General features: G+C 69.2%; 35 protein-coding genes, 1 other RNA gene and 2 pseudogenes. 20 read left to right on the top strand and 18 right to left on the bottom strand.

Going from position 1 to position 47,847, the window contains the following annotated elements; translation table 11 throughout:
* The 3 genes from yaaA to G5C60_RS21495 all read right to left on the bottom strand — a co-directional run.
* The coding region (gene yaaA / locus G5C60_RS21505) for a peroxide stress protein YaaA (RefSeq protein WP_165261698.1) at nucleotides 1-725 on the bottom strand (725 nt) is incomplete at its 3' end.
* 12 nt (nucleotides 726-737) lie between these two features.
* Nucleotides 738-1,343, bottom strand: a complete 606-nt coding sequence (locus tag G5C60_RS21500) for a hypothetical protein (protein ID WP_165261712.1) — start codon at nucleotides 1,341-1,343, stop codon at nucleotides 738-740.
* A 56-nt stretch (nucleotides 1,344-1,399) separates the two neighbouring features.
* Complete coding sequence (locus tag G5C60_RS21495) at nucleotides 1,400-2,209, bottom strand: MerR family transcriptional regulator (protein WP_165261696.1); 810 nt, start codon at nucleotides 2,207-2,209, stop codon at nucleotides 1,400-1,402.
* Nucleotides 2,210-2,373: 164 nt separating this feature from the next.
* Here G5C60_RS21495 and G5C60_RS21490 point away from each other — a divergent pair, with 164 nt between their 5' ends.
* The 8 genes and pseudogenes from G5C60_RS21490 to G5C60_RS21455 all read left to right on the top strand — a co-directional run bounded on the left by G5C60_RS21490 (nucleotide 2,374) and on the right by G5C60_RS21455 (nucleotide 10,051).
* Entirely contained in the window at nucleotides 2,374-3,228 is an 855-nt protein-coding gene (locus G5C60_RS21490) for an AraC family transcriptional regulator (RefSeq protein WP_165261694.1), read from the top strand.
* 19 nt (nucleotides 3,229-3,247) lie between these two features.
* A pseudogene (locus tag G5C60_RS54220) lies at nucleotides 3,248-4,075 on the top strand (DMT family transporter); the annotation flags it as partial.
* A gap of 79 nt (nucleotides 4,076-4,154) precedes the next feature.
* Nucleotides 4,155-4,567: RNase P RNA component class A (gene rnpB / locus G5C60_RS21480), an RNA gene on the top strand.
* 485 nt (nucleotides 4,568-5,052) lie between these two features.
* The gene (locus G5C60_RS21475; RefSeq protein ID WP_165261692.1) at nucleotides 5,053-5,238 is read left to right on the top strand and encodes a hypothetical protein; all 186 of its coding nucleotides are present in this window, start codon (nucleotides 5,053-5,055) and stop codon (nucleotides 5,236-5,238) included.
* 11 nt (nucleotides 5,239-5,249) lie between these two features.
* A complete protein-coding gene (locus tag G5C60_RS21470; protein ID WP_206439808.1) occupies nucleotides 5,250-5,927 on the top strand; it encodes a methyltransferase domain-containing protein in 678 nt (225 codons plus the stop codon).
* Nucleotides 5,928-6,411: 484 nt separating this feature from the next.
* Nucleotides 6,412-7,758 (top strand): flavin-containing monooxygenase, encoded by a 1,347-nt coding sequence (locus tag G5C60_RS21465; RefSeq protein ID WP_206439807.1) that lies wholly within the window; start codon nucleotides 6,412-6,414, stop codon nucleotides 7,756-7,758.
* Complete coding sequence (locus G5C60_RS21460) at nucleotides 7,755-8,633, top strand: SDR family NAD(P)-dependent oxidoreductase (RefSeq protein WP_165261690.1); 879 nt, start codon at nucleotides 7,755-7,757, stop codon at nucleotides 8,631-8,633. The genes G5C60_RS21465 and G5C60_RS21460 overlap by 4 nt, the downstream gene beginning before the upstream one ends.
* A complete protein-coding gene (locus tag G5C60_RS21455; protein WP_165261688.1) occupies nucleotides 8,630-10,051 on the top strand; it encodes an aldehyde dehydrogenase family protein in 1,422 nt (473 codons plus the stop codon). The genes G5C60_RS21460 and G5C60_RS21455 overlap by 4 nt, the downstream gene beginning before the upstream one ends.
* A 48-nt stretch (nucleotides 10,052-10,099) precedes the next feature.
* Here G5C60_RS21455 and G5C60_RS21450 read toward each other — a convergent pair whose 3' ends face one another.
* On the bottom strand, nucleotides 10,100-11,188 hold the full coding sequence (locus G5C60_RS21450; protein WP_165261686.1) for an AraC family transcriptional regulator: 1,089 nt from the start codon (nucleotides 11,186-11,188) through the stop codon (nucleotides 10,100-10,102).
* Nucleotides 11,189-11,398: 210 nt separating this feature from the next.
* On the opposite strand from G5C60_RS21450, the gene G5C60_RS21445 reads away from it, so the two are divergent.
* Nucleotides 11,399-12,613: an MFS transporter gene (locus G5C60_RS21445; RefSeq protein ID WP_165261684.1), complete on the top strand. Its 1,215-nt coding sequence runs from the start codon at nucleotides 11,399-11,401 to the stop codon at nucleotides 12,611-12,613.
* Nucleotides 12,614-12,998: 385 nt separating this feature from the next.
* Here G5C60_RS21445 and G5C60_RS21440 read toward each other — a convergent pair whose 3' ends face one another.
* The 5 genes from G5C60_RS21440 to G5C60_RS21420 all read right to left on the bottom strand — a co-directional run bounded on the left by G5C60_RS21440 (nucleotide 12,999) and on the right by G5C60_RS21420 (nucleotide 19,941).
* Nucleotides 12,999-14,864, bottom strand: coding sequence for a DNA/RNA helicase domain-containing protein (locus G5C60_RS21440; RefSeq protein WP_338145885.1), 1,866 nt, complete (start codon nucleotides 14,862-14,864; stop codon nucleotides 12,999-13,001).
* Nucleotides 14,865-14,939: 75 nt separating this feature from the next.
* Nucleotides 14,940-15,902 carry a protein NO VEIN domain-containing protein gene (locus G5C60_RS21435; protein ID WP_338145884.1) on the bottom strand — a complete coding sequence of 321 codons (963 nt, stop codon included), beginning with the start codon at nucleotides 15,900-15,902 and terminating at the stop codon, nucleotides 14,940-14,942.
* Between the two features lie 509 nt (nucleotides 15,903-16,411).
* A complete protein-coding gene (locus tag G5C60_RS21430; protein ID WP_241266963.1) occupies nucleotides 16,412-18,352 on the bottom strand; it encodes a DUF2075 domain-containing protein in 1,941 nt (646 codons plus the stop codon).
* 453 nt (nucleotides 18,353-18,805) lie between these two features.
* A complete protein-coding gene (locus G5C60_RS21425) occupies nucleotides 18,806-19,021 on the bottom strand; it encodes a DUF397 domain-containing protein (protein ID WP_165261680.1) in 216 nt (71 codons plus the stop codon).
* A complete protein-coding gene (locus tag G5C60_RS21420) occupies nucleotides 19,018-19,941 on the bottom strand; it encodes a helix-turn-helix domain-containing protein (RefSeq protein WP_165261678.1) in 924 nt (307 codons plus the stop codon). The genes G5C60_RS21425 and G5C60_RS21420 overlap by 4 nt, the downstream gene beginning before the upstream one ends.
* A gap of 145 nt (nucleotides 19,942-20,086) precedes the next feature.
* Between G5C60_RS21420 and G5C60_RS21415 the strand changes: the two genes are divergently transcribed.
* The 4 genes and pseudogenes from G5C60_RS21415 (at nucleotide 20,087) to G5C60_RS21400 (ending at nucleotide 23,457) form a co-directional block, all read left to right on the top strand.
* Nucleotides 20,087-20,584, top strand: coding sequence for an ATP-binding protein (locus G5C60_RS21415; protein ID WP_206439806.1), 498 nt, complete (start codon nucleotides 20,087-20,089; stop codon nucleotides 20,582-20,584).
* A gap of 105 nt (nucleotides 20,585-20,689) precedes the next feature.
* A pseudogene (tgmB, locus tag G5C60_RS21410) lies at nucleotides 20,690-21,636 on the top strand (ATP-grasp ribosomal peptide maturase).
* Nucleotides 21,633-22,844, top strand: coding sequence for an ATP-grasp peptide maturase system methyltransferase (tgmC, locus tag G5C60_RS21405; RefSeq protein WP_165261676.1), 1,212 nt, complete (start codon nucleotides 21,633-21,635; stop codon nucleotides 22,842-22,844). The pseudogene tgmB and the gene tgmC overlap by 4 nt, the downstream one beginning before the upstream one ends.
* A gap of 109 nt (nucleotides 22,845-22,953) precedes the next feature.
* Nucleotides 22,954-23,457, top strand: a complete 504-nt coding sequence (locus G5C60_RS21400) for a type ISP restriction/modification enzyme (protein ID WP_277611363.1) — start codon at nucleotides 22,954-22,956, stop codon at nucleotides 23,455-23,457.
* A gap of 302 nt (nucleotides 23,458-23,759) precedes the next feature.
* On the opposite strand, the gene G5C60_RS21395 is transcribed toward G5C60_RS21400, so the two are convergent.
* From G5C60_RS21395 to G5C60_RS21385, 3 genes are all read right to left on the bottom strand, one after another.
* Nucleotides 23,760-24,752, bottom strand: coding sequence for a hypothetical protein (locus G5C60_RS21395; RefSeq protein WP_165261672.1), 993 nt, complete (start codon nucleotides 24,750-24,752; stop codon nucleotides 23,760-23,762).
* On the bottom strand, nucleotides 24,749-25,306 hold the full coding sequence (locus G5C60_RS21390) for a DUF6932 family protein (RefSeq protein ID WP_165261670.1): 558 nt from the start codon (nucleotides 25,304-25,306) through the stop codon (nucleotides 24,749-24,751). Before G5C60_RS21390 ends, G5C60_RS21395 begins: the two co-directional genes overlap by 4 nt.
* A 588-nt stretch (nucleotides 25,307-25,894) precedes the next feature.
* Entirely contained in the window at nucleotides 25,895-30,472 is a 4,578-nt protein-coding gene (locus G5C60_RS21385) for a DUF6531 domain-containing protein (protein WP_165261668.1), read from the bottom strand.
* An 89-nt stretch (nucleotides 30,473-30,561) separates the two neighbouring features.
* On the opposite strand from G5C60_RS21385, the gene G5C60_RS21380 reads away from it, so the two are divergent.
* The gene (locus G5C60_RS21380; RefSeq protein WP_338145883.1) at nucleotides 30,562-31,764 is read left to right on the top strand and encodes a DUF6183 family protein; all 1,203 of its coding nucleotides are present in this window, start codon (nucleotides 30,562-30,564) and stop codon (nucleotides 31,762-31,764) included.
* A gap of 96 nt (nucleotides 31,765-31,860) precedes the next feature.
* Here G5C60_RS21380 and G5C60_RS21375 read toward each other — a convergent pair whose 3' ends face one another.
* Genes G5C60_RS21375 through G5C60_RS21360 form a run of 4 tightly spaced genes read right to left on the bottom strand, consistent with a single transcriptional unit; the run spans nucleotide 31,861 to nucleotide 37,580 of the window.
* Nucleotides 31,861-33,888 (bottom strand): acetoacetate--CoA ligase, encoded by a 2,028-nt coding sequence (locus G5C60_RS21375; protein WP_165261666.1) that lies wholly within the window; start codon nucleotides 33,886-33,888, stop codon nucleotides 31,861-31,863.
* A complete protein-coding gene (gene mhpA / locus G5C60_RS21370; protein ID WP_165261664.1) occupies nucleotides 33,885-35,495 on the bottom strand; it encodes a bifunctional 3-(3-hydroxy-phenyl)propionate/3-hydroxycinnamic acid hydroxylase MhpA in 1,611 nt (536 codons plus the stop codon). Before mhpA ends, G5C60_RS21375 begins: the two co-directional genes overlap by 4 nt.
* A gap of 19 nt (nucleotides 35,496-35,514) precedes the next feature.
* On the bottom strand, nucleotides 35,515-36,453 hold the full coding sequence (locus tag G5C60_RS21365) for a fumarylacetoacetate hydrolase family protein (RefSeq protein WP_165261662.1): 939 nt from the start codon (nucleotides 36,451-36,453) through the stop codon (nucleotides 35,515-35,517).
* Nucleotides 36,450-37,580, bottom strand: a complete 1,131-nt coding sequence (locus tag G5C60_RS21360; RefSeq protein ID WP_206439811.1) for a VOC family protein — start codon at nucleotides 37,578-37,580, stop codon at nucleotides 36,450-36,452. Before G5C60_RS21360 ends, G5C60_RS21365 begins: the two co-directional genes overlap by 4 nt.
* Before the next feature lie 151 nt (nucleotides 37,581-37,731).
* Between G5C60_RS21360 and G5C60_RS21355 the strand changes: the two genes are divergently transcribed.
* Together G5C60_RS21355 and G5C60_RS21350 are read left to right on the top strand one after the other, a co-directional pair.
* The gene (locus G5C60_RS21355) at nucleotides 37,732-38,364 is read left to right on the top strand and encodes a TetR/AcrR family transcriptional regulator (protein WP_165261658.1); all 633 of its coding nucleotides are present in this window, start codon (nucleotides 37,732-37,734) and stop codon (nucleotides 38,362-38,364) included.
* 246 nt (nucleotides 38,365-38,610) lie between these two features.
* The gene (locus G5C60_RS21350; protein WP_165261656.1) at nucleotides 38,611-39,378 is read left to right on the top strand and encodes a hypothetical protein; all 768 of its coding nucleotides are present in this window, start codon (nucleotides 38,611-38,613) and stop codon (nucleotides 39,376-39,378) included.
* A 4-nt stretch (nucleotides 39,379-39,382) separates the two neighbouring features.
* On the opposite strand, the gene G5C60_RS21345 is transcribed toward G5C60_RS21350, so the two are convergent.
* Nucleotides 39,383-39,526 carry a hypothetical protein gene (locus G5C60_RS21345; RefSeq protein ID WP_165261654.1) on the bottom strand — a complete coding sequence of 48 codons (144 nt, stop codon included), beginning with the start codon at nucleotides 39,524-39,526 and terminating at the stop codon, nucleotides 39,383-39,385.
* An 11-nt stretch (nucleotides 39,527-39,537) separates the two neighbouring features.
* Nucleotides 39,538-42,327: a tetratricopeptide repeat protein gene (locus G5C60_RS21340; protein ID WP_165261652.1), complete on the bottom strand. Its 2,790-nt coding sequence runs from the start codon at nucleotides 42,325-42,327 to the stop codon at nucleotides 39,538-39,540.
* 276 nt (nucleotides 42,328-42,603) lie between these two features.
* Between G5C60_RS21340 and G5C60_RS21335 the strand changes: the two genes are divergently transcribed.
* The 4 genes from G5C60_RS21335 to G5C60_RS21320 form a co-directional block, all read left to right on the top strand.
* Nucleotides 42,604-42,828: a hypothetical protein gene (locus G5C60_RS21335; protein ID WP_165261650.1), complete on the top strand. Its 225-nt coding sequence runs from the start codon at nucleotides 42,604-42,606 to the stop codon at nucleotides 42,826-42,828.
* A gap of 72 nt (nucleotides 42,829-42,900) precedes the next feature.
* A complete protein-coding gene (locus tag G5C60_RS21330) occupies nucleotides 42,901-44,691 on the top strand; it encodes a TIGR02677 family protein (protein WP_338145882.1) in 1,791 nt (596 codons plus the stop codon).
* Nucleotides 44,691-46,130 (top strand): TIGR02678 family protein, encoded by a 1,440-nt coding sequence (locus G5C60_RS21325; RefSeq protein WP_241266962.1) that lies wholly within the window; start codon nucleotides 44,691-44,693, stop codon nucleotides 46,128-46,130. Before G5C60_RS21330 ends, G5C60_RS21325 begins: the two co-directional genes overlap by 1 nt.
* On the top strand, nucleotides 46,127-47,847 hold a 1,721-nt coding region (locus G5C60_RS21320), incomplete at its 3' end, for a TIGR02680 family protein (RefSeq protein WP_165261648.1). The genes G5C60_RS21325 and G5C60_RS21320, both read left to right, overlap by 4 nt.

Here is a 47,847-nt window from a genome sequence, read left to right as displayed (position 1 = left end):
GCCTCCGCCTCCACCACATACCCAAGATCCCGCAACGCCTCCACCAGCTCCGCCGGCCCCTTCGGCGCGGCCCCGGCCAGCAGCAGGCTCCGTACGATCCTGCCCTTCGTCGCCTTGTTGAAGTGGCTGACCACCTTCCGGGTCGGCGCGTGCAGCACGCGCACACTCGCCGTACGCCCCGCCACCTCCCCCTTCGGCTTCCACGCGGCCGCGTACGCCGAGGAGCGCAGGTCGAGCACGAGCCCGTTCCCGGCCGCCTCCGGAAGGACGGAAGCCATCGCCGTACGCCAGTGCGCGCCCAGCGCCCCAAGACCCGGCAGCCTCACACCCATCGAGCAGCGGTACGAGGGAATCCGGTCCGTCACGCGGACCGCACCCCACAGCCCCGAGAAGACGAGCAGCGAACGCGCCGCCCGCCGCTTCGCCGCCGCGTCGAGCGAGGCCAGGTCAAGGGCGTCGTACAGAACCCCCGTGTAGATCTCCCCGGCGGGCCGCGCCCCCGCGGTCCGCAGCACCGCGTTCTTGGCGACCTCGTCCCGCAGCCCCTCGCTCAGCCCGAGCACCTCACGCGCCTTTTCCCCGTCGCCCGCACACAGCTCGACCAACTCGTCGAGAACGGCCCGCCGCGCCTCCGCGAGCCCCGGCAGCGACAACGACTCCGGCTTCAGCGGCGCGCCCCGCCCGGAGGCTGCCTTTCCTTCGGACGGCGGCAACAGCACGAGCACGGCGGTTCTCCTTCAGTACGTACGAGGGGCAGGCGCCAGCGTACGCACCTCGCGTATCGCCCGTACGAGTACGTCCGGCTCGTCGGCGTGGAAGCGGATGAGGCGTACGTCCCTGGGGCGGCCCAGGAAGGTGAAGTGCCGTACGGGCTCGGTCAGTTCGAGGGTGATCGTGGTCTGCGCGCCGATCGCCAGGTCGATTTCGCCGTCGCGCTTCTCGTGTGTGTAGCGCGTCTCGCGGCGTACGGAGGCGATGGCGTCCAGGGGGACGCGGAGGTCCACATGGGCGGCGCGGCGGATGCGCAGCGAGGTCTCGTCCAGGACGTGCGGGCGGCTCACGGAGGCCGCGTGCATGCCTACAACTTGGAGCACGCCGTAGAGGTCGAGGACGAGTACGGTCCGCTCGATGGCGGGCCAGGGCCGCAGAAGCACCGCCATGGTGATCGTCTCCAGCACACACACGAAGGCGAACCCCAGCATGGGCGCCCCCTGACCCCGCGCGTACCCGAACGCCTTCCCGCGCCCGGTGCCGTGCGTCCGCCGGGCCGTCCAGAGAGCGATGCTTACGAGCAGCCGCAGCTCGTGCCCGGCCAGCCGCCGCACGAGCCCGACGACTTTCACCGTGGCTTTGACCGCGGCCTTCACCACCGCTTTCACCGCCGCTTTCACTGCGGCCTTCACCGCGTACCGCCCGCGTGACGCCGCACGAGCAGCCGCATCGTGCGACGGATCGCCTCCGCCTGCGCGGGGGCGAAGTCGTCGAGCAAGGCCCGCAGAAAGCTGTGCTCCTCGCTCACGCCCTCGATGGCTCCGACGGCTCCGATGCCGAGCCCGTCCAGGGCGGAGTCCGGCAGGCAGGAGGCGAGCAGCTCGGCGGCCTCGTCCACGCGGGGATCGCCAGGGTCGGCGTCCACGAGCGCGTCGAGCAGCGCGTACGCCTCGTGCGCCCGGTCCACCGCACCCCGCTCGCCGGCAAAGCTGCCCAGCGCGGACAGCAGCCGCTCCCGCTCCTCCGGGGGCGCGGCGGTGTCCAGCAGGACGAGGATCTCGCGGTCCTTGGCGGCCATGGGGGACTCGGGCCGCCCTGCCGAGGCCTGCGCCAAGTCGCCGAAGAGCGCGGCCAGTTCGGGGGACACCGGCCCCTCGACGGGCAACCGCCCCGCCTCGGCCTCGGCCAGCAGGGTTCGCAGCCGCGCCCGCCGCTCCCGGATCGCCGCCTCCTGCCGCGCCAGGTCGTCGTCGAGCTCCGCGAGCACCTCGGCGAGGTCGCGTCCCACGTCGTCCGCGAGCACGTCCCGTACCTCGGCCAGACCGAGCCCCAGCTCCGTCAGCCGCCGGATCCGGGCCAGCGCGACGGCGTGCCGCAGCCCATAGTCGCGGTATCCGTTGGGACGCCGCTCGGGTTCGGGCAGCAGCCCGAGGTGGTGGTAGTGCCGCACGGTCCGCGTCGTGACACCGACGGCCGCGGCCAGCTCTCCGATTCGCATACGATCAGTAGAAACGTTGACGTTACGGCAGGGTCAAGCGACGGCCTCCCCGGGCAGGGAAGACGGCCTCCCCAGGCAGGGAAGATGGCCTTCCTGGGCATGGAAAAGGGACACGCAGGCGTTGCACCTTAAGGTCCTCAAGGACCCTGAGGAGGCACGAGGCGATGCGTGAACGCGAACAGGCAGTCTGGACCAGAGCAACCCTCGGCCGGACCGGCCGCCCGCTCGACCTCCTCACCGCCCACTTCGCCAGCCACCGCTACGCGCCCCACGTCCACGAGGAGTTCTCCATAGGCGTCTGCGTCGATGGCACCGAGATCATCGACTACCGCGGCGACCGGATCCACTCGGGCCCCGGCGCGATCGTCGTCCTGGCCCCCGGCGAGACCCACACCGGCGGCCCGGCCACACCAGACGGCTACGCCTACCGTGCCCTGTACGCCGAACCCGCCCTCCTCACCGAAGGCACACGGAGCGTCCCGCACTTCCGCGAACCCGTCGTCGACGACCCCGAACTGGCCGCCGCCCTCCGCCACGCGCACACCGAACTCAACGTCTGCCCGGACCAGTTGGAGGCCGAGTCCCGCATCCCGTGGCTGCTCACGGCCCTCGCCCGCCGCCACTCCTCGGCCCACCCGGTGTCCGACACGATCCCGGGCGCGGCCTCCATAGCCCACGCCGTACGAGACCGCCTGGCGGACGAACTCCTCACCCCACCCTCCCTCGCCGACCTGTCCACCGACCTGGGCCTGTCCCGCTACCAGCTACTCCGAGCCTTCCGTACGACCATGGGTCTGCCCCCGTACGCCTGGCTCGCCCAGCACCGGGTGACCCGGGCCCGCGGGCTCCTGGAGTCGGGCCACCGCCCCGCCGAGGCGGCCGCGCTCGTCGGCTTCGCCGACCAGGCACACCTGACGCGCTGGTTCCGGCGGGTGGTGGGGGTGACCCCGGCGGCGTACCGCAACAGCGTCCAGCGCGACGACCTCCGCCGCAACAACGTTCAAGACGTACGCCGCTGACCCGACCGAGACTGCGCGCATGACTGCACGCGGCTGGTTCTTGTTCTCCCTGATGGGAGTGCTCTGGGGCATCCCCTACCTGATGATCAAAGTGGCTGTGGACGAGGTCTCCCCGTCCATGGTCGTCTTCACCCGGTGCGCGCTGGGCGCCGCGCTCCTGCTCCCCTTCGCCGTACGGCAGGGCGGACTGACCACCGTCGTACGCGCCCACTGGCGCCCGATGCTGGCCTTCGCGTGCATCGAGATCATCGGCCCCTGGTGGACGCTCACGGACGCCGAACGCCATCTGTCCAGCTCGACGGCGGGCCTGCTGATCGCGGGCGTACCGATCGTGGGCGTCGTACTGGCCCGCTTCTTCGGCGACACGGAACGGCTGGGCGTCCGCCGGATGACAGGCCTGGCGCTCGGCCTGGGCGGAGTCGCGGTCCTCACGGCCCCACACCTGACGGGCGGCAACGCCCGCTCCCTGGCGGAGATGCTGGTCACGATCGTGGGCTACGCGACGGCACCGCTGATCATGGCCCACCACCTGCGACAGGTCCCCACGCTCCAACTGATCGCCCCCTGCCTACTACTCGCGGCGCTGGTGTACGCACCGGCGGCGGCCACGACCTGGCCTTCGCAAGCCCCCTCCCCCTCGGCCCTGGCCTCGCTCGCGGGCCTCGGCGTCATCTGCACGGCCCTGGCCTTCGTCGTCTTCCTCGAACTGATCCGGGAGGCGGGCCCGACGAGGGCGGTGGTCTTCACGTACGTCAATCCGGCGGTGGCGGTGGCGGCGGGCATGCTGTTCCTGAACGAAGAGCTGACGGCCGGGGTCGCAGCGGCCTTCACCCTGATCCTCCTGGGCTCTTTCCTGGCCACGGCCTCCGGCCCGAGGCCCGGACCGGGGCGGCCCGCACGCCCGGTACCATGGTCGACACGGCAGACGAGCCGGGCGGACGGCCGCGTGGAGGTCCCTGTGGACCTCCCCGAGGAACGTCCGGGCTCCACAGGGCAGGGTGGTGGCTAACGGCCACCCGGGGTGACCCGCGGGACAGTGCCACAGAAAGCAAACCGCCGAGAGCTCCGGCTCCCGGTAAGGGTGAAACGGTGGTGTAAGAGACCACCAGCGCTTGAGGTGACTCAGGCGGCTAGGTAAACCCCACCCGGAGCAAGGTCAAGAGGAGCCGCCCTCTCGAAAGAGAAGGCGACTCTGCGCGGACGTCCGAGGGCTGCCCGCCCGAGTCCGCGGGTAGACCGCACGAGGCCGGTGGCAACGCCGGCCCTAGATGGATGGCCGTCGCCGGAGGGTTCGCGAGAACCTCCGGAACAGAACCCGGCGTACAGCCCGACTCGTCTGCCGCCAGGCGCCCCTGACCAGTGAAAGTGCTGCTCAGGGGCCCTTTTTGCCGGATCAGGGGGCTTGGTCGGACCCCGTTCCGCACCCGTTCAAACCGGACCACGCGGCTACGTAGGTAGCCACGAGAGTAGCCATGAATAGTGGGGCCGGAGATTGGCGGCGGCGTGGCCTGACCTAGTGCAGGCGGTCTCTGTCCTGGGACATCTGGGTGGTCACGCGATGCCTGAGCACGAAGTGCAGCCTCTTCTGGCTTGTACCTCTCCGATAGCCCTGCTGAGTGGAGGAGCACTCTTCGTCTGATCGTCAGCGGCCTGGTTGTACCGACTGAGATCCGCCGGTGAGTGAGGGTGTCGGCGGCCGCGGTTGCTTCGACAGCGTGCGCTGGGCTCCGGCTCAACTCCTGTGTGGTGCGCTCACTCAGCGTCAGGCCAATAGGACGCGCTTTCATGAGGAGTTCGAAGCCTGCGCGTCCGAACATCTGACGCTTGAACATCTTGTGCGCGGCCCTGATAGGCGGCGAGCCCGACACGCGCAGGCGCCGGGCCTCGGCGAGCGCCTTGTCACGCTCGCTGGTGGCCTGCTCGGCGAGCTTCGTTCGCACCGGCCGCCCCTTCCTGCAGACCCCGTGGGACGGCCTCTTGGCCGAGATCCATGCCGCCGTCAGCTCGTGATCCTCGACGGCTTGGACGCAGACCTCGAGGAGGAGCCGACCTGGCCATCGCGCTGGCACCGACGAACCCGGATCGCATGGAGACAGGTAGCGGCTCAGCTCCTCTTCGTCAGGTGGACCCGCAGGTCGCGGCCCACGCGGCACGGCCTCGACTGCAGCCCGCCACGTGTCGTACGCCGCATCCCGTACACGTGGCACCGCCGGCGCCGGTGCCGAACGCACGCTCGCGCACAGGCCGCCGTACCTCTGGTCGGGGATCTGTCGGCCCGCACCGCCTACGCCGATACCGAGCGAGAGGCGAAGGTGCCGCCCACGCTGCTGGACGACTGGATCCCTGCTTTCCTCGCCCAGCTTGCCGCCCCGAGGGCCCAGTTCGTGAAGGCAGCCAGCGCAGAAGGAGCGCTGTCGCTGTACCTGTTCGACGCAGACCGCGAGTCGTTCGCCGCCTTCACCGAGAGCGCCTCCGGCTGGACGGTCCGCCAAGGCGGCCCCGTGTCCCTGTGGGACGACATCGAAGAGGCCCTGACCGCGTGGCAGCACGCCGGACAGCCCGACATCAGCGCGGTACGCGTTCACATCACCGAGCGGGCTCACACGTACTGGATCGGAGGGCAACGGATCACCACGCCGAGCGGTGAGAAGTGGATCGGGGACAAGCCGGTACTGCGGTGGGAACACCCCATCCGCTGACCGCTGACGTTCGTTCAGGCTCCCGGCTAATTCCGCGCCGAGGCCCGAGCCTTGCGCCGCTCTCGAGTAGCCCGCGGGAATGGGATTCACTCTCGCGCAGGTCAGAGACCGTTGTCACGAATCACGTAGCTGTCCCCGGCGTACAGCCAGACTCGTCTGCCTTTAGGTCCCTGACCAGCTCTTCTGGCCAGGCCGAGGCCCATTGCCCTGTCTGGGCACTTCCCGCTTCTACCTGCGACTTCCCGGGAGTTCCCGGGAGTTCCCGCGGAAGCCACCACTTCGTGATGGCCAGCCACCTCCGGGCAAGCTTGCGCGGCGGACGCGGCATACGACAGCCGCCGAAGCCGGTCAGGTCGGCAAGGGCCTGGCCGCCCAGGCCCCCTCTTTGACCGCGTGGACCAGTTCCCGCTGAACGGCGGATGAATAGGTTCCCTTCAATCCCTCAGGAATGGGACCGCGAACGGCTGGAAAAGGGATCTGATTCATGGGCACAGTCCAGTACGACACATGCGTGATCGGGGCGGGACCTGCGGGGCTGGCGGTCGCCAGAGCTCTGACGGAGCGGAATCTGCCGTACACGCATCTCGAGCGGCACACAGGGGTCGGCGGCATCTGGGACATCGACAACCCCGCTGGCCCGATGTACGAGTCGGCCCATTTCATTTCCAGCAAGACGCTCTCGGGCTTCGGAGGTTTTCCGATGCCCGACGCATTCGCGGACTATCCCCCGCATCGGCAGATCCTGTCGTATCTGAGGTCCTTCGCCGACGCCTACCGGCTGACGGACCGCATCGAGTTCGGCGCCGAGATCGAAAGCGTGGAGAAGAACGCGGACGGCAGCTGGGTGGTCACCCGGACCGACGGACAGCAGAGTCTGCACGGCCAGGTCGTGGTGTGTACGGGTGCCCAGTGGCACCCCAACGTCCCTGAGCTGCCCGGGAACTTCACCGGCGAGGTTCGCCACACGGTCGGCTACCGCAGCGCGGAGGAACTGCGCGGAAAGCGGGTCCTGGTCGTGGGGGCCGGGAACTCCGGCTGCGACATCGCCTGCGACGCGGCCCGCAGCGCGGATCACGCGGCGATCAGCATGCGCCGCGGGTACTGGTTCCTCCCCAAGCACCTCTTCGGCCGGCCGGTGGACACCATTGCCAACGACGGGCCGCACCTGCCGATGTGGCTGGCGCAGCGGGTCTTCGGCACCCTCCTGCGGATCCTCAACGGCGACCCGACGCGCCTGGGCCTGCCGAAGCCGGACCACAAACTGTTCGAGACCCACCCTGCGATCAACTCGATGCTGATCCACCATCTCCAGCACGGCGACCTCACTGCCAAACCGGGGATCGCCCGCACCGAGGGCAGGACGGTCCACTTCACCGACGGCACCCGTGACGACTTCGACCTGATCCTGCTGGCCACCGGTTACGTCCACAAGGTGCCGGTCGCGCAGAGGTACTTCGGCGGGGAGCAGCACCCCGACCTGTACCTGTCGTCGTTCTCCCGCGAGCACCAGGGGCTGTTCGGCGTCGGTTTCGTCGAGACCAACTCCGGGGCGTACCGGCTCTTCGACACCCAGGCCCAGCTGATCGCCGGTTACATCCACGACGCGGGGCACCAGCTGCCGAACGCGGAGCGGTTCGCCCGCATGATCCGTACCGATCGCCCGGACCTGTCCGGCGGTATCAGGTTCGTCGACTCGCCCCGGCACACGGGCTACGTCGAAAGCGGGGCCATCGTGAAGCACCTCGCCAAGGTCGCGGCCGAGATGGGCTGGCGCACCGAGGGCCAGCCGCCGGCCGTGCGGTCCCAGCGGCACGCGGAAGTGGTGTCATGAGCGGCTTCGAGTTCCACGACAAGGTCATGCTGGTGACCGGCGGCGCAGGCGGGATCGGCAGCGCGATGTCCCGCCGCTTCGCCGCCGGGGGCGCCCGCTGTGTCGTCGTCGACATCGACGAGGACCGCGCCAAACAGGTCGCCGTCGAGCTCCCCGGCACCGGGCACACCGCCATCGGCTGCGATCTGGTGGACCGGGCCCAGGTGGAGCACCTCTTCGATCAGGTTTCCCATGCGTACGGCCGCCTCGACGTGCTCGTCAACAACGTGGGGATGACCAATCCCGAACGCTTCGACGTGCGCAGCGTCGAGAGCATAGAGAAGGAGATCACCCTCAACCTGACCTCGCCGCTGGTCGCCACCAGGATCGCGATCCCGCTGCTGCAAGCCTCCGGGGACGCACGCGTGGTCACCACCGTCTCCCTCGGCGGGATCTTCCCACTGGGCGAGACCCCGATCTACACGGCCTCGAAGTTCGGGCTGCGCGGGGCGATGCTCGCCATCGGGCTCGACCTGAGGAGCAAGGGCATCCTGGTCGGCTCGGTGCTGCCGTCGGCAACCGACACCCGGATGCTGCGCCAGGAGGCTGTGGAAGGCGGGAATTCCATGCAGTTCCAGGATCCACCGCAGCAGCCCGCCGACGTCGTGGCTGCCGTGGTCAGCCTGCTCGACAAGCCCCGCCTGGAGGCCTACCCCCGGACCGGTGAGTCCCGTCTGGTCCGGTTCGCGATGCTGGCGCCGAACCTGTTGCCGAAGATGTTCCCGCTCTTCCACAAGCGGGGTGAGCGCGGCATGGCCCGCTATCTCGAGGAACTGCGTCGCCGCGGACTGGCACGCCAGGTCGACGGACGCTGGGAACTGGTGGAGGAGAAATGACCGCCGACGGGAGCCCCGCCACGCTGAGCGTCGTCAATCCGGCCACTGGGGAGCTGATCACCACCGTGCCCGCCACCAGCACCGAAGGCGTCGCCAAGGCCGCTGAGCGGGCCCGGCAGGTCTTCGCGTCCGGCGTGTGGTCGCGGCTACCGGTCCGGGAGCGCGGCGGGGTGCTGCTGCGGCTCGCCGACCTGATGGAACGCGACGCCGGGATTCTGGCCCGGCTGGACAGCGAGGACGCCGGAAAGCCGATCACGGAGTGCCTCACCGGCGACGTGCCCGGTGCCGTCGAGTCGATCCGCTGGTTCGCGGAAGCGGCCGACAAGGTGTTCGGCAGGATCGCACCCGGCGGACCGGACAGCCTGGGCCTGATCAGCAGGGAGCCGATCGGGGTGGTGGCGGCGATCCTGCCCTGGAACTACCCGCTGGCCATGACCGCGTGGAAGCTCGGTCCCGCCCTCGCCGCGGGCAACTGCCTGCTGGTCAAGCCCGCCGAGGCGACCCCGCGCTCGGCCCTGCACCTGGCCCAGCTCGCCGCCGAGGCCGGACTGCCCGAGGGGGTCCTCACGGTCCTCACCGGCCACGGCTCCGTCACCGGCACCGCCCTGGCCCGCAGCCCCGTCGTGGGTGCCCTGTCGTTCACCGGCTCCACCGGGACAGGGCGCCGCATCCTCAAGGACGCGGCCGACAGCAACTTCAAACGCGTCTCGCTGGAGATGGGCGGCAAGAGCCCCCAGGTGCTGATGGCCGACGCGCTCTCCTACGGGGACGAGCTCATCGACCACATGATCGAGGCCGCGTTCCTGACGATGGGGCAGAACTGCACGGCCGGTTCCCGCGTCCTGGTCCACCACAGCATCGCCGACGAGGTGCTGGAGCGGTTCACGACCGCCGCGAAGCGCCTGGTCAGCGGCGATCCCGCAGATCCGCGCACCCAGGTGGGGCCACTCATCGACCGGGCAGCCTTCGACCGGGTCGCGGCGGCGGTGGAAGCCGCCCGGACCGGCGGAGCCCGCGTTCACACCGGAGGGCTGCCGCACGGCCTGCCCCAGCGTGGGGCCTACTACCCGCCCACCGTGATCACCCACGCCCCCGAAGGCAGCGACGTACTCACCAAGGAACTGTTCGGCCCCGTCGTCACCGTCCAGACCTTCACCTCCGAAGGCGAGGCGATGTACCTGGCGAATGACACCGAATACGGGCTCGCCGCATCCGTGTGGACCCGCGACCTCGACACCGCCCTCCGGTTGGCACGCGGCCTCCAGGCCGGTGTGGTCTCCGTCAACGCCTACAGCGAAGGCGACATCACCACGCCCTTCGGCGGCTGGAAACAGTCCGGGTTCGGCGGCGTGGAGAAATCGACCAACGCCTTCGACCAGTGGACCCGGGAAAAGACCGTCTGGATCCGCACCCGCTGATCCCATCGGCCCGCCGATGCCGACCACGCGGGCGTCTGCGGGCTTTCGTCACCCGCGCGGTCGGCGAGCGGGCTCCCGCCGCTCCAGCAGACCGGCGCGCAACTCCAGTGGCGTCACGCCGTGCCACCGGCGTACCGCCCGCCGAAGTGCCCGCACGTCGGCGAACCCCACCTGGCGTGTGATGTCACGGAGCGTCAGTTCCGGTCGTCGTAGAAGTCGTTCGACTCTTTCGCGGCGTACTCCGTCGACGATCGCCTCGTACGTGGTGCTGCACTCGGCCAGACGACGGCGGAGGGTGCGTTCGCTGGATGCGTGCCTGCGGGCCTGCTCGACGAAGGAGGGGACGGCCGGCAGGCTCTGAGCGATGGAGATCTCCAGCACCTCTAGGAGGTCCTGCTGGTCGCGCCGTGACGCCATCTGCGTATCCAGCAGCTCCACCGTTGAGGCGTAGGTGATGGGGTCCCGCCCCGGCTGGGTCGCACGGACCCACCGGGCGGGGAACACCATGCGGTTGCCGGTGGCGTCGAAGCGCAGTGGGCAGCGGAACAGTTCGTCGTACAGGTGCGTGTCGCGCGGGGCGGGGAAAGCGAAGTCGACCGCCTGCGGGGCGAATGAGGCGCCGACGTTCAGGCGGGTGAGGGTGACGACGCTGGAGTACGCCTCGTCGATCAGGAAGACGGCGACGGCCGGATCCAGCGCCGGGTCCGGCAGATCGGCGTGCAGCACGTAGCCGACGTCCTCCCAGCGGGCCGACCACACCATCATCGCCCCAGAGAGATTCTGATAGCGCACCCCCGTCTCGACGGCGTCCTGAAGAGTGTCGGCGGACATCATGGCGAAGCCGAGCAGGCCCCACGCCGTCAGACGCTGCGCCGCGCCCACGCGCAGCCCCAGGTGTGCGTCTCCGGTCTGTTCCACCGCCCGGCGGATGATGTCACTGCCCTGTCGGTAGGAGACCCGCAGTGCGGCGGAGCGCATGACCCTCGGGTCCAGCCCGACCCGGGTCAGCAGCGGCTGCAGGTCGACGCCGTACTCGTCGGCGACCCGGGCGAGGTAACGCAGGATGTTCGGCGCGATGGTGGCCGATGTGTTGCGGCTGGTTCCCGGATCAGCGGCCGGGTCGGGAGCATCGGGCATCGCGTTCCCTCTCACCAGGGCGTTTCCCGCTTCACTGTAGGCAGCCGGCCCCCCGCCTGTCGCGGGCGTGGCCGCCACAGCCCCCATCCCGGCCTCTGGCGCCCTGCACCAGGCCTCCTCGCCTTCCTACGGTTGCGGCAACCCGCCCGCCCTGCCGTCCGTGACCCATGGAGCACCGAGCGCGAGAGCGCAAGAAACGAAGGGCTCGCCATGACCGCACCTCTTCAGACCCCCGCTCCGCGACGATCTCGACGATCTGTGCCGCGGAGCCCGCATGCGCCGGCCCGACGGGTCGCGGCGACGGTGTTCGCCGCCCAGGGAGCGGCGGTGGCCGCGGTGTCCACCACGGTGCCGGCCGTCAAGGAGCGACTCGCACTGTCTCCGCAGATGACGACCATGCTCGTCGTCACCATCGCGTTGAGCGCGGGCGTCGGCAGCTTCGCCGGACTGGCGGTGATCCGACGTCTGGGCCTGGTCGCCGTCATGCGGGTCGCCGTCGTGGCGACCGCCGCGGCTCTGCTGCTGATCGGCTGGGCCCCCAACCAGGCCGTGGCCGCGGTGTCCTACGGGTTGTTCGGCATGGCACTGGGCTGCATCGACGTGTCGGCGAACACCCGGGCCGCGGCCGTCGAACGCCACTACGGCCGGAGCATCTTCGCCTCCTTCTACGCCGCCTGGAGCACGGCCGGCGTTGCGGCCGCCCTGCTGACCGCCGGCACGGCCCGCCTCGGCTGGCCCGCCGAGTACACCCTGACCGCGCAGGCCGCCCTCGTCCTGGCCCTCGCCCTGACCATCCGCCCGCACACGCTGCCCACCTGCTCACCAGGGGTCGTATCCAGCGACGGCGCCTCCACCGTGCGGGGCCGCCGCGTGTGGAGGAAACTCGCCCCCTTCGGCTTCGTCCTTCTGGTCGCCTACGTCATCGACTCCACGGTCTCGGCCTGGTCGACGCTCTATCTCCACCAGACCCTCGGCACCGCCCTGTCCATCGCGCCCCTGGCCTACGCGGCATACCAGGCGGGCACCATCATCGGGCGGGCCTGTGCCGACCAGCTCGTGCATCGGATCGGCCCGGCCGCCGTGATCCGTGCCGCCACCCTGCTCACGGCCGCCGCTCTGGCCGGGCTGGCAGCCGCTCCCGACTGGCCGTACGCGGTCCTGGCCGCCGCGTGCACCGGTCTGGGTGTCTCCGCGCTCGCCCCTCTGTGTCTCGCCTCCGCCGGCCGCCTACGACCAGGGGCGACCGAAGCGGTCCTGGCCCGCATGAACGTCTTCAACTACATAGGCGTGCTCGCCGGCGGAGCCGCCAGCGGAATCCTAGGATCCACCGGCCATTTCCGACTCGCCTACGCGATCCCCGCCGCACTCGTCCTGGCGATTCTGGCGACCGCACGGTCCTTCAACCAACCCGCTCCCAGACCCTAAGCGGTCTCGGGGAAGTGAGGCACGCCCTCACGCCGCCCGGCACGGCACCTCGCCGCACCGCCGCATCACCCAAGTACGTCCAGTACGAGGGCGATACGGCAGCACGCCGATGCACCGCACCGGACGACGCGGGAACGCACCCCACTTCCCCGAGACCGCTTAGACCGCACAGCTGACCGGTGGAAGCCGCGAGCTCTGTTCGCTCGCCTTGGTCGCCGTAACGGGGCTGTTTTGACGCGGTTCTTGACCGAGGCAAGCACAGAGGAGCCTGGAGAAGTGTGCATCGCGCTGGACGATGCGACACGTTTGCGCAGGCCGGAGCGCGCATCGGCACAGGATGGGGCTGTGTACCCGGCGTATAGCCCGACTCGTCTTCTTGCAGTTGCTACGAAGCGATGGTGCCCGGGATTAGCGTACGGAGCTTGGCTTGCGTTTCGGGATCGGTGGAGAATAGTACGGTTCCTGCCAGTCCGCGCGTCAAGAGCACTTTGTACCGGTTACGTATAAGGCGTGAGAATTCTTCGGGACTCGCCTTCTCCAGACTGCTGTCCTCGCATGCGGCCTCGTTGGCGTGCCACCTATTGTCGCGCCAGACCAGGTCGGGGCCGAGAATGGTTCCGTTCCAGGCGTACTCGAATCCTTGGGCCGTGTAGATGCAACCGACCTGCCCGATGCCGCCCGGCTCAGTGGCCCACAGAGAGGATGGCGGTCCACCCGGCACTTCGCGCTCACCTTTGACATTCCACGACCGACGCCATTCCCCTATCACGATGTCGTCGACCAGGGTGCCGTCTGGACGCGGGTCGCTCCATGGCCAGCAGAATCCTGCGGTCATGCGGGCAGTGGATCCGGCCTCCTGCTTTGCATGGAGGTAAGCCTCCATCTGCTGGGGGGTATCGGCGAGCAGCAGCTCGAAGTTGGGTTCCGGTTCCCAGCGCACCGGTCCGCCGGGTTCCAGCCCTAACAGGCGGAGGACCCACTGCTCGTAGGCGCGGCTGCCGCCACAGCGGAACTGCTCGTTGAGGTTGACGTGCCGCACATCGCATCCCCGGGCTTGGGCGGCCTTATCGATCTCTCTGACACTGCCCATCTCGTCGGGCCGTACGACTTGGTGCTCGTCGAGCAGGAAGACAGGAACCCTGGCAGCGTCGATGAGTTGGGCGACTTGACTTCGCCTGCTCAGGCGGACGTTCGGGGAGCTGGATGTGCCCGGGTGGTGTCGGATCCGATGCGCCTCGTCGCAGATGAGCACGTCGAGTGCGTTCTTCTCTGCGCTGCCGAAGTCGAGGAAGTAGCGAAAGAGCTTGGCCACGCCTTTGTTCTTCTGCTCGACGACGTGACGCAGGGTGCTGGTGAACGACTTGGAGCCTGTTGCGTGGACGACACTGCGTCTGTTCCTGCCGAGATGGCCCATGAGATGCAGGGCAATCAAACTCTTGCCCGATCCGGGACCTCCAGAGACCACGATCACTTCTTTGCGGTCTGATTGCCGCGAGATGGTGACGGCACGCTTTACCAGGGAGACTGCGACTTGTTGCTCGTCCATGAGACGAAAATTGCCGCCGTCAAGGATCTCGTCAGCGGCTGTTCGCATGAGCTGCTGGCCCGGGATGGCGGGACTTTCCAGGAGAGCGTCCGCGTCGAGAGCTCCGTCGAGCGGCGAAATCTGGTTCTGCAGATGCCGAATGAACTCGCCGCGCGAGCTACCGGTGAAAAGGTGCGCTCGCTCGTCACCCATTCCCAGCAGGTCGGTCACGTCTCGGTCCTGGGCGTTGTGGAGGTAGGCAACGCCTGTGACGTGGTTGTCCGCACCGTCCAACAGGGCAGTGAAGTCCCTGAGGTATTCGCAGTAGCGGCGCACCTGCGCGACAGGGTGGAGGTAGGCCCGGAAGCCGTCCGAGGGAAGCCAGCACAGATCCGTCGTTGCGGGCACCAGCCGGGCCTCGCTCCACTGCTTGAGCTCGACCACAACGTACGAGGGTCTACCCGTCGCCGGGTGCGTGCCGGCCAACACAGCATCCGCACGCAGGCTGCTGAACGGCATCTTGTACTCGAGTAGAACTTCCACCTCCTGTAGACCGGCGTCACACAGCACTTGGGCAAGCGCGGGAAGGCTGTTGCGCCATGCGCGGCGCTCGCCACTCTGCGCATCGCGGAACAGCACAGTGCGGGATCGTTCCGCCAACTGCCCGGCCAGGAACGTGGGGTCAGTGCGCTCCAGAGCGCCGGCGGACATACGTAAAAGGGCCACAGAAGATCTCCCTACGATCACTGGCCATGGCGGGGCAAAGGCGCTTCGGCAGAAGCCGAGTCAGGGACGGGTCGGTCAACCGGCGAACGGCAGGCGGTACTCGAACCTTCTGGGCCGCAGGTCCTCCTCGGCCGGGGACCAGTCCGTCAAGTGCGCCACTCTGCCGCCGCTTGCGATGTAGTCGGAGCTGTGCATGTCGACGCTGATGTCGCTGACGACGTACAAATCCACGGTGTGTTGCGGGTTACGAGCGTGTTCGACTTCATTGATTGTCAGCTCCACGCTCGTGGCAGCACCCGTCGTCCCCTTGACCTCAACGCGCCGCTCCTCCCGGCCGCGCGTACAGTGCAGGTCGTAGGGCTTGCCAATGCGTTCGACGGTCCATCCCAGCCGTTCGTAATGAGCGACTGCCATGTCCTCCGCGCGCAGTTCGACGGCCTTTCGCTTCTTGGGATCGGAGATGAACCCGGCACCGCTGCGCCGGCGCTTGAGCGCCTTGGGTGCCTCGACCTGTTCCGCTGTGAACCCCGGTGTGCGATTCAGGGGAACTTTCTGCTGTCGTGCCCAGTCGACCTGGATGCCCGCAGCATCGAGGAGCGGCTGGGGGTCCAAATCGCAGAGCTTGCCGATGCCGCGCTCAATCCCCGAACGCCGAACGGCGTCGCTGCCGGCCAGCGGCAAAGGGCCGTGCTCGCCAAGCGGTACGTCGCCAACTACCGCCAACGGCTCGATCCCGAAGCGCACCGGGTACTTGACGGCGTTCTCGGCTTCCTCGTCGGGCCAGTGCGGCGCCCGCCCCTCGTAGAAGCCCTCACGGACCTCGAACAAGTACAGCGTGATCCTTTGCGTGAGCCACACGTCGAGCGGCACCCGCGGGGCCGCTCCTTTGGCCAGCACGGCGAAACGTGGGCGAGCCGTCCTGTACTCAGGCTTCCACGTCGGAAACCCCCACGAGCGGGTCTCGATCCCGTGCTGCAAGTTGCGCCGGGATTCGGTGCTTTGGCCGATGTGCACCATAACAAAGGACTCATGCTTCACGCGGATAATCATACGAGCTGATAATCATGGGAATTGAGCCAAGGGTGGCTCATCGGCCAGTGCGTGGGGGGGCATGAACGCAGCGAGATGGGTGCAGTTGTCGGCAACCGTGCTGACGGAACTGGGCTCACGATGGCGTGATCGTTGGCAGCCACTTGCTTCCCGGACGAAGCGGTCCCGTCGGCGGACGCTCTTGATAGGAAGCATTGCCCGTTGGGGCGTCGCGGACCATCCGTGGACAGGCCCAGGGCGTGCTCAAACAACCCTGCCTCGGGCCGTTCCATGACCCTGTAAACCCGTAGCGCGAACTCGACCCATCGGGGGGACGCTTCCGAGAGCTGCAGGACGAAGTCCTAGGTGTGGATTGACATCCTTGATGTCTAGAACAGTGTGGAGCAGGGGCAGCTGTTAGGCGAAGAGCGCTCTGAGTCTCGGGCGTACGGCTGTCCAGGGCACCCGATCGTAAGTATTGCCCCGACAACGGATAACCACTCCCGGCTCGCACGGGACTACACGAGCGCAGGTGCCTTGACTTCGGATGTCGGTTGGACGAGGGACCGCAGCTTGTCGCGGGTCTCCGGGTCCGTCGAGTAGATGATCGTCCCGACCATCCCGCGGGTCAGCAGCACCTTGTAGGTGTTGCGGATAAGCCGGTCGATGTCCTCGTCGGACGTCGCCTTGGTAAATGACGGGTCCTTCGACGCAGAGCGGTCGACGACCCAGCGGTCCGTTCGCCACACCAGATCGGGGCCGATGATGACGCCCGACCAGTCGTACTCGAAGCCCTGGGCGGTGTAGACGCAGCCGACCTGGCCAAAACCGGCCGGGTCGGTGGCCCAGAGAGGTGCGGGCGGTGCTCCGAGCACAGATCGGTCGCCGTACACGTTCCAGGGCCGCGCCCACTCGCCGATGACGACGTCGGTCGGGAGTGCCGTCATGTCTGGGGTGATCTTGGTCGTCCACTTCCAGCAGTAGCCGGCCGACATCCGCGCGCCGTAGCCCTCCTCGCGGCGCGCGAGGAGGAAGTCCTCCAGTTCCTGGGGACTTTCGGCGGTCAGCAACTCGAACTTGCCGTCCGACTCCCACTGATTCGGGATGCCGCCGTCCAGACCGAGCAGGTCAATGACCCACTTCTCGTACGCCTTACTTCCGCCGCATCGGAACTGGCCGTCCAACTCCACCACTGTGCAGTCCAAGCCGTGCGCGGTGGCGGCTCGCTGGATCTCCTCCTTGGTTCCCATCTCGCCAGGCCGCACCACTTGGTGCTGGTCGAGGAGGAACACAGGCACCCGGGCCGCGTCGATCAGCTCCGCCACCTGCGGGCGGCCGGTGCGCAACTCGGCCTTGGTGTAGCGGTTGGCGGAGGTCTTGCGCAGACGGTGGGCTTCGTCGCAGATCAGGACGTCGAGGTCGTTCGGCTCTGCGTCCATGAAGCTGTTGAAGTACTTGAACAGCTGTTGGACCTCGCGCTTCCGGTCTCCCGCGACCTTCCGCATCGTCTTGGTGAACGACTGCGACCCGGTCGCGTGCAGAGCGGGCATCCCGCGCCGATACAGCTCGCCCAGCAGCGACATCGCGATCACGCTCTTGCCGGAGCCGGGGCCGCCGGTCACCACGATCACCTGCTTGTGGTTGGACCGCTTGGCCTTGCGTACGGCGGACATGACCTTCTCGTAGGCGACCCGCTGCTCGGCGATGAGCACGAACTGTTCGCGGTCGCGGATCTCGGCCGCCGCGACGGACATCAGCTGTTTCGACGGTCGTACCTTGGCATCGAGCAATACGTCCGCCGCGTGCGCGCCGGGCTTCGCGGCGAGCCGCGAGCGCAGGAAGTCCAGGAATGCGCCGCGCTGTTCGCCGGTGTACATCCGGCCGTGCTGGTCCTCCTTGACGCTTCGCAATCCCGACACCCCGAACTCCGTCGCGTTGTGGAGGAACGCCACACCGGCCAGCGACCTGGGCATCCGCTCCAACGCTCCGTTGAACGACAGCAGGTATTCGCAGTAGCCCCGCACCTGCTCGATCGGGTTCAGCACGGGCTCCGCGTAAGAGTCGATCCGGCACAGCAGCGGCTCGTCCTCCTCCGGGTAGGCCGCGCTCCACTGCTTGAGTTCCACGACGACGTACGACGGTTCGCCGGTGGTCGGGTGTACGCCGGCCAGTACGGCGTCGGCACGTTTGCTGGTGAGAGGCAGGCTGTATTCGACGAGGACCTCGACGTCGTCGAGCCTGGCCTCGATGAGTGCGTTGACGAGCGCGGGCAGGCTGCGTTCCCAGGACCGTATTTCTGCCTGTGCGGGACTCCGGCCGTGCTGGTGACGGAAGTTCTCGGTCAGATGCAGCGCCAGCGACCCTTCGAGGATGCGGGCGGCCACGGACGCAGCAGACTCACGGAACAGCAAGAAGATGCCCCCAGGCAGCACGAAGAAGACTCGTGCGGGTGGGGGCATGTCCTGCGGTGTCCGCCGCGCAGGCGGATCAGGAAGCCCGTCGGGCCGCTGAGATTGGTGCTCGCCATCCTAGGTCAGCCTGTGGATCACGAGGAGGGGGCGGGCGGGGTCCGACTGGGCCGGGTCGTGCGGCGGCTGGCGGGTGGTGACCTGCTCGTGCTGGGAGGGACTTTTGGACGGCGGGCCGTCAAATTTGTTGCAGTTGTGAGCGTTTGCCTCGGCGACCGAGCGCTCAGCAGCTCGGACTGGCTCAGGGGAGCGGAGTTGGTTCGGATCCGCATTTCAACTCGCGGCCATCGTTTGGCGACGCAGTGAGAGGCTCGCACAGCGGATGCCGTGGTCACGTTGCTTCCACGGAAGGTCTGCGCGAGGCCGGCTGGCACATCCCCGTATGCGAGAGAGCCCTGCCGTCCGAAAGGAACCGGCAGGGCTCTCTCGTGCGTAGTACGAGCGTCAGACACCTCGCTCAGACGAGGCCAACCCGACGAGCCTCGCCCAGGCCCCGCGCGACACCGTTACGACAGGCCCGGCGTCGGCCTTGGAGTCGCGGACATGCACAACAGCCGTTCCGGCCGCGACCTCTACGCATTCGCCGCCTTCGGCTCCGCTGTAGCTGCTCTTGAACCAAGCGAGGCCGGATGCGACGGTCGAGGACTCAGCGTTGTTCATAGCGATTCCAGCAACCCTTCGACGAGATCCAGTGACTCTCGCGGACTGAGAGCCTGTGATCGGATGATCCCATAGCGCGCGGCGACGAGCGCCGTCTGTTCCGGGTCGGTCTGTAGAGCGCTGGTTCCCTGTGCCTCGGCGTACACGAACTTCTTGCCGTCCTTGCGTGTGACGACGGTGAACGGCCCATCCACGCCTGCGTTGTCCTCACAGTCGAGCGGCATGACCTGGATCTCAACGTTTCGTTTCTGGCCGATCAGGAGCAGATGCTCCAACTGCCCCTGCAGAACGTCCTTTCCGCCGTACCGGTGCCGCAACACCGCTTCTCCGATCACGAAGCTCAGCAGCGGAGCAGGCCAGCGGTCGAAGATGTCCTGACGGGCCAGTCGCGCCGCAACCCGCTGCTCGATCGTCTCCTGGTCCAGGACCGGGCGTCGCATGGCAAGCACTGCCCGCATGTACTCCTCGGCCTGGACGAGGCCGTTGAACACAAGCGTGCTGTACGAGACCAGCTCAATGGCTTCCTTCTCCAGTGCCGCCATCCCCTGGAAGAACACCGGATACTGAGCCCGCTCCACCTGCTCCATCCACAGGCACAGCAGCCCATCGGCCCTCAAGGCCTCGTCAGCCCGCTCGATGGTCCTGGGCGACGGAATCCTCCGCCCCTGCTCGAACGACGCGATGGTGGAGGCCGAATACCCGAGCCGCTTCCCCAACTCCTCGCGCTCCATCTCCTGCCGTACGCGCAGCGTCTTCATGGTCTGCCCGAACGCCGTGACGACGCTCCGCCCGGCCTCGTCCCCTGGCCGCCGCCCGACTCCGTCGTCGTTCTCCCAGCCGTCACCGAGACTCACGACCGCTCCGCCGCCATCGCCCGGAACGGACTCCGCGCCCTCCGCCGCACCCGTACCGTCCGTCATCGACCACGCCTCCCCGGACCAACGCCCCCGCAGGGACGCCGTCACGCCGCACGCCTCGTACCCGCACGGACGCCGCGCGTACAGCCGGTCCGTGTCGGTGCGTTACCTCTGGTCACGCTACGCCACCAAGGGGACCGTGGTGACCATGACGACCAATCCCGACAGCCTCCCCGGCATCACCCAACTCACCACCCCTGCCCCGTACTTGATCGACAGCCCCGATCCACGCGACCGCACCTTCGAGATGCGCTTCACCTCCACACCTCGCGGAGCGCGTCTCGCCCGCCGCCTGGCAGCCGTGCGGCTTGACGCGTGGGGAGTCCCGTATGGCACCGAAGCCCACGACGCGATCGTGCTGATCGTCGCCGAGCTGAGTGCGAACGCCGTGACGCACGGCCACGTACCCGGCCGGGACTTCTGCCTCTGCCTGAGCCTCATGGTGCGAACCGGTACGGCCCGTGTCGAAGTGACGGACACCCGCACCGAACGCGTACCACCTCGGCCGGGAGCCCTCCGTGAACTCGCGGATGAGGAAACGGGCCGGGGACTCCTCCTCGTCGACCGCCTCGCCGCCCGCTGGGACTGGCAACCGCGTCCCGACGGGCCGGGCAAAACCATCTGGGCGGAGTACGACCTTCCCTGAGAACGGCGCCCCGCAGCCCCAGGGAGACCGGTTCGGTGATACGGAGGTGGTTCCTCGGGACAGGACGTAGGGGTCCGACCAGGACTCACAGCAGGACTGACGCATATGGCCGAGACCGACAGGCCCGTCCTCGTGGCCACCGACCCCTTCGATCTGACCGCCGACATGGTGATCACCGAACTCAACCGCAAGGGCGTTCCGGTGGTCCGCTTCAACCCTGCCGACATCGGTAGGGACCTGACGGTCTCGGCTCAGTTCGGTGTCTGCCCGACCCTTGTGGTCGGGCAGCTCCGCACTATGTCGAGAACCGCCGACCTGGAGCACGTCAGAGCGGTGTACTGGCGCCGCCCCATCTGGCCCTCCTTCGAGAACCTGGAGGCCGACGATGCCCGATTCGCCGCCGCCCAGGTCCGTTTCGGGCTCGGCGGCATCCTCTGCGCCCTCGAAGCCATCCTCTGAGTGATGCGGCTGCCGATTACAAACCCGCCCAACTCGCTCTGGCCCAGCGCCTGGGCCTCAAGGTGCCGCCAACTCTCGTCACGAACGACCCAGACGCCGCACGGGAGTTCATCCACGAACACGGTCAAGTGATCTACAAGACGCTGCGGTGGACGCCGTACGAGCGAGACGGGATCGGTCTCACCTCGTGGGCGGAGCCGGTCACCGCCAACGAGATCACCGAAGCCGCGCGCGTCACCCCGCACTTGTTTCAGGCCCGTGTGGACAAGACGGCGGATCTGCGGGTTCTCGTCGTCGGCGAGCGGGTGTTCGCCGTAAGGATCGACTGCGGTCTGTTGGACTGGCGCAAGGACTACGGTGCGCTCACGTACCACGTGGTAGACCTGCCCGACCGCCTGACGAAGACCCTGCGCGCCTACCTCGACCACTACGGTCTCACCTCCGGCAGCTTCGACCTTGCCGTCGACCGCGCCGGCGAACCGCACTGGCTGGAGCTGAATCCCAACGGCCAGTGGGGATGGCTGGAGGAGCACACCGGGCTGCCTATGGCCGCCGCGTTCGCCGACCTTCTCACCCGAGGAGAACCTCGATGACGACCCACACCGCACCACAGCGGCGCGCACTCGCCGAACGGCTCCAGTCGGCCGGAGTCCTCACAACCGCCGCATGGCGGGCTGCAGTCGAGGCCGTACCGCGTGAACTGTTCCTCAACCCGGGCGTGTTCCTGCCCGCCGAAGGCGGACTCTGGCGCCCTGTAACCGCACTCGGTACCGACCCTGCCGAGTGGGCCGAGATCGCCTACAGCGACCAGTCCCTGGCCACTCAGCTCGATGGACACCTGACCGCCGACCAGACCGGTGAGCCGGTGCGCGGCACACCCACCTCGTCCTCGACAACGCCCGTGACGGTGGTCGGCATGATCGAACATCTCGACGTCGACGACGGGCATACGGTGCTGGAGATCGGCACCGGCACCGGCTACTCGACTGCCCTGATGTGTCACCGGCTCGGCGAGGACAACGTCACCACGATCGAGGTGGACCCGCAGGTCGCGGCCCGTGCGGATGCTGCTCTGGAAGAGGCCGGGTTCTCCACGTGGACCGCGACCGGCGACGGGCTTCTCGGCCACCCTCGCCGGGCACCGTACGACCGGGTGATCGCCACTTGTGCCGTACGCCGCATCCCGTACACGTGGGTACGCCAGACCCGGCCGGGCGGGATCATTCTCGCCACCGTCGGCTCATGGGCGTACGGGACCGGCCTTGCGAAGGTCACTGTCAACGAAGCCGGTTCAGCTGAGGGGCGCATCATCGGCCGGTCGTCCTTCATGCACGCTCGCGCACAGGCCGCCGTACCTCTGGCCGGGGATCTGTCGGCCCGCACCGCCTACGCCGACACCGAGCGAGAGGCGAAGGTGCCGCCGACGCTGCTGGACGACTGGATCCCCGCCTTCCTCGCCCAGCTTGCCGCCCCGAAGGTCCAGTTCGTGAAGGCAGCCAGCGCCGATGGAGGGCTGTCGCTGTACCTGTTCGACGCAGACCGCGAGTCGTTCGCCGCCTTCACCGAGGGCGCCTCCGGCTGGACGGTCCGCCAAGGCGGCCCCGTGTCCCTGTGGGACGACATCGAAGAGGCCCTGACCGCGTGGCAGGACGCCGGACAGCCCGACATCAGCGCGGTACGCGTTCACGTCACCGAGCGGGCTCACACGTACTGGATCGGAGGGCAGCGGATCACCACGCCGAGCGGTGAGAAGTGGATCGGGGACAAGCCGGTACTGCGGTGGGAACACCCCATCCGCTGACCGCTGACGTTCGTTCGGGCTCAGGCCAGTTCCGCGCCGAGGCAGGAGCCTTGCGCGCCGCTCACGATCTCGTAGCGAGGCCGCGGGGAGGGACCCCGGAGCGCCGCGGATGCCTGAGGAACAGCGGCCCAAGTGCCATGTCCCCATCGCTGTCCAGTCCGCTGACATGCCGGACGCCATCCGCTTCGACGAGGCGAATCACCAGATCCACGTCGGCGGTGGAGTGATCGGCCCCGTTTCGCCTGAGATGTGGAACTACCGGATCGGTGGGACTCAGGTCGTTGTCAGGTGGTTCAGTTTCCGTAAACGGGTGCCCGATGTGGAGTGGCAGACGCCGCTCAATGACATCGTCCAAGAAACCTGGCCGGCCGAGTACACCTGGCAGCTCCTGGATCTGCTCAACGTCCTGGGGCTCCTCGTCGCGCTGGAACCGGATCAAGAACGACTGCTCACCGCAGTGGCCGAAGGTGATCTCATCACCATGACAGACTTACAGGCCGCACAAGTGGTGCCAGTCCCGCCGTCGGCCACGAAACCACCGCAGGTGCCCAAGCCTTCACGGCCGATTCCGCGAGGAAGCGGCAGCCAGGAAACCCTCGACTTCGAAGCGTAAAACTCGCCCCGTCGAAGCCCGGTACGTAGATCAGCTCCGAGAGGGCACGAAGCGGCTTGCCTCGCCGCTGTGGGACACATGCAGCTCCTCGCGAGCACATGTGCAAGCGACGAAGAGAAGGCAGCGCTCGGTCAGCATGTCCGCGCGATGCTGCAACGGCTCCAGGTCAAGAAACGTGACGGCGGGCGGGGAGGGAAGGAGCCGGCTGTCACGTCGATCACCGCGACGCACCGAGACTGCAGGCTTGCTCAGGGGACAACCCGAGGGATCCGAAGAGCATCTCCGGTTCCGTCGGGATGCCCTCAGGATTCGTCCAGGCTCAAGCGGAGCACTGCATAGCTGTGGTGCTCGCGACCATGGGGCGAACGGGCCGTCGACACAACAACCTCGGCGATGATCCGGCGGTTGGCGTAGGCGCTCAACAGGCTGGTGACCTCGTGATTCACGCGGGCCGTGATCACGCCTTCGGCCGTCTCGATCTCTACTGTTCCCCGCAGCATGCTGCCGCCGACCAGCCTGCCTGCCTGCTGCTCCGTGCGCTCCTCGGGCTGGACGGCCCGTAGCGCATCTCTGCACTGCTGGGCGCTGCCTGCCCCGAGCCGGGACGCGCGCACGCCGCTGTACGGCGAACTCCAGGTCAGGCTGACGTCCGTACCGGAGTCCGCGAGTACGTCCGTCAGCTCGGCGAGGCGGTTGAAGACCCGGCCGCCCAGCGGCAGGGCTGTGGCGATCACCGCGTCGACGGCCCCCGGACCGGTCTCCGCCCGGTCGGTGATGTCGAGGACGGTTCCCACCGCCCGGTCCAGGAGGGACTCCGTCGAGGTCACCTCCGGCAGGAACAGCTCGTCCTCTCCGACCGGTGCCTCTTCCAGGACCATGCCGTACGAAGACGGGAAGGTGGCGGCGGCGTACAGCCGTGTCGCCTTGTGGACGGCCTTCGGGATGGGGCCGTAGTCGTGTGTGGGGCGGCTCTCGTCGAGAGCGTGGGCGATGGTCGACACGGTGTCCTGGAAGGAGACCAGCCAGCGTCCGAGAACGGACGAATCCACACTGTGCTCTGTGACGGGAGAGCCGGTCAGTGCCAGACGGAGGGAGCGCCGGTCGGGTCCCGGTTCGGTGTCACCGGCAGACCCCAGCATTCCCACGGCTTTGAGCAGCTTGAGCCGCTGGACCTTCGCCAACTCGTCGCCCGACCGCACCGGCTCGTGGCCGGGTGCCTTGCCCCGGTTGGCTCGCAGCCAGGCCCGGAGGGCCTGCTTGTCCGAGGGGTCGGGCAGGTCCTGCGGTGCGTTCACAGCAGCACCTCCACATATCCTCGTCGGGCTCCACTGGGGATGCCGTTCTGTCCGCTTCGGCAGTGCTGCCAGATCTCGTCGTAGACCCCAAGGTTCTCGAAGACCTTGTGGTCGCTCGGCGCCATGGCTCCGGTCACGCCGAGGGAGCGGAAATCAGCCGTCTCGGGCTGGCGCAGTACGTACGCGTCCACCCGCATGCCTTTCGCCACACACCAGTCCTTGGTACCCAGATTGTCAAGGTCGTCAACGGTCTCCGGGTCCTCGTTCGTCCGGGAGTACGCGTCCGAGGGTATGAGGTAGGTGACGTCGACGTCCTCAGGATCCAGCTTGCCGCTGACGAAGCTCCCGGCGAGCCATAGCCTGCCCACGACCCCGGTGGCCATCTCCACCAGGGCGAAGTGGAGTTCCAATTCTTGAAGAAGTGCCCGGCGGGTGGACGACTCCGCGAAGCGCTCCGCCTTCACCAGCTCCGACTCGACCTCGTCCCAGCTCAGCGGAAACCTGCCCGGCGGAGGGCATTCCGTGACGGGGTCGAAAACGGGTAACGGTGACATGCGGGTCCTCGGCTCGGTGATGCACTCAGGGTCAACCTAGTGGATCTCTGGGTGACGGATGGGCGGAATGACAAACGTGCTCGCGAAGGAGTCGATGAGTCGCCGACGGGGACTCAGGTGAGCGTGATGTCCGCCCATACGGGCTTGCCGGAGGGCGGCCACGGTTCGCAGCCCCAGTGGGTGGCGGGCGAGTCGACGAGGAGCAGGCCGCGGCCGGAGTGCTCTGTGGGGGTATGGGGCTGGGAGCGGCGGTTGCCTCGTGGATCCGTGACTTCGACTGACCACGCGGCCGGTGAAAGCTCATGGATGTCACGTGATGCGCCGGATGCCCAGCCGTGCTTCGCTGCTCCCCGTGCTTGACACTGGGAGGCCTCTACGGGGACGCCACCCTCAGGAGGGTGCACGGAATGTGCACGCCCTCTGATCAGGCCGAATGTCGATGCAGCTCAGAGGCCGTTCGCACAGATCGGGTGGCTGTCTCCGGAGTACAGCTCGGCCGTCTGCCTCCGGGATTCAGCCCTCGGTGGCTGTTTCTTCTGGTGTCGGACGCGGCTGCTCGGGCCCCTCAGACCGGATAGCTCGAGCCCCTCAGACCGGATAAGCCGTATGGATGTTGCCGTCGCGAATGACGACTTCGACGACGCTGGTCTCCCGGCCGCTGCCGTTGATGCCGACGGGGCTGCCGTGGTCGAAGCGGTGCAGGTGGGTGTTCTGGCCGGCTCGTGCTCGTGGGTTGGGGATGGCCGGGGTGCCGTCGACGCCTTCCATGAGCCGTCGGCCCAGCACGAAGTCGTCGCCGTCCCAGAGGAAGTCGTCGTAGAACTCGCCGGGCAGTGAGGGCTCCGGCCCGGTCGGGTCGGCTGTCTCCCTTACCCGGTCCTGGGCGCCGGGGCCGTGCTGGCCCTCGATGTGGTTCTCACGGTCCGTGCTGATTCCGTGGTTGCTGCCTTCGCAGCTCACCAGGCCCCAGGGGTCGGTGAAGCGGAGCGGGTTGCTGACGTACGCGTGGTGGTTCGGTGCGGGGGCCAGGCCCAGCGGGTCGGGGCTGATGTAGCGGGCGTTCGCGGGGTCGTAGTAGCGCCGGAAGTTGTAGCGCAGGCCGGTCTCGGCGTCGTGGTACTGGCCCGGGAAGCGGAGCGGGCAGTCGACCGGCGAGGGCGATGACAACCCGTCCGGGCCGTCCGTCCTGCCGCCCAGGGGCGTGCCCCACAGGGTGGTACGGGCCCGCCAGGCGACCCGGCCCTCCTCGTCGACCAGCTCGGTCGGGGTACCGACCAGGTCGGTGACGATGGCGTAGAAGCGGCGGTCGACCTCGTCCTGGTCTATCCGGTCCTGATCAATCTCGCCCTGGTCGATCTGCAGCAGCGCGCGGTTGGTACCGGGGGCCCATTCCCAGCTCCGGGTGAGGCCGTCGGCGGAGCAGCTCTGTTCCGCCAGGTGCGAGCCGTCCCAGGTGAAGACGGTCTCCTCGACCACTCGGCCGTCGTCGGACAGCAGTCGTTTTGCGACGCGCCGGCCCAGACCGTCGTAGACATACGCCCAGCGGCGCCCGTCCGGGGTGGTGACATGGGTGAGCCGGTCCTCGGCGTCCCACGCATACGTCCACTCACGTGCGCCGCCGGACAGCAGTTTGCGTGACTGCCGGACGAGGCGTCCCTGTGCGTCGTGGACGTAGGTGATGTGGCCGGCCCGGCGCACGAGCGTGCCGTCGTGGACCCGCTCTCCGTGCGGGCCTTCGCCCTCTGGTGCGTCGGCCCGGCTGACGTTGCCCGCCGCGTCATAGGTGTAGCGCTCCGACCATCCGGTGGCGGAGACCGCCTCCACCCGGCCGAGACGGTCATGCGTGAAGCGGCGCGTGCCGTAGGTCTGGTCCTCGATGGCGGTCAGGCCGCCGTTCTGCCCGTACGTGTACGAGCGGTGCAGCAGCGGTTCGTCAGAGGGGGACGGGCCGGCGTCGTGGGCGACCTGTCCGGTGACTGTCTGGCTGGTCAGGCGGTGACCCGCGTCCCACTCCTGGGACAGCACGGCCGTCTCGCCGAGTCGCCGCTCGGTCTCGTGCCCGGAGGCCCCATACCCGAAGGACAGTGCGTTGTCGGCGAGCCGGACCTGTGTGGGGCGGTTGTTCGCATCCCATTCCCACCGGCTGACGGTGCCCGACGGAGTGCGTCGCTCCACCCGCCGGCCGAGGATGTCGTACGTCGTGTGCAGAGCGCGACCGTTGCACTTCTCGGTGACGACACGGCCCACCGCGTCACGAGTGATGGTGAGAACCGTGTCGGGGGTGACGGCTTCGACCAGCCGGCCGGCGGCGTCGTGGGTAAAGGTGGTGACCGCGTCGCCGGAGTGGCGCTCGACGACCCGACCGCAGGCGTCGCGTACGTAGGCGGTGATCTCGCCCGCGCCGTTGGTGCGCCTGATCAGGCGGCCCGCCGCGTCGTAGGCATAGGAGACCGTACGACCGTTGAAGTCGGTCTCGTTCACGAGCCGGCCCGCCGGGTCGTACGTGTACGACCACACCGCGCCCGATGCGCTCGTCACGGAGGTGAGCCGCAACTCGGTGTCGTAGACGAACAGCACCGTCGAGCCGTCCGCGTCGGTGCGGGCACAGGGCCGGTCGAAGTGGGTGAAGGCGTGGGTGACGCTGCGGCCGTCGGGGCCTGTGTAGCGGACTGTGTTGCCCTCGCCGTCGTAGGACCAGCGCTCGCTGCTTCCGTCGGGCATGGTCCGTTCGGCGGGGCGGCCTTCCACGGTCCAGGCGGTGCGCGTCCTCGCGCCGGTGGGGTCGACCGTCTCGGTGATGCGCCCGAAGGCGTCGCGGACGACGCGCGTGGTGCCGCCCAGCGGCGCCGTGGTGGAGACGGGCAGGCCCAGCGGGCCGGGCTTGACGTGGTGGGCCGCTCCCAGGGCGTTGGTGACGCCGAGGAGCCCGCCGGACGCGTCGTAGGTGAACCTGGTGACCGCACCGTCGGGGTCCACCGTCGCCGTCGGGCGGCCCTGCTCGTCGTACGCGTACCCACGCCGGCCGCCGGTCGGCAGGGTGATCGTCAACGGCCGGTCGAAGGTGTCGTACTCGGCGGTGGTGACCGTGCCGTCGGGCCGGACCACCGAGGTGAGGTTGCCGCGGTCGTCGTAGGTGAAGCGGGACGTGTTGCCGAGCGGATCCGTGCGGGAGAGCAGCCGGTTGTACGCGTCCCACTCGGCGTACGTGGTGTTGCCGAGCGGGTCGGTCTGGGCGACGAGTTGACGGCGCTCGTTGTGCCGGTACGTGGTGGTGTGGCCCAGCGAGTCGGTGTAGCGCGTCTCCCGGGTCTCCGAGTCGTAGGCGATCGTGCAGGAGAGATACCCGTCGGCGCCTTCGCCGCGTATGCAGCGGTCCTCGTCGTCGTAGGTGAAGCGGTACCAGGAACCGTTGCGGTCGGTCCAGGATGTGATGCGTGCCCGCTCGTCGTAGGTGAGCCTGAGCGGAAGGCCGCTGGAGTTGTGGATCTCGGTGAGATGCCCGTCGGCGCCGTATCCGTAGCGCAGCAGCGTCGTGCCCTCGGGCCCGTCCTCCTCGTTGCGCAGCCGCAGCCCGACGACGCGGCCGTCCTCGGTGTCGATGTGCAGTTGGCGGCCGCCGGAGTCGCGGACCGCGGTGGGGGAGCCGGACTCGTCCCGGTCGAAGTCGATGCGCCGTCCGCCGCGGTCGGTCACCGCGGCAAGGGGGAGGGTGAACACCTCGTGTGCCGCGGTGGCTCTGCCGAGCGGGGCGAAGTGACGGGTGTGGCCCGTGGCGGGGTCGGTGATGCGGATGGGTGCGCCCGGAGCGCCGTCCCAGTCCAGCGGCCAGCGCGGCCCCTCCAGCGGCATCACCGAGGTGCCGGGCGTGGGGACGGGGTAGAGGAGGATCATGCCGTCGTCGGCCGCGAAGACGGCGCCGTCGCTGTCCAGCTCGAGACGCTCGTCGAGCGTGGAGGCCCAGGACGGGCCGAACCACTGTCCCCACCGGTACGTCGACAGGTGCGTACGTCGCAGCACGAGCGGAAGGAGTCCGGGAAGCTCGACGTCGGTCTCCTCCATGAGCATCTCACCGGACACCATGTCGACCGGATCGCCGTTCTTACAGCGCGACTTGGCGGGCTTGCTGGCCCCTGCCGCGTCGTCCGCCCCCCGCCGGAGCCCGCCCTTCAGCCCCCTGGCCATTGCCTTGAGGCCGGTTTTGCCGAGTCCCTTGACGCCCTTTGCGAGTGCGCCGAGGGTGGTCAGGCCCTTCATACCCGGTATGCAGTCCAGCGCTGCGAAGGCCACGTCCCACAGGGAGGCTTGGCCTTTGGCGTATTTGTTGAGGGTGTCGGCGAGGACGACGAGCGCGGCGATCAGAACGATCGCGCCGAGGATCGGCCCGCCGATGATCATCGCGATGATGCCGACGACGGCGACGACGACCTTGCAGACCGTGACGATGGTGTCCCAGTTGTCGGAGACCCAGTCGCCGACCTCCTCGTACCACTTGCGGTTCTGGATCCCGGCGTCGGAGGCCTCCTCCAGCTTGTTCTTGGCCTCCCGCGCGGCGTCCTCGCGCATCTGCCGCGCGTCCTCGGCCATCTTCTTCGCCGCGTCCAGCGCGTTGGAGGCCGAGGTGACGTCCGACTGGGCCGAGGTCTGTGCGGACTTGGCGTTCTGCGCGTCCCTGGTGGCCGCCCTTACCTTCGCCTCGTCGGGCTTGTCGACGTCCTTCCCGCCGGTCGGGTCGTCCTTGTACTTGTCGGCCTCCTTGGTCGCCCGGCCCACCCACGAATCGGCGGAGGACAGGCGGGACTTGGCTGAGGAGAGATCGGCCTGTGCCTCCCGCCCCTTGGCGAGCGCCTTGTCGGCGAGCGCCTGGGCGCGCTCAAGCTTCGGCCAGTACGCCGCGAGCGCGTCCCCGGCCAGGTCGTAGGACTTCTTGAGCTTCTTCAGGTTCTTCGGAACACTCGAGAACTCGTCGCGGAAGACATCGGCGGTCTTGCCCACCATCGTAAGGACGGCGTCCTCCTCCGCCATGCCCTTGACCAGGCGGAGCGCGTCCTGCACGTCATCGGCGAAGTCGTGCAGGTGCTTCGCCAGCGAACGGACCCGGTCCGGGTCGCCCGGCGTCGGGTCCTTCTCCAGATCAAGAACGTGCCAGTCCGTCGGCCGATATCCCACGTTCGTCCCCCGTTGTGCTGCTTCACTGCTTCGCTCAAGGCGCGTACGCCTCAGCAAAGTTACTCGATCTCTGCTCGTAGACTTCGGGCGTGAACGACAACGATGTGACGCCCGGCCATGGTGCTTCCGGTCGGCCCCTGTGGGAGCGGTCCGGCCCGGCGGAGCTGAAGCAGTTGGCGGAGTCTCGCCCGGAGGAGTTGTACGAAGCGGCGGAGCAGTTGTGCCGCCGGGCGTCGGGTGAAGGTCCCGAGGGGCCCGAGGGATCCTCTGAGCCCTCCGCGGTGCGGGTCGTCGGACGGATCGCCGAGGCTCTCGCCGAGACGCGCTCCCGGGACTGCGCGAGGTTCGCCGTGGACATCGTGGGGCGGCTGCTGCCGCTCGGGCCCGAGCGGCGAGAGGAAAGCGACCAAGGCGACCGGCTGCGGCGCTCGGTGGCCGCGAAGCTGGTCAAGATCCAGCAACTGCGGGATCTGGAAGCTTTGTTCGGGGAGCTGCCGGACGGGCTTGAGGACCCCGCTGTGGAGGTACGGGCCTGCATGCTCGGGGAGCTCGCCCTGATCGGCGCGGGGCGTGGCCGGCCCGCCCTGGACGCCTACGCGGAGCGACTGCGCGAGCTGGGGCATCCGCTGGCCCGGCTGCCCAGGACACGCCTGGACATCGAGCACCGGTTCGGTGTCCGAGTCCGGGGCCTCGGGTCTGTGAAGACCCCCGACCAGCTACGATCCCGCTTCCCGGAAATTCCCCCCACCGACAGTGGTGCAGCAGCCGGGCGTACGGCAGTTGAAAGCTCCGACGCCAGGCGTGCGGGGACGGCAGCCGAGCCCTTCACCGTCAGCGGCTGGTCCCGTGAGCCTGAAGTGCGCTTCTTCATGCTCCCGAACCCGCTCGCTCCGGACGACCTCAACATCTCGTTCATCAAGGAACTGTCCCTGGAGTGCCTGGAGGGCGAGGGCACGCGCCGGGGCCGCGCCGTCACCTGCCACACGACGCCCGACGACGTGATCAACGAACTGTTCGCAGCAGCACACAACGGCGGGGTGAACGGCCAGGGACAGGGGGGCGCGTACGCTCGACTGCACGCCTGGAACAGTCTGTACGCGCTGATGGGGCTGCCCGACGACACCCCGTTCCTGGAGGCGGTACGGCGCGCCGCCGATCACCGGTGGCTGCGCTTCATGGCGTTCACGGACTGGTTCCACCACGACACGGCGGACGTGGCTTTCGCCGTACTCGATCCCGGCCGTATGCGGGTCGCGGTGCTGGCGGCGACCGATACGGATGTCGACGGGTAGAAGGGGGCGCGCCCCGCGAGCCTCACCCTGGGCACATCGGGACGCTCCTCGTTCGCCCGGCCGCTCCGTGACGGACGACCGACCACCTCACGCTCTTCACCTGCTGTTTCTCGCATCCTGGCGTTCGGTGCCCAGGCGGGTGAAGTACGTCAGGAGGTCGGGGCTGTCGACGGCCGCGGGGTCGACGACCTCGTGGGCGGGGGTGCCTTGGAGGAGGCGTTTGACGGGGACTTCGAGTTTCTTGCCGGTGCGAGTGTGGGGGATGCCCGGGACGGCGAGGATCTCGTCGGGGACGTGACGCGGTGAGGCGCCGGTGCGGATGGTCTCGCGGATCCGGTCGCGGAGGGCATCGTCCAGTTCGGCGCCGGCCGTGAGGACGACGAACAGGGGCATCCAGTAGCCGCCGTCCGGTTCCTCCGCGCCGATCACCAGGGCTTCGGTGATCTCTGGGAGGCGTTCGACGACGGTGTGGATGTCGGCGCTGCCCAGGCGTACGCCGTTGCGGTTGAGGGTGGAGTCGGAGCGGCCGTGCACGATCACCGAGCCATGACCCGTGACCGTGATCCAGTCGCCGTGCCGCCACACACCCGGGTACGAGCCGAAGTAGGCGTCGCGGAGGCGGGTCCCGTCGGGGTCGTTCCAGAAGTGCAGCGGCATGGAGGGCATGGGGCGGGTGACGACCAGCTCGCCGACCTGACCCACCACCGGGAGCCCTTCCGCGTCGTACGCCGCCAGGGCCACGCCCAGATGAGGCGCGGACAGCTCCCCGGCCCAGCCGGGCGTCGTGGGGGCGCTGCCGGCGAAGCCGGAGACGACGTCTGTGCCGCCGGTGATCGAGGCCAACTGGACGCGGTCGCCCACGTGGTCGCGGACCCAGAGATGGGCCGAGGCGGGGAGCGTGGAGCCGGTGCAGCCGATGGTGCGGATCGGCGACAGGTCGTGTACGGACGGGTCGATGCCGAACTTGGCCATGCCGAGGAGGTATTGAGGGCTGGTGCCGAAGAGGGTGACGCGGTGGCGGGCGGCCAGTTCCCACAGGACGTCCGGGCGGGCGGCCGGGGCCGGACTGCCGTCGTACGTGCAGGTGGTCGCGCCCGTCAGGAGGGTGGAGGCGACCAGGTTCCACATCATCCAGTGAGTGGTGGTGTACCAGAGGAGGCGGTCGCCGGGGCCCAGGTCGGAGTGGAGGCCGAGGGTCTTCAAGTGCTCCAGCAGTACACCGCCGTGGCCGTGGACGATGCCTTTGGGCAGGCCGGTGGTGCCGGAGGAGAAGACGACCCAGAGGGGGTGGTCGAACGGCACAGGTGTGCAGGTGAGTTGCTCGGTGCGGGTGACCGCGTCCTCCCAGGCAAGTGTCAGCGCCGGGTAGTTGCCCTCGGGCCAGGGCAGGCCCACGTGGTCCACCAGCACGGTGGCCTTGAGGGTGGGCAGCGAGCGTGCCAGTTCCAGGGCGGCATCGCGGCGATCGTGGGTCGTGCCGTTGAAGAGGTAGCCGTCCGCGGCGATCAGCACCGTGGGTTCGAGCTGGCCGAAGCGGGCAGCGGCGGCCTGCGGAGCGTAGTCCTGGCCGCACACCGACCAGACGGCACCCAGGCTCGCGGCGGCGAGGAAGGCGACGATCGCGTGCGGGGTGTTGGGAAGGTAGCCCACGACCCGGTCGCCCTGGCCGACGCCCAGGTCGCGCAGGGTGGCGGCGACCGAAGCGACCTGGGCGCGCAGCCGGTCGCCGGACACCTCGTAGCCGGCTCCGGTCTCGTCCAAGGCGATGATCGCCGGCCGGTCGTCGCCGAGGTGCCGCAGGGCGTGGTGGGTGTAGTTGAGGGTGGCGCCGGGGAACCAGCGGGCGCCCGGCATCTTCTCCTCCTCCAGCACCTGCTCGTACGGCGTGGCCGCGTCGATGTCGAAGTACTCCCACACCGCGCTCCAGAACCCTTCGAGGTCGGTGACGGAACAGCGGTGGAGGGCGGCGTAGTCGGTGTATTCGGTGTGGTCGTGGGCGTCTTCGAGGTGGTGCTGCTGCGCGAGCCGGCGGCCGAAGTCCGCGATACGGCTGTGCGCGGCCGTCTCCGGGGCGGGGGACCAGAAGGGTTCCGGGGGCGACGGTGCGGCACTTGTCGTGGTCATCGCGCGGTGCTCCTCAAGAGTGCGGGGCGGTGGGTCGTACAGAGCAGGGGCGCCCAGGCCGCCGTATCGGTGAAGCCGCCGCGGCCGGCGGGCACGGTGTCCAGGACGACGCGGTCGGGGCGCAGGAGTACGGCGTCCGCGCGGCCGTCGTGCAGCCAGGCGGCGAGGGTGCCGTCGTCGCCGGCCTCGTCCACGGGGACGATCCGGGCGCCGAGCCCTTCGGCGACGGCCCGTGCCGACGGGGTCAGCGGTACGGCGGTCAGGACGGCGAAGGAGTCCCCGAGTACGTCGTCCAGGCGGGTGCGCCGGCCGTCGGCGGTCACCCAGGGCTGGGGGCAGCAGGTGCCTGCGAGGCGGCCGCGCCGGATCAGCGGGCCGGAGGTCAGAGCGGGGCTGATGCCACGGCCGGCCAGACCCGTCACACCCGGGATACGGCAGGCGGTACCCAGCAGGGTCCGGCGGATTGCGGCGGCGCGGTCCTGGCCGCCGGTCATGGCCCAGCCCGTCGCCACGGCGAGGCGGATCACATGGCGGGCGTGGGGCTTGCGTTCGCTCTCGTAGGTGTCCAAGAGCCGTTCGTGGGCGCCCTGTTGGAGTACGCGGGCGAGTTTCCACGTGAGGTTGTGGGCGTCGCGTATGCCCGAGCACAGGCCCTGCCCGATGAAGGGCGGAGTGAGGTGGGCGGCGTCGCCGAGCAGGAAGACCCGGCCCCGGCGCCACCGGTCGGCGACTCGGGCCCGGAAGGTGTAGCGGGCCTGCCGGATCACCTCGAAGTCGTCGGCGTTCGAGAGCGACACCCACGGGGCCACCAGCTCCCGCAGCCGCTCCCGCCCGTGCGTGCCGTCGAGGCTCTCCCCGTCGCGGAGCCGGAACTCCCAGCGGTAGCGGTCCTCGCCTATGCGCATGAACGTCGCGGGCCGGGCAGGGTCGCAGACCTGGTCGACGCCCTCCCAGCACCGCACATGGGCACGGGTGCGGACGTCGATGACGGTCCAGTGCTCCTCGAAGCGCAGGTCCTCCCATACGGCGCCGATGGCGTCGCGGGTCAGGCTGCCCGCGCCGTCGCAGCCCAGCACCACGTCGGCCCACAGGTGGGTCTCGCCGCCGTCCCCACGAACGGTCACACGCACCGGGCCGTCGCCTTCCTGCGCTGCTATGGCGGTCACCTCCACGCCACCGCGCAGCTCGCACTCCGGACGCCTGGCCAGGGCGTCTCGCAGCAGGCGTTCCAGCTGCGGCTGGTCGAACATGCTGGTCTGCGGAAAGCCGTGGTGCCCGTGCGGGGAGCGCCGGAACTCGGCCATCACCCGGTGCCGGGCATCCAGTAGACGCAGCCCGCCCGCCGACCGTGCGACGGCGGCGAACTCCCTGTCGATACCGGCGGCTTGAAGGATCCGCCGGACTTCGTCGTCCATCGCGACCGCGCGCGGCAGCGGGTAGACGCCCCGGTGCCGCTCGAGGACGACGGTGCGGACTCCGCGCCGGGCGAGGAGGAGGGCGGTGGTGACGCCCACGGGCCCGGCTCCGATGATGACGACGGGCGCGAAGGGCTTGCGTGCCGCCCCGGTCGTGGTGTCCCGTCGCCCGACGGCCTCGTCTGTGGTCATGTGCGGCTCATCTCGCGTCTCAGTTCGTGCCGGTCACGGGCATACGTTGCTCACCGAGGTCGATCAGCCCGTCGGGCGTCGCGATCGTGGCCGTGATCACGTCGCCCTCGTGGAGGTAGCGCGGGTTGCGGGCCTGGCTCTTGAAGAACGCCTTCCACTTGACGGCGGGGGGCAGCAGCGCGCCGATCTTCTCCACCGGCTTGGGCGGGGCCTTGAGGGCGGTGCCGCCGGGAGTGCCGGTCAGCAGCAGGTCGCCGGGGTCGAGAGCCTGGAAGCGGGCGAGCAGTGTGAGCGCCTGCGCCGGGCGGACGATCATGTCGGCGAGGGTGCGGTCCTGACGCAGCTCACCGTTGACGGACAACTTCAGCCGCAGATCGAGGAGATGGGCGAATTCCTCCGGCTCCAGTAGCGCCAGGTACGGCCCCGTCGGCGTGAAGGTCGGATACGACTTGCTCTCGTAGAACTGGGTCTTGGTCAGCTGCACGTCGCGAGCGCTGACGTCGTTGGTGACGACGAGCCCGGCGACGTACGACGGCAGGTCCTGCTCGGTGACGACGGTGCCCACGGGCAGGGGTGCGCCCATGACCAGGCCGAGTTCGACCTCGTAGTCCAGGAACTTCACATGGGAAGGCCGGACGACCGCGTCGTGCGGGCCGCTGACCGAGCCGGACGCCTTGCGGAAGAAGGTGGGCGGGATGTCGCCGGTGAAGCCCGAATCGCGGGCATGGCTGCGGTAGTTGACCATCTGGGCGACCACGCGGCAGGGCGTGGTGACGGGGGAGAGGGTCACAAGGTCGGCGACTGGTGTACCCGGATCGCTGGAGACGGCGGCCTCGCTCACGGCGTCCCGGTCCGCGAGCAGCTCGGCGGTCGTGACGGCCTTGGTGTCGACGCGGACGGCTCGCGCGTCGCGGACCACCCACCAGCCATTGGCGGTGCGCAGGACGTTCGTACTCATGAGTTCATCGCTTTCATCAGGCCCAGCAGCCGGGCCGGGTCGAGTTCGTTGTCGCCGCGCAGGGCATGCAGCACCTCACGGACCTTGGCGGGAGACGGATTGGCGCCGAGGAAGTCCCGGGTCGCCGGCGGCCCCCATTGCGCGAGGCCGCTCGCCGACATGGGGGACCAGCCGGGCTCGACGTCGCAGGAGAAGAGGTCGCCGTCGGCGAAGTGCTCCAGCATGAAGCGGTCCGGATCGCGCCAATAGTCGAAGAGCTGGCTGCCGTAGAGGTGTCGGCCGATGCCCCAGCTGCGCTGATAGCCGCGCTCGGCCAGGTACTCCCCGCCCGCCGCGATCGCGTCCAGGTCGGTGACCTGGTAGGCGGAGTGGACATAGCCCGTCCCCGGGCCAAGGTGCATCGCCAGCGTGTGGTGGTCCACCGCGACGCTTCCCTGGTCGCAGCGGATGAACGCCATGACCGGGCCGCGCTCGCGCTGACCGTCAAGGAAGTGGAAGTCGCTGACGATCATGCCGAGGGTGTCCAGGTACCAGCCCAGGGCACGGGCGAACACCCGCGTCTCCAGGACCACATGACCCAGCCGCTGAACGCGCGACGGCTCACGCGGCGGGCGCTGCGTGACGTTCGTACGACGGTGATCCGTCCCGGAGTTGAGGAGAAGCGGCCGCTGTTCGGGCAGTGCGGGCAGTTCCTCGGCACGGTGTAGGACCCGTACGGGGGTACCGGCGGGGTCCAGCAGGTCGACCACCTTGCCGCCGCCGGGCGCGTCCACGTCGCGCACGGCTGAGCCGGTCGCGCGGGCCAGCCGGTCCAGGTCGGCCCGCTCCGCCGCGCGGAACGCAGGGCCGATGAAACGGGACGTACGGCCGCGCCGGATCACCATGCAGGGCGAGCCGGCGAAGGTGCCTCGCAGCCACAGCGCGCGCTCGGTGCGGGCGGCGATCCCGAAGCCGAAGTCACGCGCGAAGACCTCCGCCCGGTCCAGGTCGGGCTTCTCGAACTCCAGCCAGGCCAGGTCGGCCACCTTGATCAGCGGATCGCGGGAGCGCCCGGGGTGTTCGCCGCGCAGTGCGCCTTGCTCGCTGTGAAGGTCCTGGTGGGCTGTTCTGACGTCGGTCTCGTCCATGTGCGTTTGGGACACGGTGCCCTCCAAGCAACATTGCCTTAATGATGAAATCATCAACTCTGAGAAATTCATCGTCAAGGGCTTGGCGGAGGCAAAATGATGGATCCATCAGAAATGCGATCGTCATCGGCGCCGTTGTTAGACTCACCGCATGCCGACCTCAGCGCCGCCCAGCAACCGCTTCGAACGACGCCGCGCCGAGACCCGCCAGGCGCTCGTCCGCGCGGCCCGGCAGATCCTCGCCGAGACCGGAGACACCGGCGCCAGCATCCAGGCGATCGCGGAGCGCGCGGACGTCGGTTTCGGCACCTTCTACAACCACTTCGAGTCGAAGGCGGAACTGTTCGACGCGGCGGTGGTGGACGCGCTGGAGGAGTTCGGCCAGGCCATCGACGAGCGTCTGCAGGGGACTGACGACCCGGCTGAACGCGTCGCGGCGGGCCTGAGGCTCAGCCTTCGGATGGTCGACTCCCACCCGGAGCTCATGCGGGTACTGCGCCACCGCGGACTCGGCCACCTCCACTCCGACCGAGGGCTCGCACCCCGGGCCCTGCGCGACCTGGAACGCGGCGTCACCGAAGGCCGTTTCGTCGCCGTCGACCCGACCGTCGCCCTGTCCGCGCTGGGCGGGTCCCTGCTGTCCCTGGTGGAGCTGAGGTTCGCCCGCCCTGAACTCGACGCCGACGAGGCGGCCGCCAACATGGCGGAGATGATCCTTCGCATGCTGGGGGTTCCCCCGGACGACGCCCGCGACATCGCCCGTCAGCCTCTCAGCTCGGCGTGAACGCCCTGGCCGCGGCGGTGAAGGCGGTTGTCCAGCCGGACGTGCCGGACGTGCCCGACGTCAGGATCTGCCGCGGCCTGACCGCAGATGCGGTCACCTCGCATTGTTCATCGGCTCATGTAGCCGAACCCCATGCCTCCAGCAGCTGGGGACCGCGGAGGCGGCGACTCTCCGGGACCCCTCCCGGCGCCGACCGGATAGGCAGTACGGGTGACGCTCAGTCCAACTGCCCCTTGGAGGACACGCATGACGCGCGCCCGGCCCGCAGTCCGTGCAGCCCTGGCGGTGTTGATCACCGTACTGCTGGCGTCATGCGGATCATCGGCACCGAAGACGTCAGCGGCGAAACTGTTCCAGGAGTACACGAAGTCGACCGAAGTGAAGAACGACAAGTTCCCCAGCGACGGGGGCTCCAGCGCTGACCGGCTCTCCAACTTCGCCGCTTACTACACCCCCGAGCAGCTGCAGTACGCACTCCTGGCAGCGACCGCGTGCGTCTCCGACACTGATGCCGACACGGATGCCGACACTGGTTCCATCGTCGATCCTGAGGCCGATTGCTCGCCCGACGCATCGGTCCGCGAGGCGGCGCGGGACTTCGCCGGGGCCTCGGGTGAGCTCTTCCAGCGCTCTGTCCTCGTCAAGCACGAGGACGGATCACTTGAGCTGGTCACCCTGTACGTTGCTCGCGCGTCCGACAGGTCAACCGCGCTGATCGACCCGGGCGGCGCGGCCTATACCGGCGGTCTGGAGGACTTCCGCCGGCACAACGACCTGTTCAGTCCGAAGGACCTGATCCTCACACCCGAGGGCATCGACTCCGTACCCGGCGAGGGAAAGGTCGTCGCCGTCTCCGGCCACACGCCTCTGAACTGGACGCCCTGGGCCATCGGCGGAGCCGCCGTCGTGGTGCTGTCCGCGGCCGGGTTCATCGCGGCCCGTCGCTTCGCACCCCAGCGCCGGATCAGGACACGCTCACCCGCTCAACCCGCCATCGACGCACCCCCCGAGTGACCAACTACCCGACCAGCTCGACGAGTTCGGACAGCTCGGCGTCGTACGGAGCGTCCAGGCCAAGCACACACACCTCGCGGAGCGCGTCTCGCCCGCCGCCTGGCAGCCGTGCGGCTGGACGCGTGTCCGTGACGCACGGCCCAGGCATGGCGGTCGTGATCACCAGGGATCCGCGATGCGGCCGTCAGGGTCGAGGCCGTAGTGGCGGAATCTGGTCCAGGGGGATGCCTCTGTCTGTTCGAGTCGGTGCGCCAGGTCTGTGAGAGCCCGGAGGTCGCCCGCGTCGGCGGCGATGCGGGCGAGGCGCTCGGCCGCTTTCAAGTCCCCTTTCTGCTCGCGCACTCGGGAGAGTTCCACCAGTGCCTGGATGTCGCCGGCGCCGGCGGCCGCGCGCGCCATGTGTTCGGCGCCCTCGGGGTCGTTGTGCCGTTCCCGCAGCCGGGCCAGGAAAGCGAGCGCGTAGGAGTCTCCGGCTTCGATGGCTGCTTCGATGGCGGCTCGGGCGAGGCGCTCGGCATCGCGGGGCCGGTTTCCGGCTCGTTTCCTGGCCAGGTCGAGAAGTGCGGAGGTGTCGCCCGCGTCGGCGGCCGTGCGGGCCAGGCCCTCGGCTTCGTCCGGGTAACCGTCCCGCTCCATGATCCGGGTGAGGAAGGCAAGTGCGGCGGTGTCCATCCCGGCTGCGGCCGTGCGGGCCAGGTGCTCGGCTTCTTCGGGATTCCCGGCCAGGAGAAGCAGCTCCGCGAGTTCGACCAGTGCGTGGCTCTCACCTCGTTTGGCGACGTCCCAATAGAGGCGTTCGGCTTCGTCGAGGTCACCGGACTGCCCCCGTATCTCGGCGAGTTCGATAAGAGCGGCTATGTTCCCGGCGTCGGCGGCGGTACGGGCCAGGTCCTCCGCGCCGACCGTGTCACCGGCCAGCTCCCGTGTCTCGGCGAGCTCGATCAGCGCCGAAGTGTCACCGTGGTCGGCCGCGGTGCGCGCCAGACGCTCGGCTTCCCGGCTGTCGCCGGTCAGCTGCCGCATGAGGGCCAGCAGGGTGTAGGCGTAGTTGTCGCCAGCGTCGACAGCGGCGCGGGCTAATCGTTCCACCGCGGAGAAGTCGCGGGACCTCTGTCGCAGACGCGCCAGCTCCAGGAGCGCGTCGGTGCTGTAAGGGGCGGCGGTACGGGCCAGGTGCTCGGCCGTGTGGGGCTCATCCGCCAGTTCCTGCGCCCGGGCCAGTTCGAGCAGGGCTGTGGCGTCTCCGGCCTCGGCGGCGTCCCGGGCCAGGCGCTCGGCCTGGTGAAGGTCGCCTTCCACGAGGTGGGCTCTGGCCAGTTCGACCAGCGCCGCGGGATCTCCCGCCTCCGCGGCGGTGCGGTACAGGGCCTCGGCCTCCTGCGGTGCGCCGGCTGTCTGTCGCAGCCGGGCGAGTTTGACCATGGCGGCGGTGTCGCCCTGCTCGGCAAGGGGTGCGTAGAGGTCGGCCGCGTGGCGGTAGCGTCCGCGTTGGCGTGCGGCGTCGGCGAGAGCATGGCGGTCTTCGGAGCGGCCGACGTGATCCGCGGCCGCTTCCCAGAAGGAGGCGGGAGGGCAGAAGGTGTGCCGTGTGACTCGCCCGTGCTGCTCCAGGTAGTCGGCCAAGCGGTAGACGGGTGTGGCGTCTCGTTCGCGGGTGCGGCGGCGCATCGGTACGAGGGGACCGGGGACGCCCTTGCAGGGGGCTGCGCAATAGTCGAGAGCGGCATCGAGCCAGTCCCCGCCGAGCTCATGGAACTCGCGGTCGGTGAAGTAGTCATCGGCGGCGTGTTCGAGGAGCCCGAGGGGCAGAGCCAGGCTGTGACCGAGGCGGCGGTAGTCCATGGCGGCTTTGATCAGCGCGGAAGCCCCCGGCGGCGCCGCGTGGTAGCGGGCGAGAAGCTCGGGAACTCCGGCGAGGAACTGGGTGATCTCGCCGCCCGTCGCGCCGTCCAGAGCCTGCCTGAGACGAGGGTCGTGCACTGACTTGTCCTGGGCGGCCTTCAAGTCCGCCTCGCTGAACGCGGTGGGGAGAGTGAGCTGTTCACCCACGCCGGTGAGCAGTTCCCGCTGCTGCGCGTAGGGGTCCGCCCGGTCCGCGGCGGGCCGTGTCGTGAGCCGCTCCCAGTGCTGGGGCCACAGCGCGGCGAGCACCAGGACCGGGCCGCGGTGACGTTCATGCAGTGCGGTGCGGAGCCCGGCCGCTATGCGCTCGGCATCATCGGAGTCCGGCGTCAGCAGGTAGTACTGGGCTTCGTTCAGCCAGATCACTGTCCGTGGACCGACGCGGGCGATCCCCTCCAGCGCGGCCACAGGACGGGTGGGGTCGTACGGATGCCACACCCGCCATCCTTTGGGCAGCCGCCGCACGGCCTCCCAGCAGGCACGGGTCTTGCCCGTGGACGACCCGCCCACCAGGGTCACCATCCGGCTCGCACCGGCCACGGCCGAGTCCACGATGTCGCGCAGTCGTCTGTCGTGATCACGCTCGACGTAGGCGGGCAGGGCGGGCAGGTCGGGCAGCGACTCGCAGTTGCCCAAGGTGATGGCCCGGTGCACCTCCAGCGAGAGCGGCTCCAGCTTCTCCACCGGAGAGCCGAGGGGGTCCTCCAGGTGGGCTTCCGTCCACGCCTTCGAGACCATGCTCATGGCGTCCGCGACATCCCATCCGGCTTCGCGGGCCAGGACACCCGCCACCGCCACGGCGTCGTGACACCGCGGTGGCAGCTCGGGCGAGCTGATGATGCGTTGAACCGTGTCCTTCGACGGGCAGCCCGGCAACGCATCGTCGTCTGCGATGAGGGTGGCGATGTGCTCCAGCGTCGGCGCTCCGGCTTCCGTGTACAGCCGGTACAGCAGTTCTTTCAGATCCGCCAGCGCTCTCGGCGCAACCCGGGGGCGCTCAACGCGCCGCTGACTGCTGCGCCGCCCCCTTGGGTTGTCGTGACTCATCGCAGCATCGTGGCGCACAAACTCCTCTGTACGCCCCCAGACTTGACATATCGGCCCTGTACTGATCCAGGCGATCGCAACTCGTCGAGACGTACGAAACTCACGCCATCGTGGATGCCGAGCCGCAGATGCACCCGCAACGGGGCTTGCGAAGCTGCCGCTCCGTCTCATCCCGCGCGCGCTCATCCCGCGCGTGGTGCATCGCGCTCATCCCGCGCGCGGTGCATGTGGTGGGACGCCTATGTACACCCCGAACACAGAAGGACACGCATTTTCATGTCTGTTCTGCCTCCTGCCGGCTCCGACAACCAGTCCCCGGCCCCGTCTACTCGCTCTGCGTCGCGAACACTGCTGATCGCCCTGACGGCGGTGGTCGTGGCCTGCGGCGTCGTGGCGTTTGTCGCCTGGCGGTATCCAGCGGCGGTCGTGCCGTTCGGCCTTGCCTTCACGCTCGCCGGAGTACTCGTTCCCCTGGTCGTTGCGGTGTACTACCGGCGATGACCTGGCCGGCGAAATGCGTGCGGATCGGGCCGCGTGAGCGGACCGTTTTCACCGACTTCCTCCGGAGTGTCAGTGGCGGTCCGTACGCTCGGCGGCATGGAGGGGGACGAACTGCGCGAAGAACTGCACGAAGAACTGCAAGATCAGGATCAGAGGAGCGGCGCCGAGGCGGCCTGGCAGCGGCTGAGCGCGTACGCCTACCTCAGTGCGCCCGAGCGCCTGGAGTACGTCGCGGTGATGCGGGTGTTCTGCGGGACGCTGCTCGCGGATCTGGCCGTGCCCGATGTGCTTGCCAAGTTGGCGCAGGCGGGCGACCCGGGCAACTCGGGCGCCCCGGGGGCGGCGCTCGACTCGGAGACGCTCACCGCCCGGCTCGAACAGCTCGTGCGCTGGGGCAATCTGCTGCGCAGCACGCACACCGTCACGGCGAGCAGCATCGCCGAGTACCAGCGCTCCCGGTCCCGCTACCAGCTGTCCAAGCTGGGAGAGCGCGTGCAGCGCGACGCGGACGAGGTGCTGGCCGGAGCGGACGCCGCGCGGGAGGTCAGCAGCGAGCTGCTCACGCTCGTCGACCGGGGGCTGAGTGAGATCGCCGCCATGGTCGCCGTGCCGGGTGGCCCGGATCCGCAGCAGGCGTTGGAGCGGATCAGCACGCTTTTCGTGCAGTTCGCCGAATTCGCCGAGTCGGTACGGGACTTCTACGCCTACCTGGGCCAGGTGCTCGCCCGCTACGACCTCGACGGAGCCGAGTACCAGGGGTTCAAGGAGCTGCTGCTCGACTATGTGGAGGCGATCACCGAGGACGTGTCCTTCCGTGCACCGCGCATCGCCGCACACCTGCGGACGATCTGGCCCCATCTTCCCGCGCTGCTGAGCCGGATCGACGCCCACGCGGCAGGACTCGGGGCAGGCCTTGAGGCAGGTCTCGGAGCGCTCTCCGGCGCGCTGCCCGAGACCCGCGTGCAGCGCAGCCGAGGACGGGACATGGCGGACTGGGAGGGGCTGCGCGACTGGTTCGCCGACGGTGGCGGACCCGACGGACACGACGGGCACGACGGGCACGACGGACGCGGCGGGCACGGCAGCCAGGTGGATCAGCTTCGGGACGCGACCCTGCGTGCCCTGCAATCGTTGCTCGCCAACGCCAAAAGGATGCTGCGTTCGGCCTCCGGAGAGATGTCCCGCCGCAAGGATCTGCTCAGGCTCGCGGCCTGGTTCGACGCCGCGGAGCCCGAGGAGGCGCACGACATCGCGGTCGCCGCCTTCGGGCTGTACGGAGCACGGCATCTGGGCGTGGCGCCGGATCCCGACCTGTCCGTACCGGCGTACGTGAGCTGGTGGACCGGACCCGTCGTGGACGTACCGGTGGCGTTGCGTGAGCGCGGCAGCCGGGCCCCGCGCGGGCGGTCCGCGGCGGCGGAGGACCACGGTGAGCAGAAGCGGCGCCTCATGGAGCAGGCACGCGAGCAGGACGCCGCCCGCCAGGCCGCGGCCGCCGAACTGCGCAGCGCCTCCGGGCGGTTCGACCAGGTCAGGCTGGGTTCCGCGGCCATGCGACTGCTGCTCGAACTCCTCACCGCCGCCCTCGGCAACGCCCAGCTGAACAAGGGCCATAAAGACAAGCTGCACCAGGGCCATAAAGACAACAAGGGCGACGAGGACGCCGGTGATTTCCTGCTCGACGGTGCGCAGGCCGGTGACGCCGACCTGGGTATCAGGCTCACGGCTTGGCGCACTCCTGGCAGGCACACACTCCTGCGCTCCGTGGACGGTGACCTGACCGCGGACGACCTCACCCTGGTCGTCGAGAGCGTGATCGCTGAAAGCGCCTCGGCGCCCACCGCCGAGGAGGCGAGCGCCTGATGGCCCTGCCCTCCGCGCACGACGTGGCTCTCGCCGCCGAACGCCGCGCCGCCGCCCGCCTGCTACTGGCCCACCCCCTGGTCACCAGCAACGGCCCGTACAGCGACACGTTCCCGCTGGTCCGGCGCCACGCCGACTGGCTCGCCCAGCGCTTCCAGCAGGTGTTCGGCTACCGACTGCTCGTCGAGGCGTCGTACGCCCGTCTGTTCAAGGCGGGTCTCGGCCCCGGATCCGGTCACCGTCTGGAGCGGCCGTCCACCGGCACACCGTTCACCCCACGGACGTACGCCTACCTGACCCTCGCCCTCTCGGTCCTTGTCACCGCCCCGGAACAGCTCCTGCTCTCCCAACTCGTCGCCGACCTGAGGGCCGCGGCCGTGGACGCCGGGATCGAGGTCAGCGACACCGGGCGGCAGGCGGAGCGGCGCACGCTCGCCGCCGCGCTGCGGCAACTCGTCGACTGGGGCGTCCTGGCGGAGACCGAGGGCCACGTCTCGGCCGTCGCCGAGGAGCGCGGCGGTGAGGCGCTGCTGACCGTGGACCGCGAGATCGCCCGCGCGGTCGTCGCCGGGCCGCTGGCCCGGAGCCGCGACGGAGCGGATCTCGTACGCCGCGCCGCCGACCCCGGTTTCGGCGGACCGCGTACGTACGTCCGCAGGCGTCTCGTCGAGACTCCCGTCGTCCACCTCGACGACCTCACCGGCGCCGAGCGCGAATGGCTGCGGACCCGGCAGCGGCGCGAGTCCCAGGCCTTCTCCGAACTGCTGGGCCTGGAGGCCGAGATCCGTGCCGAGGGCATCGCCCTGGTCGACCCGGACGACGAACTCACCGACCTGCACCTGCCCGGCACCGGCACGGTCGCCCAGGCCGCGCTGCTCCTTGTGGGGCGGCTGGTCGACCGGCTGCGCCCGGAGGATCCGGGCCATCCCGCGGTCGGCGGGCGGCTGGTCATCGGCGTCCCCGTCCCGGAGGGGCTGCTGCCTGAACTGCTCGACGAGCTGATCGAGGAGTACGGCCGGCGCGGCAACTGGCGGCGCGGCATGGTGGAAGACCGGGACGGGCTGCTCGCCGCCGTCCTCGACCTCCTGGTCCGTATGCGCCTGGTCGCGCCCGCAGGCCCGGTGCGCGCGGACGGCCACGGCCTGCCCGAGGAGTACGAGGACGCCGCGCCGGACGGCCGGTCCGTCACGGATGTGTCGGGCGCCCGCGGGCAGGCTCGTACGGACGGTGCGGTCCAAACGGACGGTGCGGTCCAAACGGGCAGTGCGATCCGTACGGACCGTACGGGCGGTTGGGTGCTGCTCGCCGCGGCCGCCCGTTTCGCCACCACGGTGGCCGTCACGTCCCGTACCGAACAGTCCCCAGTGCCCTCAGAGCTCCCAGCGCCCCCAGCGGACCATGCCGATGCCGACCACGTCACTGAGGAGCCGCCCCGGTGAACCGCACGCCCGCCGCCCCGTCCCCGTACCGTTACCGGCTGCACCGCGCCGGCATCCGGAACGTCTGGCAGTACGACGAGCAGGAGTTCTCCTTCGGCGACGGCCGTCTGCTGCTGCGTGGCAAGAACGGCGCGGGCAAGTCCAAGGCCCTGGAGATGCTGCTGCCGTACCTCCTCGACGGGGACGCCCGCGCCCTGGACGCCACCGGAACGGGCCGGACCACGCTCCTCTGGCTGATGCTCGACGGCTTCGAGCAGACCAACCGACTTGGCTACCTGTGGGTGGAGTTCGTGCGGACGGATGAGGAGGGGAACGACCACCACCTCACCCTCGGCGCGGCCGTCCGCGCTTCCCAGTCGACCAGGACGGCCAAGCCGTTCTTCTTCGTCACCCCGCTGCGGGTGGGCGAGGACGACGGGGACCTGCGGCTGGCCCCTGCAGGCCAGCCGCTCCCCGTCGACCAGCTCAAGTCGCTGGTCGGCGCGGAGAACGTCACCGACCGTGCCGTGGAGCACCGGGCCCGGGTCGCCCGCCGGCTGTTCGGCCTCACCGACCCGGCGCGCTACCGCAACCTGCTCCACCTGCTGCACCGCCTGCGCCGCCCCACCATCGGCGACCGCATCGACTCCGGCGGTCTGGTCTCCGTCCTCGCGGAGACGTTGCCCGCGCTCGACGACGAGGTCGTGGAGAAGGTGGCCCGCAACCTCGACGATCTGGACGCCGTACGGACGGACCTCGGGCGCCTGGAGCGGACCGACGAGGCGCTGCGGACCTTCCTCACCGGTTACCGCGGCTATCTGCACGGGGCGCTGCGCCGCCGGGCCGATCAGGTGAGCGGCGAACTGGAACGGCTGGCGGAGCACCGACGTGCGGCGGGCGAGGCAGCGAAGAAGGCGGCGGAGTTCCGCGCGAGCGAGGACGAACTCGCCGCTCGCCTCGACGTCCTCAGGGCGGAGTCGGAGGCAGCCGAGACGGACCTCGCCGCCCTGCACGACAGCGCCGCCTACCGCAGCCTCCAGGAACTGGCGGAGAAACGCGCCACCGTGACCGCCCTGCACAGCGCCGCGGCAACCGCCTTCAAAGCCCTGCGCCAGGCCCACAGCAGCCAGGAAGAGGCAGGGCGGCGGCTCACCGACGAAGCCGGAAGGCTTGGCGAGGAGCTGGCCGAACTCGGCACGGCGCACGGTGAGTTGTTGCGGGAGGCGGAGCGGTCCGGGTTCGACCCCGTGCATTTGGGAGAGCCCGCGGTGGTCCTCGCCACCCCGGTCGCGGCCGCGGCGGCGGCCGAACTGACGGCCCCGGACGGCGACTTCCACTTCGTCCGCCACAGCGAGGTGCTGGCCGTCGACACGGAGGCCTGCGCCGGCGCCCTGGACGTCTGGGACACCCAACTGGAGGCTGCGGGCCCGGTGATCAGGAACCGCGCCCGAGCCGTGACCGAGCTGGTCGCCCTCATGGAGAAGTCGCGCCAGGCCCAGCGAGAGGCGCACGAGGCCGATGCCGCCCGGGAGCGCCTGGAGGAGCAGGCGGAAGAGGCACGTGCGCGGGCCGGACGCCGCGGGGAGGAGACGCGGCGGGAGGGTGAGGCGTACGCCGACGCCGTCCGGGCCTGGACCCAGCGACTGCGGAGCCTCACCGGAGTGTCTCTCGACGCCGTACGCGCCCTGACCGCTCACGACCCGGCGGAGGGCCCGCTGCCCACCCACTTCCCCGACCC

The organism is Streptomyces scabichelini (assembly GCF_011045015.1).
Lineage (GTDB): Bacteria > Actinomycetota > Actinomycetes > Streptomycetales > Streptomycetaceae > Streptomyces > Streptomyces scabichelini.
This window is presented reverse-complemented; position numbering and strand designations above follow the sequence as displayed.

What these genes read in the sequence shown, in the direction of transcription:
- G5C60_RS21455 (WP_165261688.1), top strand. Translation starts at nt 8,630, where the DNA reads ATGACCGCCGACGGGAGCCCCGCCACGCTGAGCGTCGTCAATCCGGCC.
- G5C60_RS21400 (WP_277611363.1), top strand. Translation starts at nt 22,954, where the DNA reads ATGCCTGAGGAACAGCGGCCCAAGTGCCATGTCCCCATCGCTGTCCAG.
- G5C60_RS21360 (WP_206439811.1), bottom strand. Translation starts at nt 37,580, where the DNA reads ATGGACGAGACCGACGTCAGAACAGCCCACCAGGACCTTCACAGCGAG.
- G5C60_RS21325 (WP_241266962.1), top strand. Translation starts at nt 44,691, where the DNA reads ATGGCCCTGCCCTCCGCGCACGACGTGGCTCTCGCCGCCGAACGCCGC.
- G5C60_RS21430 (WP_241266963.1), bottom strand. Translation starts at nt 18,352, where the DNA reads ATGCCCCCACCCGCACGAGTCTTCTTCGTGCTGCCTGGGGGCATCTTC.
- G5C60_RS21345 (WP_165261654.1), bottom strand. Translation starts at nt 39,526, where the DNA reads ATGCCTGGGCCGTGCGTCACGGACACGCGTCCAGCCGCACGGCTGCCA.
- tgmC (WP_165261676.1), top strand. Translation starts at nt 21,633, where the DNA reads ATGACGACCCACACCGCACCACAGCGGCGCGCACTCGCCGAACGGCTC.
- G5C60_RS21375 (WP_165261666.1), bottom strand. Translation starts at nt 33,888, where the DNA reads ATGACCACGACAAGTGCCGCACCGTCGCCCCCGGAACCCTTCTGGTCC.
- G5C60_RS21460 (WP_165261690.1), top strand. Translation starts at nt 7,755, where the DNA reads ATGAGCGGCTTCGAGTTCCACGACAAGGTCATGCTGGTGACCGGCGGC.
- G5C60_RS21465 (WP_206439807.1), top strand. Translation starts at nt 6,412, where the DNA reads ATGGGCACAGTCCAGTACGACACATGCGTGATCGGGGCGGGACCTGCG.
- G5C60_RS21415 (WP_206439806.1), top strand. Translation starts at nt 20,087, where the DNA reads ATGACGACCAATCCCGACAGCCTCCCCGGCATCACCCAACTCACCACC.
- G5C60_RS21355 (WP_165261658.1), top strand. Translation starts at nt 37,732, where the DNA reads ATGCCGACCTCAGCGCCGCCCAGCAACCGCTTCGAACGACGCCGCGCC.
- G5C60_RS21445 (WP_165261684.1), top strand. Translation starts at nt 11,399, where the DNA reads ATGACCGCACCTCTTCAGACCCCCGCTCCGCGACGATCTCGACGATCT.
- G5C60_RS21425 (WP_165261680.1), bottom strand. Translation starts at nt 19,021, where the DNA reads ATGAACAACGCTGAGTCCTCGACCGTCGCATCCGGCCTCGCTTGGTTC.
- G5C60_RS21335 (WP_165261650.1), top strand. Translation starts at nt 42,604, where the DNA reads ATGTCTGTTCTGCCTCCTGCCGGCTCCGACAACCAGTCCCCGGCCCCG.
- mhpA (WP_165261664.1), bottom strand. Translation starts at nt 35,495, where the DNA reads ATGACCACAGACGAGGCCGTCGGGCGACGGGACACCACGACCGGGGCG.
- G5C60_RS21350 (WP_165261656.1), top strand. Translation starts at nt 38,611, where the DNA reads ATGACGCGCGCCCGGCCCGCAGTCCGTGCAGCCCTGGCGGTGTTGATC.
- G5C60_RS21365 (WP_165261662.1), bottom strand. Translation starts at nt 36,453, where the DNA reads ATGAGTACGAACGTCCTGCGCACCGCCAATGGCTGGTGGGTGGTCCGC.
- G5C60_RS21490 (WP_165261694.1), top strand. Translation starts at nt 2,374, where the DNA reads ATGCGTGAACGCGAACAGGCAGTCTGGACCAGAGCAACCCTCGGCCGG.
- G5C60_RS21390 (WP_165261670.1), bottom strand. Translation starts at nt 25,306, where the DNA reads ATGTCACCGTTACCCGTTTTCGACCCCGTCACGGAATGCCCTCCGCCG.
- G5C60_RS21420 (WP_165261678.1), bottom strand. Translation starts at nt 19,941, where the DNA reads ATGACGGACGGTACGGGTGCGGCGGAGGGCGCGGAGTCCGTTCCGGGC.
- G5C60_RS21495 (WP_165261696.1), bottom strand. Translation starts at nt 2,209, where the DNA reads ATGCGAATCGGAGAGCTGGCCGCGGCCGTCGGTGTCACGACGCGGACC.
- G5C60_RS21340 (WP_165261652.1), bottom strand. Translation starts at nt 42,327, where the DNA reads ATGAGTCACGACAACCCAAGGGGGCGGCGCAGCAGTCAGCGGCGCGTT.
- G5C60_RS21450 (WP_165261686.1), bottom strand. Translation starts at nt 11,188, where the DNA reads ATGCCCGATGCTCCCGACCCGGCCGCTGATCCGGGAACCAGCCGCAAC.